The sequence below is a fragment of the Streptomyces fagopyri genome (assembly GCF_009498275.1).
Taxonomy (GTDB): Bacteria; Actinomycetota; Actinomycetes; order Streptomycetales; family Streptomycetaceae; genus Streptomyces; species Streptomyces fagopyri.
Genome location: NZ_CP045643.1, coordinates 4999702 through 5054637, shown reverse-complemented (window position 1 = coordinate 5054637; position 54936 = coordinate 4999702). Strand labels below are relative to the sequence as shown.

General features: G+C 71.6%; 57 protein-coding genes (2 of these 57 cut by a window edge). 23 read left to right on the top strand and 34 right to left on the bottom strand.

The annotated features are described in order from the left end of the window. A protein-coding gene (locus GFH48_RS21765) for an RsiG family protein (protein ID WP_153289852.1) crosses the window boundary here: on the bottom strand, window positions 1–477 show its 5' portion. 297 nt of this gene lie to the left of the window's left edge; only the first 477 of its 774 coding nucleotides appear in the window; its start codon is at window positions 475–477; its stop codon lies beyond the left edge, outside the window. 235 nt (window positions 478–712) lie between these two features. Between GFH48_RS21765 and dtd the strand changes: the two genes are divergently transcribed. Beyond that, complete coding sequence (dtd, locus tag GFH48_RS21760; RefSeq protein ID WP_153289851.1) at window positions 713–1138, top strand: D-aminoacyl-tRNA deacylase; 426 nt, start codon at window positions 713–715, stop codon at window positions 1136–1138. Window positions 1139–1273: 135 nt separating this feature from the next. Here dtd and ygfZ read toward each other — a convergent pair whose 3' ends face one another. From ygfZ to GFH48_RS21720, 7 genes are all read right to left on the bottom strand, one after another. Further along, entirely contained in the window at window positions 1274–2239 is a 966-nt protein-coding gene (gene ygfZ, locus GFH48_RS21755; RefSeq protein ID WP_153289850.1) for a CAF17-like 4Fe-4S cluster assembly/insertion protein YgfZ, read from the bottom strand. Between the two features lie 126 nt (window positions 2240–2365). Continuing rightward, window positions 2366–2788, bottom strand: coding sequence for a Fur family transcriptional regulator (locus tag GFH48_RS21750; RefSeq protein ID WP_153289849.1), 423 nt, complete (start codon window positions 2786–2788; stop codon window positions 2366–2368). Window positions 2789–2798: 10 nt separating this feature from the next. Then, a complete protein-coding gene (locus tag GFH48_RS21745; protein WP_153289848.1) occupies window positions 2799–3173 on the bottom strand; it encodes a response regulator transcription factor in 375 nt (124 codons plus the stop codon). Window positions 3174–3266: 93 nt separating this feature from the next. After that, window positions 3267–3842 carry an FABP family protein gene (locus tag GFH48_RS21740; RefSeq protein WP_153289847.1) on the bottom strand — a complete coding sequence of 192 codons (576 nt, stop codon included), beginning with the start codon at window positions 3840–3842 and terminating at the stop codon, window positions 3267–3269. A 247-nt stretch (window positions 3843–4089) separates the two neighbouring features. Then, on the bottom strand, window positions 4090–5121 hold the full coding sequence (locus GFH48_RS21730) for a hypothetical protein (protein WP_228120806.1): 1032 nt from the start codon (window positions 5119–5121) through the stop codon (window positions 4090–4092). After that, window positions 5118–6119 (bottom strand): hypothetical protein, encoded by a 1002-nt coding sequence (locus GFH48_RS21725; RefSeq protein ID WP_228120801.1) that lies wholly within the window; start codon window positions 6117–6119, stop codon window positions 5118–5120. Before GFH48_RS21725 ends, GFH48_RS21730 begins: the two co-directional genes overlap by 4 nt. Continuing rightward, the gene (locus GFH48_RS21720) at window positions 6116–6841 is read right to left on the bottom strand and encodes a hypothetical protein (protein WP_228120786.1); all 726 of its coding nucleotides are present in this window, start codon (window positions 6839–6841) and stop codon (window positions 6116–6118) included. Before GFH48_RS21720 ends, GFH48_RS21725 begins: the two co-directional genes overlap by 4 nt. A gap of 321 nt (window positions 6842–7162) precedes the next feature. Between GFH48_RS21720 and GFH48_RS21715 the strand changes: the two genes are divergently transcribed. Continuing rightward, window positions 7163–7525, top strand: coding sequence for a DsrE family protein (locus GFH48_RS21715; RefSeq protein WP_153289845.1), 363 nt, complete (start codon window positions 7163–7165; stop codon window positions 7523–7525). A gap of 49 nt (window positions 7526–7574) precedes the next feature. On the opposite strand, the gene GFH48_RS21710 is transcribed toward GFH48_RS21715, so the two are convergent. From GFH48_RS21710 to GFH48_RS21680, 8 genes are all read right to left on the bottom strand, one after another. Next, window positions 7575–7835, bottom strand: a complete 261-nt coding sequence (locus GFH48_RS21710) for a DUF3099 domain-containing protein (RefSeq protein ID WP_153289844.1) — start codon at window positions 7833–7835, stop codon at window positions 7575–7577. Between the two features lie 137 nt (window positions 7836–7972). Beyond that, window positions 7973–8260, bottom strand: a complete 288-nt coding sequence (locus GFH48_RS21705) for a DUF1416 domain-containing protein (protein ID WP_018527919.1) — start codon at window positions 8258–8260, stop codon at window positions 7973–7975. Window positions 8261–8289: 29 nt separating this feature from the next. Continuing rightward, on the bottom strand, window positions 8290–9129 hold the full coding sequence (locus GFH48_RS21700) for a sulfurtransferase (RefSeq protein WP_153289843.1): 840 nt from the start codon (window positions 9127–9129) through the stop codon (window positions 8290–8292). 141 nt (window positions 9130–9270) lie between these two features. After that, window positions 9271–9351 carry a putative leader peptide gene (locus GFH48_RS40140; protein ID WP_350310325.1) on the bottom strand — a complete coding sequence of 27 codons (81 nt, stop codon included), beginning with the start codon at window positions 9349–9351 and terminating at the stop codon, window positions 9271–9273. 358 nt (window positions 9352–9709) lie between these two features. After that, the gene (locus GFH48_RS21695) at window positions 9710–10465 is read right to left on the bottom strand and encodes an LmeA family phospholipid-binding protein (RefSeq protein WP_153289842.1); all 756 of its coding nucleotides are present in this window, start codon (window positions 10463–10465) and stop codon (window positions 9710–9712) included. A 243-nt stretch (window positions 10466–10708) separates the two neighbouring features. Continuing rightward, window positions 10709–12022 carry a hypothetical protein gene (locus tag GFH48_RS21690; RefSeq protein ID WP_153289841.1) on the bottom strand — a complete coding sequence of 438 codons (1314 nt, stop codon included), beginning with the start codon at window positions 12020–12022 and terminating at the stop codon, window positions 10709–10711. 8 nt (window positions 12023–12030) lie between these two features. Beyond that, entirely contained in the window at window positions 12031–12285 is a 255-nt protein-coding gene (locus GFH48_RS21685; protein WP_153289840.1) for a MoaD/ThiS family protein, read from the bottom strand. 144 nt (window positions 12286–12429) lie between these two features. Next, on the bottom strand, window positions 12430–13329 hold the full coding sequence (locus GFH48_RS21680; RefSeq protein WP_153289839.1) for an alpha/beta hydrolase family protein: 900 nt from the start codon (window positions 13327–13329) through the stop codon (window positions 12430–12432). A 338-nt stretch (window positions 13330–13667) separates the two neighbouring features. Here GFH48_RS21680 and GFH48_RS21675 point away from each other — a divergent pair, with 338 nt between their 5' ends. Both GFH48_RS21675 and GFH48_RS21670 read left to right on the top strand, forming a co-directional pair. Beyond that, complete coding sequence (locus GFH48_RS21675; RefSeq protein ID WP_153289838.1) at window positions 13668–14459, top strand: response regulator transcription factor; 792 nt, start codon at window positions 13668–13670, stop codon at window positions 14457–14459. Between the two features lie 50 nt (window positions 14460–14509). After that, on the top strand, window positions 14510–15532 hold the full coding sequence (locus tag GFH48_RS21670; protein ID WP_153289837.1) for a LacI family DNA-binding transcriptional regulator: 1023 nt from the start codon (window positions 14510–14512) through the stop codon (window positions 15530–15532). A gap of 320 nt (window positions 15533–15852) precedes the next feature. Here GFH48_RS21670 and GFH48_RS21665 read toward each other — a convergent pair whose 3' ends face one another. Further along, window positions 15853–17598 carry a trypsin-like serine protease gene (locus GFH48_RS21665; RefSeq protein WP_153289836.1) on the bottom strand — a complete coding sequence of 582 codons (1746 nt, stop codon included), beginning with the start codon at window positions 17596–17598 and terminating at the stop codon, window positions 15853–15855. 369 nt (window positions 17599–17967) lie between these two features. Here GFH48_RS21665 and GFH48_RS21660 point away from each other — a divergent pair, with 369 nt between their 5' ends. From GFH48_RS21660 to GFH48_RS21645, 4 genes are all read left to right on the top strand, one after another. Continuing rightward, window positions 17968–19167, top strand: coding sequence for a S1C family serine protease (locus GFH48_RS21660; protein WP_153289835.1), 1200 nt, complete (start codon window positions 17968–17970; stop codon window positions 19165–19167). Window positions 19168–19227: 60 nt separating this feature from the next. After that, on the top strand, window positions 19228–19467 hold the full coding sequence (locus tag GFH48_RS21655; protein ID WP_153289834.1) for a hypothetical protein: 240 nt from the start codon (window positions 19228–19230) through the stop codon (window positions 19465–19467). A gap of 159 nt (window positions 19468–19626) precedes the next feature. Continuing rightward, window positions 19627–20358, top strand: a complete 732-nt coding sequence (locus GFH48_RS21650) for a response regulator transcription factor (protein ID WP_153289833.1) — start codon at window positions 19627–19629, stop codon at window positions 20356–20358. Further along, window positions 20355–21839 carry a sensor histidine kinase gene (locus GFH48_RS21645; protein WP_153289832.1) on the top strand — a complete coding sequence of 495 codons (1485 nt, stop codon included), beginning with the start codon at window positions 20355–20357 and terminating at the stop codon, window positions 21837–21839. The genes GFH48_RS21650 and GFH48_RS21645 overlap by 4 nt, the downstream gene beginning before the upstream one ends. 138 nt (window positions 21840–21977) lie before the next feature. Here the strand turns inward: GFH48_RS21645 and GFH48_RS21640 are convergent, their stop codons facing one another. The 5 genes from GFH48_RS21640 to GFH48_RS21625 all read right to left on the bottom strand — a co-directional run bounded on the left by GFH48_RS21640 (window position 21978) and on the right by GFH48_RS21625 (window position 28717). Then, a complete protein-coding gene (locus GFH48_RS21640; RefSeq protein ID WP_153289831.1) occupies window positions 21978–22886 on the bottom strand; it encodes a hypothetical protein in 909 nt (302 codons plus the stop codon). 333 nt (window positions 22887–23219) lie between these two features. Beyond that, on the bottom strand, window positions 23220–24974 hold the full coding sequence (locus tag GFH48_RS21635) for an ABC transporter ATP-binding protein (RefSeq protein WP_153289830.1): 1755 nt from the start codon (window positions 24972–24974) through the stop codon (window positions 23220–23222). A 117-nt stretch (window positions 24975–25091) separates the two neighbouring features. Further along, the gene (locus GFH48_RS38620) at window positions 25092–25232 is read right to left on the bottom strand and encodes a hypothetical protein (protein ID WP_194280635.1); all 141 of its coding nucleotides are present in this window, start codon (window positions 25230–25232) and stop codon (window positions 25092–25094) included. A gap of 246 nt (window positions 25233–25478) precedes the next feature. Continuing rightward, window positions 25479–26774 (bottom strand): LmeA family phospholipid-binding protein, encoded by a 1296-nt coding sequence (locus tag GFH48_RS21630; RefSeq protein WP_153289829.1) that lies wholly within the window; start codon window positions 26772–26774, stop codon window positions 25479–25481. A 143-nt stretch (window positions 26775–26917) separates the two neighbouring features. Beyond that, window positions 26918–28717: a bifunctional metallophosphatase/5'-nucleotidase gene (locus GFH48_RS21625; RefSeq protein ID WP_153289828.1), complete on the bottom strand. Its 1800-nt coding sequence runs from the start codon at window positions 28715–28717 to the stop codon at window positions 26918–26920. 299 nt (window positions 28718–29016) lie between these two features. Between GFH48_RS21625 and mshD the strand changes: the two genes are divergently transcribed. After that, a complete protein-coding gene (gene mshD, locus GFH48_RS21620; RefSeq protein ID WP_153289827.1) occupies window positions 29017–29943 on the top strand; it encodes a mycothiol synthase in 927 nt (308 codons plus the stop codon). A gap of 441 nt (window positions 29944–30384) precedes the next feature. Here the strand turns inward: mshD and GFH48_RS21615 are convergent, their stop codons facing one another. The 6 genes from GFH48_RS21615 to GFH48_RS21590 form a co-directional block, all read right to left on the bottom strand. After that, the gene (locus GFH48_RS21615; RefSeq protein WP_322746998.1) at window positions 30385–31206 is read right to left on the bottom strand and encodes an ABC transporter; all 822 of its coding nucleotides are present in this window, start codon (window positions 31204–31206) and stop codon (window positions 30385–30387) included. Further along, a complete protein-coding gene (locus tag GFH48_RS21610; protein ID WP_153289826.1) occupies window positions 31203–32741 on the bottom strand; it encodes an ABC transporter permease in 1539 nt (512 codons plus the stop codon). The genes GFH48_RS21615 and GFH48_RS21610 overlap by 4 nt, the downstream gene beginning before the upstream one ends. Next, window positions 32738–33601 (bottom strand): ABC transporter ATP-binding protein, encoded by an 864-nt coding sequence (locus GFH48_RS21605; protein WP_153289825.1) that lies wholly within the window; start codon window positions 33599–33601, stop codon window positions 32738–32740. The genes GFH48_RS21610 and GFH48_RS21605 overlap by 4 nt, the downstream gene beginning before the upstream one ends. Window positions 33602–33710: 109 nt before the next feature. After that, complete coding sequence (locus tag GFH48_RS21600) at window positions 33711–33926, bottom strand: hypothetical protein (RefSeq protein WP_153289824.1); 216 nt, start codon at window positions 33924–33926, stop codon at window positions 33711–33713. After that, on the bottom strand, window positions 33923–34816 hold the full coding sequence (locus tag GFH48_RS21595) for a cupin domain-containing protein (RefSeq protein ID WP_153289823.1): 894 nt from the start codon (window positions 34814–34816) through the stop codon (window positions 33923–33925). Before GFH48_RS21595 ends, GFH48_RS21600 begins: the two co-directional genes overlap by 4 nt. Beyond that, a complete protein-coding gene (locus tag GFH48_RS21590) occupies window positions 34813–35355 on the bottom strand; it encodes an RNA polymerase sigma factor (RefSeq protein ID WP_153289822.1) in 543 nt (180 codons plus the stop codon). The genes GFH48_RS21595 and GFH48_RS21590 overlap by 4 nt, the downstream gene beginning before the upstream one ends. A 123-nt stretch (window positions 35356–35478) precedes the next feature. Here GFH48_RS21590 and GFH48_RS21585 point away from each other — a divergent pair, with 123 nt between their 5' ends. The 11 genes from GFH48_RS21585 (at window position 35479) to pstB (ending at window position 47507) form a co-directional block, all read left to right on the top strand. Next, a complete protein-coding gene (locus GFH48_RS21585; protein WP_153289821.1) occupies window positions 35479–35883 on the top strand; it encodes a GntR family transcriptional regulator in 405 nt (134 codons plus the stop codon). Then, a complete protein-coding gene (locus tag GFH48_RS21580) occupies window positions 35880–36773 on the top strand; it encodes an ABC transporter ATP-binding protein (RefSeq protein ID WP_153289820.1) in 894 nt (297 codons plus the stop codon). The genes GFH48_RS21585 and GFH48_RS21580 overlap by 4 nt, the downstream gene beginning before the upstream one ends. Next, the gene (locus GFH48_RS21575) at window positions 36770–37795 is read left to right on the top strand and encodes an ABC transporter permease (protein WP_153289819.1); all 1026 of its coding nucleotides are present in this window, start codon (window positions 36770–36772) and stop codon (window positions 37793–37795) included. Before GFH48_RS21580 ends, GFH48_RS21575 begins: the two co-directional genes overlap by 4 nt. Beyond that, window positions 37792–38730: a hypothetical protein gene (locus GFH48_RS21570; protein WP_153289818.1), complete on the top strand. Its 939-nt coding sequence runs from the start codon at window positions 37792–37794 to the stop codon at window positions 38728–38730. Before GFH48_RS21575 ends, GFH48_RS21570 begins: the two co-directional genes overlap by 4 nt. Before the next feature lie 386 nt (window positions 38731–39116). Continuing rightward, window positions 39117–41348: an RNA degradosome polyphosphate kinase gene (locus GFH48_RS21565; RefSeq protein WP_187285603.1), complete on the top strand. Its 2232-nt coding sequence runs from the start codon at window positions 39117–39119 to the stop codon at window positions 41346–41348. Beyond that, window positions 41329–42414 carry a CHAD domain-containing protein gene (locus GFH48_RS21560; RefSeq protein WP_153289817.1) on the top strand — a complete coding sequence of 362 codons (1086 nt, stop codon included), beginning with the start codon at window positions 41329–41331 and terminating at the stop codon, window positions 42412–42414. Before GFH48_RS21565 ends, GFH48_RS21560 begins: the two co-directional genes overlap by 20 nt. A gap of 10 nt (window positions 42415–42424) precedes the next feature. Then, window positions 42425–42844, top strand: a complete 420-nt coding sequence (locus tag GFH48_RS21555) for an NUDIX hydrolase (protein ID WP_153289816.1) — start codon at window positions 42425–42427, stop codon at window positions 42842–42844. A 530-nt stretch (window positions 42845–43374) separates the two neighbouring features. Further along, window positions 43375–44514, top strand: coding sequence for a phosphate ABC transporter substrate-binding protein PstS (gene pstS, locus GFH48_RS21550; RefSeq protein WP_153289815.1), 1140 nt, complete (start codon window positions 43375–43377; stop codon window positions 44512–44514). A 100-nt stretch (window positions 44515–44614) separates the two neighbouring features. Continuing rightward, window positions 44615–45622 (top strand): phosphate ABC transporter permease subunit PstC, encoded by a 1008-nt coding sequence (pstC, locus tag GFH48_RS21545; RefSeq protein ID WP_153289814.1) that lies wholly within the window; start codon window positions 44615–44617, stop codon window positions 45620–45622. Next, window positions 45619–46683 (top strand): phosphate ABC transporter permease PstA, encoded by a 1065-nt coding sequence (pstA, locus tag GFH48_RS21540; RefSeq protein ID WP_153289813.1) that lies wholly within the window; start codon window positions 45619–45621, stop codon window positions 46681–46683. Before pstC ends, pstA begins: the two co-directional genes overlap by 4 nt. A gap of 47 nt (window positions 46684–46730) precedes the next feature. After that, complete coding sequence (pstB, locus tag GFH48_RS21535; protein ID WP_153289812.1) at window positions 46731–47507, top strand: phosphate ABC transporter ATP-binding protein PstB; 777 nt, start codon at window positions 46731–46733, stop codon at window positions 47505–47507. 813 nt (window positions 47508–48320) lie between these two features. Here pstB and GFH48_RS21530 read toward each other — a convergent pair. Further along, the gene (locus GFH48_RS21530) at window positions 48321–49319 is read right to left on the bottom strand and encodes an inorganic phosphate transporter (RefSeq protein ID WP_153289811.1); all 999 of its coding nucleotides are present in this window, start codon (window positions 49317–49319) and stop codon (window positions 48321–48323) included. A gap of 6 nt (window positions 49320–49325) precedes the next feature. After that, complete coding sequence (locus tag GFH48_RS21525) at window positions 49326–49946, bottom strand: DUF47 domain-containing protein (RefSeq protein WP_148009124.1); 621 nt, start codon at window positions 49944–49946, stop codon at window positions 49326–49328. Window positions 49947–50170: 224 nt separating this feature from the next. On the opposite strand from GFH48_RS21525, the gene GFH48_RS21520 reads away from it, so the two are divergent. Further along, entirely contained in the window at window positions 50171–50539 is a 369-nt protein-coding gene (locus GFH48_RS21520; RefSeq protein ID WP_153289810.1) for a metal-sensitive transcriptional regulator, read from the top strand. Between the two features lie 58 nt (window positions 50540–50597). Here GFH48_RS21520 and GFH48_RS21515 read toward each other — a convergent pair whose 3' ends face one another. Together GFH48_RS21515 and GFH48_RS21510 are read right to left on the bottom strand one after the other, a co-directional pair. After that, window positions 50598–50786, bottom strand: a complete 189-nt coding sequence (locus GFH48_RS21515) for a hypothetical protein (protein ID WP_153289809.1) — start codon at window positions 50784–50786, stop codon at window positions 50598–50600. Between the two features lie 205 nt (window positions 50787–50991). After that, window positions 50992–51852 (bottom strand): hypothetical protein, encoded by an 861-nt coding sequence (locus tag GFH48_RS21510; RefSeq protein ID WP_153289808.1) that lies wholly within the window; start codon window positions 51850–51852, stop codon window positions 50992–50994. A gap of 118 nt (window positions 51853–51970) precedes the next feature. Between GFH48_RS21510 and GFH48_RS38615 the strand changes: the two genes are divergently transcribed. Further along, window positions 51971–52141: a hypothetical protein gene (locus GFH48_RS38615; RefSeq protein ID WP_194280634.1), complete on the top strand. Its 171-nt coding sequence runs from the start codon at window positions 51971–51973 to the stop codon at window positions 52139–52141. A 205-nt stretch (window positions 52142–52346) separates the two neighbouring features. Next, window positions 52347–53921 carry an FAD-binding oxidoreductase gene (locus tag GFH48_RS21505; RefSeq protein WP_153289807.1) on the top strand — a complete coding sequence of 525 codons (1575 nt, stop codon included), beginning with the start codon at window positions 52347–52349 and terminating at the stop codon, window positions 53919–53921. A 72-nt stretch (window positions 53922–53993) separates the two neighbouring features. Here GFH48_RS21505 and GFH48_RS21500 read toward each other — a convergent pair whose 3' ends face one another. Together GFH48_RS21500 and GFH48_RS21495 are read right to left on the bottom strand one after the other, a co-directional pair. Further along, the gene (locus tag GFH48_RS21500; RefSeq protein ID WP_153289806.1) at window positions 53994–54695 is read right to left on the bottom strand and encodes a phosphatase PAP2 family protein; all 702 of its coding nucleotides are present in this window, start codon (window positions 54693–54695) and stop codon (window positions 53994–53996) included. A gap of 214 nt (window positions 54696–54909) precedes the next feature. Then, a protein-coding gene (locus GFH48_RS21495) for a C40 family peptidase (protein WP_228120783.1) crosses the window boundary here: on the bottom strand, window positions 54910–54936 show its 3' portion. The gene runs 981 nt beyond the window's last position; only the last 27 of its 1008 coding nucleotides appear in the window; its start codon lies beyond the right edge, outside the window; it ends in the stop codon at window positions 54910–54912.

Below are 54936 nucleotides of genomic sequence, written 5' to 3'. Positions count from 1 at the left end.
CTCCGGCAGCCGGTCGACGACCGAGGGTTCCCCGGCCGTGCCACGCCCCACGGCCGGCGAAGCCGGGGACGAGACCGGGGTCGAGGCCGCGGAGGAGTACGTCGAGGACGCGGACGAACCTCCGGATGCCCGCGCTCCCGAGCCCGAGCCCGCGTCCGGGCCCTCGCCCGCGTCCCCGGTGGGCGCCCGCAGCCCGCCGCGCCGCGCCAGTTCCGCCCGCAGGATGTCGATACGTCCCTGGAGCAGCCGTCGCACGTAGCTGAGATCGGCCTCGTCGCGCTGGGCGTCGCGCCGCAGGGTACGCAGGTCGGGCAGCCGCGGCAGGGTCAGATCGAGCCGGGGCGAGTCCGGGGGCAGCGGGCTGTCGGTGCGCTGTGCGGGAGGGCGGTGAACTCCCGCACGACCGCCTCCCGCCCGCGGATTGGTCCGGGTCAACGACACGGCTCCGGGCGGCTGCCCGGTACTCGGTGTGCTCATGTGCCTCTTCCGTCCCCTCAACCGGCGCGGTCCACCCCACGGTTGCACCGCAACACACGCATCGTGCCACCCCAAGTGGCCGCTATGTGACCGAGTGCCCCTGATCGGACCTAGATGGGGGGTTAAGGACAAGAAAAGAAACCCCAAAGGGCGCCACAGGGACCTCCGGAACGTCCGGAGGACTTCGCCGGGACCCTCCGAAGCGGTCCTCGCCGTACACGGCATGATGGTCACCATGCGTGCGGTGGTGCAGAGGGTGGACGGCGCGAGCGTCGTCGTGGACGGCGAGACGGTCGGGGCGATCGACGGCGAGGGCCTGTGCGTGCTCGTCGGCGTCACGCACGACGACACCAAGGAGAAGGCGGCCCAACTGGCCCGCAAACTCTGGTCGATCCGCATGCTGGGCGACGAGAAGTCGTGCAGCGACATCGACGCGCCGCTGCTCGTGATCAGCCAGTTCACGCTGTACGGCGACGCCCGTAAGGGCCGCCGCCCCACCTGGAACGCGGCCGCCCCCGGCGATGTCGCCGAGCCCCTCGTCGACGAGGTCGTCGCCCGGCTCCGCGCACTGGGCGCGACGGTGGCGACGGGCCGTTTCGGCGCCCGGATGCGTGTCTCCCTGACGAACGACGGCCCGTTCACCGTCGTCATCGACATGTGACGGCCGCGGCGGGTGACGGCCGCGCGCGGGTGACGGCTGCCGCCAGGCGGCGGCCGTGGGCGGCGCACGCCATGGGCGGGCGGCGGCCGTGAGCGGGGGCCGCCATGGGCGGGCGGCGGCCGTGAGCGGGGGCCGCTACGGCTCGACGACGACTTCCTGCGCCGCGGCCGTGGTGTCCGCGAGCAGCGGCGCGTCGAGCGGTACGTTCCGCTTCACCAGGGCCAGTGCGATCGGGCCGAGCTCGTGGTGCCGTACGGCGGTGGTGATGAACCCGATCTTCCGGCCGTCGGGGCCGTCGCCCGCCAGGCGGAGTTCGGCGCCGCGCGGCGGAAGGTGCACCTCGCTGCCGTCGAGGTGCAGGAAGACCAGCCGGCGCGGGGGCTTGCCCAGGTTCTGCACCCGGGCCACCGTCTCCTGGCCCCGGTAGCAGCCCTTCTGCAGATGCACGGCGCTGCCGATCCAGCCCAGCTCGTGCGGGATGGTGCGGTGGTCGGTCTCGAAGCCGAGCCGCGGGCGGTGGTGTTCGACGCGCAGCGCCTCGTGGGCGAGCAGCCCGGCGGCCGGACCGGCCTTGCCCGCGTACGACTCCAGGTCCGTGCGCGGAAGGAGGAGGTCACGCCCGTACGGGGTCTCACGGACGACGACGCCCTCGGGGACCTCGGCGATCGAACCGGCCGGCAGGTACACGACCGCGAAGTCGCCCGTGCGGTCGGTGACTTCGACGCGGTAGAAGAACTTCATGGACTCCAGGTACGCGATCAGCGCGTCCTGGGTGCCGGGCTCCACGTGGGCCCAGGTCGTCGTGCCGTCGTCCACGAGGTAGAGCGCGTGCTCGATGTGGCCGTGCGCGGAGAGGATCAGCGCCTCGGTGGCACGGCCGGCCGGGAGGTCCGTGACGTGCTGGGTGAGCAGCAGGTGCAGCCAGCTCAGCCGGTCCTCGCCCGTGACGGCGACGACGCCGCGGTGCGAGAGGTCCACGAAGCCGGTGCCGTCGGCGAGGGCGCGCTGTTCACGGAACAGGTCGCCGTAGTGGGCGGCGACGTCTTCGTCGACGCCCTCGGCGGGGACCGCGCCGGGCAGGGCCAGGAGAGGGCTCTTCATATCCACACAGCCTACGACCTGCCAGCCGCCGAATTTATTTCTCATTTCCCGGAAGGCCTGCTTCTCGGCCCCTGCTTCTCGGCCCCTGGTTCTCAGCCGCTGGTTCTCGGCTCCTGGCTCTCGGCCCTACTTCTTGGCCGCGCAGTCCTCGCAGCGGCCGAAGATCGCGAAGTGCTTCATGTCCGTCTCGAAGCCGAAGGTGTCACGGAGCTTCGCGGTGAACTCCGCGGCGACCGAGATGTCGGCCTCGATGACGTTCGTGCAGTCCCGGCACACCAGGTGGATGTGGTGGTGGCGGTCGGCCAGGTGGTACGTCGGCGCGCCGTGCCCGAGGTGCGCGTGGCTGACCAGGTCCAGCTCCTCGAGCAGCTCCAGCGTTCTGTAGACCGTCGAGATGTTCACGCCGGAAGCCGTTTTGCGCACTTCGACCAGGATGTCGTCCGGGGTCGCGTGTTCCAGTGTGTCCACGGCTTCGAGCACAAGCTGCCGCTGCGGAGTCAGCCGGTAACCGCGCTGCCGCAGATCGCTCTTCCAGTCGGTGCCTACCACACGGCCCAGTCTAGGCCGCCAGGATCTCCCTGACGCGCGTCACGACGTTCTCCAGGCTGAAGGGCTTGGGGAGGAGGACCACCGGGACCTCGCGGCCGGCGTCACGCAGGATGCGGGCGACGTCCGCGCCGTCGAAGTCCGGGAGGCGTACGTCGAGCACGACGAGGTCGGGGGTCTCGGCGTACGCGGTGTTCAGCGCGGCGACGCCGGTGCCGACCGCGGTGACGGCGAAGCCCGCCAGCCGGAAGGTCTCGGTGAGCAGCTCACGCACGTCCTGCTCGTCGTCGACGACGAGCACCCGGGCGGGAGCGGGCACGGCCGCGGGTACGGGTACGGGTACGGGTGGGTTCGGGGGCACTTCGGGACGGAAAGTGGGACCGGTCACCCTCGTAGAGTTACCGGCCCCACATCAGAGAAGCGTGAACTTTCCCTGTACATCGCTTGAGAGACGCGACCGACGACGCGATCCGCGCCGGGTCTACTTGAAGAACGCGATCCCGTCGTCCGGCATGTCGTCCGGCAGGGCCTTGGCCCAGCGCTCGACGTCCTCCGGGGTGACGACCTTCTTCAGGTGCGCGGACATGTAGGGGCGCAGCTCGACCTCGGGGGTCTGCTTCTCGCCGACCCACATGAGGTCGCTCTTCACATAGCCGTACAGGCGCTTGCCGCCGGTGTACGGACCGGACGCGGCCGTTCGCGCCACCGCGTCCGTGACCAGGTCGATCTGCGGCTTCTTGTCGGCCAGGTCGCCGTACCAGATCTCGACGACACCGTCGTCGCGGGTCATGACGGCCTCGACCTTGCGCTGCGCGTCGATGCGCCAGAAGCCGGACTCGGACTCCAGCGGCCGCACCTTGTTCCCGTCGGCGTCGAGCACCCAGGTGTGCGAGTGGTACTCCAGGAAGTCCCGCCCGTCGTGGCTGAAGGTGAGCTCCTGCCCGAAGTTGCACTTCTCGGAGCCGGGGAAGTCGTGGACACCCGCGCCGGCCCAGTTGCCGATCAGGAAGGCAAGGGGGAGCAGGTCCTTGTGGAGGTCGGACGGGATCTCGATCATGATCAGCTTTTCGTCGTCGACGTCAGAGGCGGGGTCAGCGCTGGCCCTGGTACAGCTTCTTCACGGTCAGCCCGGCGAAGGCCAGAACGCCGACGCAGACCAGAACCAGCAGGGCTTCGAAGAATGCCTCAAGCACGGGGTGCTCCTCGGGGTGACGCGGTGGTGGGCGGTGACAGGCGGTACGAGAACCGGACCCCACTCTAGTCGTGCGGGGCCCGGCTCTCTCTGCGAGGTACACCCTGGCGGCTCAGCCCAGCAGCTGGCTCTGCAGGGTCACCGTCTGCTGGAAGGGCACGGCCTTCGCGGCGCCCTTGCGGGACTGCACGATCACGGCGAGGGTGTCCCCGGCCGCGAGGTACGCCTCGCGGACCTGCTCGGCGCCGTACGGCTTGGTCTCGACGAACGCGTGACGGGTCACGTCGTCGACCGTGGCGTGGGTGGAGAACTGCTCGTCCGCCTTCGTCAGCCCGGCTCCGCGCATCTCGTGGCTCGGCATGTCGTAGTTGGTCAGCCCAGGCGAGTTCATCTCGTCCGCGACGGCGGCGGTGCCGAACTGCAACAGGTAGATCCGCGTGTGCGTACCGTCCGGCGTCGTCCACCCGCGTGCCGCGATGTGCCGCAGGCCGTGGTCGGTCAACTGCTGCCCGAGGTTCTCCCGGTCGACCTGTGTGCCGTACTCCGCCAGGAACGTCTTCGTCGCGAGCCAGCCGTCCGCACCGCGCAACGCCGGGTCGGCGTGTGCGCCGTTCGGGGCGGGCAGTACGAGCCTGCGCAGGTCGGCGTAGTGGGTGCCGCCCCTGTTCGACTCGGCGAACGCGCGCGGGCTGCCCGAGGGCAGCGGCGGCATGCTGATCGTCGGATAGTCCCAGCGCCCGTCCGACTCCGTCGCCAGACCGGGTACGTCGGTACGGTCCATCCCCGTGATGCCGTACGCGGCGGATGTACCGACCGCCGCGAAGACCACGGCGGCGGCGGTCCAGCGGAGCACGGCCCGCAGCACCCGGCGGTCCTTGCGCGGGGCCGGGGAAGTCCGGGGTTCATCACCCGTGGACGGCGACTCGGAACCGGCGACCGCGGGCACGGATGCCTCCGCCGGGTCGGCGGTCGCGGCGGGCGCCCCGGGCACGGCGGCCGTGGGCGGCGCCTCGGGTTCCGCGGCCGGCGGCGGCGTCGCGGGCACGGCGGCCGTCGGCGGGACCTCGGGCGCGGGTGCCGGCGCGGTCCGCTCCTCGGCGGGTGTCGCCGCCCCGGCCTCGGTGGAGTGCGTCGGCTCGGTCATACCGCCTCCCCCGGCTCGGCGATGCGGTCGAGCTGCTCGCGCAGCAGCATCGCGACGCCCTTGGTGTCCAGCGGCTTGACCGCGGAGGCGGTCACGCTGACCAGCACGTCACCCTGGTAGGCGGAGCAGACCATCATGTCGAGCTTCTCGTCCTTGTCCTTGGGCGGCAGGAAGCACTTGGCGTTCTTGTGATCCTTGATCGCGGGCCCCTTGCGGAAGATCTTGAGGGCGCCGAAGAACTCGTTCTGGAACGTCGAGATGCTCTTCACCGCCGCCTTGTCCTCGATCTGGGCCAGCTCGACGCTCACGGTGAAAGCGCCGTGGGCGTACAGCGTGGAGTCGAACCCGCTGGAGGTGCTGAGGTAGCTGCGCATCGCGATGCCCTTGGTGTGCTGCTTGTCGATCTGCCTCTCCAGGCTCCGCCGCTGGGAACGCGGCAGATCGCGCAGCGCCTCCTTGCGCAGAGCGGTGGCCTCGGCCCCGCTCAGTGAGGCGTCGGAGCCGAACTCGCCGATGTCCGGTCCCCGGCTCCAGCCTTCGGTGCCGTACGGCACGAGCATCGCGGCGAGTCCCGAGGAGGCCTTCGCCTTCTTGGCCTCGTCGGGAGCGGGGACCGGGAAGGTCCACGACGGCGCGCCGGGGTCCCGGTCGGCGTCCTGGACGGTCACCACGGTGTAGCCGGCGCCGCCGACGACAGCCGCGACGAGCAGGACGGAACCGGCGACGGCGGCGATACGGCCACGGCGTACGGGCTTCTTGGCCGGAGCGGGCTCGGGCAGGATCGCCCCGGACCCGTCGGCGGACCCGGGCGCCGCCGTTCCGGGCGCGGCAAGGGACTCGGCCACCGCCTGCTCGGGCACCGGGGAGGACACAGGCGCCGTCACCTCGGACACGGAGGACGACTCCGTCGCCGTCACCTCGGGCGTCGCGGCCGGCTCGGGCGTCGCGGCCGTGGGGACGGCGCCCGCGTCCAGCGGATTCGCCGGTTGCTCGTTCACAGCCGCTCCATCTGCCGTCTGGCCAGATCCATGATCGTCTTCTTCGGGATCGGCTTGCTGTCGTAGATCCAGATCTCCATGGCGATGTCGCCGCGCGAGGCGTGGGCCTCCGCTCGGTACACCGGCAGGTATCCCGCCTCGGTCTCCGGCTTCGCGGCGACGTAGACCATGCCCTCGCCCGTGCCGGGAAGGGACCAGCCGCGAAGGCCGCCCACCTTCCAGTTGCCGGCCCATTCCTCGGCGGCGGGTTTCTCCTCCTGGCGGAACTGCACGAGCCTGATCTCCACGTCGTACGTGTCGCCCACCTGCCACGTGGTGTCGGCCGCGCGGCGGAACTCGTTGCCGACGAGCGCGCCGAACTGGTCGTCCGAGTCGCTGAGCTGGTGCGCGTAGTCGGCGAGGTCCAGCCAGCCGTCGTGGCCCGGTGCGAAGTCCGACTCCTTGGTCCCCTTCGGCCGGTTCAGCAGCAGCTTGCGGAGGTCGCCGTCGGTCTTCACCTGGCGGTCCTGTGCGGCCGAGAGGGGTTCGGGACCCGCTCCCCGCGCCTGGGCGACCACCGGCTGCGAGAGCGACGGCAGCTCGGTGGGCTCACGGTCGGCCTGGACGAGGAAGCCGGCGCAGGTACCGGCGACCAGCCCCAGCACGGCGGCCGTGGCGATCAACAGGGTCGTACGCCCGCGACGACGCCGACGCACGACGGGTACGCCGGTCGCGTCAGGCACGTCAGACACGTCGGGCGCGTCAGATACGCCGGTCACGTCAGCCGCGTCGGGTGCCTGTTCGGCCGCCCTTTCGGGCGCTTGCTCGGACATCTCCCCGGGCGTCAGCCCGGTCTTCTCTTCGAGCGGCTGTGGTGCCTGAGGTCCTTGCCCAGACGCCTCGGCCGCTTCGGATGTTTCGGGTACTGCCTCGACTTCCAACCCGTCCCCCCACAGAACGCGAAGCACGGATTCCGTATCCGCGCGCACAGGAGACCCATGGCTGGGCCACGGGGTTGCATGGGTCTTGATCACGATTCGGACTCCGCCGACTACCATGCAGCCATGGCGAAGAAGCTCCTGATCAAGGTGACGGCCGGGTCCGACGCCCCGGAACGCTGCTCACAGGCGTTCACGGTGGCGGCGGTGGCCGTGGCCAGCGGCGTCGACGTCTCCCTCTGGCTGACCGGGGAGTCCGCGTGGTTCGCCCTGCCGGGCCGGGCCGCCGAGTTCGAGCTTCCCCACGCGGCCCCGCTGCCCGGTCTGATCGACTCGATCCTCGCGGCGGGCCGCATCACGCTGTGCACCCAGTGCGCGGCCCGCCGGGACATCACGGAGAAGGACGTGCTGGAGGGCGTGCGCATCGCGGGCGCCCAGGTCTTCGTCCAGGAGGCCGTCGCGGACGACACGCAGGCGCTCGTCTACTGAGCGGCCGCCCCCGGCCGGACGTGCGCGGAGGGGCTCGGGGCCGCGGCCGCTACGGCCGCCGCTTCTTCCCGTCCAGCTCGTCCCACCACTCGTCGGACTTGGGGTCCCCCGACGGGTCGTCCCACCAGCGGTCCTCGGGACCGCGCCGGTTGGCCACCATCGCGGCGAGCGGCGGGATCACCATCGCCACCACGCACATCCCCACGGCCGCGGGAATCGACCAGATCCGCACGACTCCCCAGGCCAGGACGAAGAGACCGATGCACGTCCCCATCATGGCGAAGTACACGTGCCGCCGTCGTGCGTACATACGTCCAGAGTAGGTCCACGGAAGCGGTCCGGCGCGGGACCGTACGGGACCGCCCGCGGACGTGCCGAAGGGCCGCGTCCCCGGGCGTTCGACCCGGGGACGCGGCCCTTCGGCCGTTCAAGGTGCTGCGGGTGCCGTCAGACGGCGATGGCGACCTCGGCGAGGCCGCCCGTCCGGGCGACGACCGTGCGGTCCGCGGTGCCGCCGGGGACCAGGGCGCGTACGGTCCAGGTGCCCTCGGCCGCGTAGAAACGGAACTGGCCCGTCGCGGAGGTGGGGACCTCCGCGGTGAACTCGCCGGTCGAGTCCAGCAGACGCACGTAACCGGTGACGGGCTCGCCGTCGCGGGTCACCTGGCCCTGGATGGTGGTCTCACCAGGCTTGATCGTCGACGCGTCGGGGCCGCCGGCCTTCGCTCCACACATATTCGATTCCGTCCTTCAGGCCTTGGAGGTTACTTGTTGGCGCCGAGCTCGATCGGGACGCCGACCAGGGAGCCGTACTCGGTCCAGGAACCGTCGTAGTTCTTGACGTTCTCCACGCCGAGCAGCTCGTGCAGCACGAACCAGGTGAGCGCGGAACGCTCACCGATGCGGCAGTACGCGATCGTGTCCTTGGCGAGGTCGACCTGCTCGTCGGCGTAGAGCTCCTTGAGCTCGTCGTCCGACTTGAAGGTGCCGTCGTCGTTGGCGTTCTTCGACCAGGGGATGTTGCGCGCGCTCGGGACGTGGCCCGGACGCTGCGACTGCTCCTGCGGAAGGTGCGCCGGGGCGAGCAGCTTGCCGCTGAACTCGTCGGGCGAACGGACGTCGACCAGGTTCTGCGAGCCGATCGCGGCGACCACGTCGTCACGGAAGGCGCGGATCGCCGTGTTCTGGGCCTTGGCCTTGTAGTCGGTCGCGGCGCGCTCGGGCACCTCGGCGACGAGGTCGCGGGAGTCGAGCTCCCACTTCTTGCGGCCGCCGTCGAGGAGCTTCACGCTCTCGTGGCCGTAGAGCTTGAAGTACCAGTAGGCGTAGGACGCGAACCAGTTGTTGTTGCCGCCGTAGAGGACGACCAGCGTGTCGTTGCCGATGCCCTTCGACGACAGGAGCTTCTCGAAGCCCTCCTGGTCGATGAAGTCACGGCGGACCGGGTCCTGGAGGTCCTTGGTCCAGTCGATCCGGATCGCGTTCCTGATGTGGTTCTTCTCGTACGCGGACGTGTCCTCGTCGACCTCGACGAGGGCCACGCTCGGGTCGTCCAGGTGGGCCTGGACCCAGTCGGCGTCTACCAGGACGTCGCTGCGGCTCATGCTCTTTCTCCTCCGGGGCAGTTGCGGCGGGGCGGTGCGTTAGAGAGAGGGTGCGCGGTCGTGCCCGGCTCGGCCGGGCGGCGCGCACGGGGGTCCCTGGCACAGAAGGGCCGGGGCAGGGCGGATGGGCGAACGCCCCCGCTAGAAGGTGCGACAGAGCATGGCGGCGACGCGGCACAGGTCTACTGCCCGCCGCTTCGTGAGGTCCGCCTGTCGCTTCATGCGTCCGATCGTAGGGACGGACAGCCGGACATGTCACCGCCGTGTCGCATCATGAGATGGGATCGTCCGGGATGTGGGATGAGATGACCATCAAAACCACTTCGGTCCGGTCGCCGGGCCCCGGCGACCGGTGGCGCGTCCCCCGCGCATCTGCCGTGCGGACGGGCTTGTCTCGCCTTTCGGACAGCCGCGCCTCGCCGCCGGCTGTCCCGCGCGACCGCCGTCTCCGGCCGTCACTTCCGGACGCCGTCTCCGGCCGTCACTTCCGGATGCAACTCCCGCCCACTGCGCGCGGCGCGGGCGCCGCGCGTCCCTGCCGCAGCCGGAACCGCGGTCCCGGGGGGAGCCGTCAATCCTCTTACCCGACGAGCTTGACGTCCGAACCCTTCACCGAGATGTCCACGCCGTCCGAAGCCGCCTCGACCTTGTCGAGCTTGATGCCGCCCGGCAGCCCGTCGATCTTCTGCTCGAAGTCGGTGACCGTGCGGATCCGGCCCTCGGCGAGGTCCACGCCCAGCTTGGGCAGTCCCTCGGCGTGCACCTTGACGGTGTTGCCCCCGACCACGGCGACGGAGCTGAGCACCGAGACCGGCTGGGGCAGCTTGGTGCCGAGGACGGTGGCCGTGATCTCGACCTTGATCTTGCCGTTCCCGCCGTCGGAGAGCCCGATGACCTGCGCGGTGACGCCGGGGGCGACATCCGTGGGCTGGGACCTGGCGGCCTTGAGCAGTTCGGCGTAGGAGACGGTCGCGGAGCCGGAGGCGCTGTCCGCGGTGGCGGAGCTGTAGCCGCCGTTGAAGCTGACGCCGTGCATCTCGGCGTTCAGGGTGTCGATGCGGATGGTGCCCGCGCCCCCCGCGGTGCCCTTGGTGCCCTCCGCCGACGCCTCGTAGTCCTTGATGCCGATCTTCACGTCGTCGAGTTCGCCGCCGGCCACCTGGGTGAGGAAGGGGAAGCCCTCGATGGACACGTCGGGGGTGGTGGCGAGGCCCTCGCTGCTCTTGATCCGGTCCGCCGCCTTGTTCTCCGCGAAACCGACCGCCACGCGGTCCGCGATCACGAACAGCCCGCCCAGGATGATGGTGACGACCAGAATTATTCGCAGTGCGCGCATGCTCGGGATTCCCTCACCTAGACCGGGTCCGGGCGGCCGACATGGCCGTCCAGCGTGAACCTAACCCCCAAGGACCCCGTGACGGGGCCCTCCGGAGCGGTTGTCGATCATCTGTGACGAACGGCGAAGGGGTCCCGATTCGCCGGCGGGACCCGGACACCGCCCGGGCGCCGCCCGGAGGATGCCCGGACGTCGCCCGCCGCGGTGGCACGGGCCGCCGCGGCAGCGGCACCGGCTGTCCAACTAGCCCAGCGCCCTGCCCAGCAGATAGACCGCCGGAGCGGCAGCCGCCAGCGGGAGAGCCACACCGGCCGTGAAGTGCACAAAACGCGACGGGTAGTCGTAACTGGCGACCCGGTGGCCGATCAGCGCGCACACACCGGCGCCGAGACCGAGGAAGGCGCCCCGGCCGCCCAGGTCCGTCATGCCGCCGACCACGAATCCCGCGCCGGTGGCGGCCAGCAGGGCCACCACCACGGAGACGGCGGTGGGCAGCGGCAGCGCGCGGACCAGGATCGCCACCGCGACCGCGGCGGCGCCCACCGTGACGGCGTCCGGCTCGGCCGCGAGGTGGCCTGCCGCGATGACCGACAGCGCCGCCGAGACGACGGTCGCCATCAGGCCGTACATCCGGGTGTCCGGGTCGGCGTGGCTGCGCAGTTGCAGGACGAGGGTGAGCAGGACCCACACGCCGAGGGTGCCGAGGATCGCGGCGGGCGCGTTCTCCCGGCCGGCCGCGAGCAGCACCACGTCGGCGGTGACCGCGCCCAGGAACGCCAGCGCGATGCCCTGCCGGGCCGGCCACATCCCGTTCAGCCGGAACCAGCCCGCCGCGGTGACGGCCTGCAGCAGCACCAGCGGGACGACGAGGGCGTACTCCCCGATGGCCGCCGTGCCGGCGAGCAGCAGCGCGAGCGCCGCGGTGAGCGCGGCCGGCTGGATGCCGGGCTCGATGACGGGCGAGCGGCCCTCGGCGCGGGCGCGCTGGGCGTCGGTGACGCGGGCGTTGCCGGTGACGGTCGCGGGTCCGTAGCCGGACGCGGCCTCGGCGCCCGGGGCGACGCCGGCCGCCGGGGCGGCGGACCCCGCCATGGGCGCGGACGACGCCTCGGGGTGCTGTTGGGGCCTGGCGTGGTCCCAGCCCTGCGCTGCGGGTTCCTGGGGCACCGGCCGGGCCGCGGCACCGTACCCGTACGCCTGCGCGTGCGGGGTGCCCTGCGCGTACCCGTTGCCCTGCGGACGTCCGGAGACCTGCGCGTGCCCGGAGCCCTGGTGACCGGAGTTCTGCGGATGCCCGGAGCCCTGCGGTTCCGCGTAGCCCTGGGATGCCTGCTGGTGGCCCTGCGGCGCCTGCCGGCCCTCGGACGTCCGGGGCGGCACGTACGCGGCGTCGGCGGCCGGCGTCGTGGGCTGCACCTGGGTCTCCCAGGTCTGGCCCTCCCACTGCTGGGTGTGCTGCTGCCAGTCGGCCTGCTGCTGAGGCTGCTGAGGCTGCTGATACGGGTCGTGCCCCTCGTGCGGGGGCTCGAACCGGGGCTCGTACGGCTGGTTGCTCATCGTGTCGCTCACCCTCCTGCGAACGGCGGGAGCACCTCGACCGTGCCGCCCTCGGCCAGCGGTACCGTCTCATGCCCGCGGGTACCCACGGGGTCGCCGTCGATGAGGAACGAGCAGCGCCGCAGGACGCCGACGAGTTCGCCGGGGTGCCGCGCACGGGCCCCGTCGAGCGCCTCGGCGAGCGTGCCCGCGTCGTACGGCTCCTCGGCGACACCTGCCGCGGCCTTGGCGGCGGCCCAGTAACGCACCGTGCCCTTTGCCATGTCGTTCCTCAATCGGTGGACCGCGGATCCAGTGGACCGGCGGATCGGTCGGTACGTGCCTTCAGTGAATACGTGAATACGTGCGTCAATGGATACGTGCGTCAGTGGATACACGCGTCGGTGGATCCTGCGGACACGGTCAGGCTAGCCCGCGGCCGAAGCCGCCCACGCACCGATGCGGGCCAACAGTTCGTCGCGGGCCGCGTGCTCGGCGTGGCCCATCCCGTGTTCCACCCAGAGTTCGGCGTGGCCGCCGGAGGCCTCGGCGAGCATCCGCGGGTGGTCCAGGGGGAAGTAGCCGTCCTGGTCGCCGTGGACGATCAGCAGCGGAGTGGGCGCGATGAGCGGGACCGACTCGACGGGCGAGGCCGGTACCGGGTCCCAGTCGCGGGAGTGGATGCGCGTCCGCAGTCCGTAACGGCCGACCACCCGTCCCGCCGGTCGGGTGACCAGCCAGTGCAGACGCCGCATGGGAGCCGTACCGCGGTAGTACCAGCGGGCCGGCGCACTCACCGAAACCACGGCGTCCGTACGCGCCTCCGTGCGCCCCTCGTGCCCCCCATGCTCCGCGTGCTCCCCCCGCTCCCCTCGCTCGTCGGTTGCTTCCCCGTGCATCGCCGCGTGCCGGAGCACCACCGACCCGCCCATCGAGAATCCGACGGTGGCCACCCGCGTGTGCCCCAGTTCACGGGCCCATCCCACGGCGGCGTCCAGATCGTGGACCTCGCGGTCACCGACGGTGGAACGCCCGCCGGAACCACCGTGGCCTCGGAAGGAGAACGTGACCACCGCCGCGTCCCGCCCGAGGACACCGACCACCCGGCGCACGTGCGGGCGGTCGAGGCCGCCCGTGAAACCGTGCGCCACGACGATCGCCAGGCTCCCGGTCACGTCATCGGCAGCCCCCCGCGCGGGGTCGTACGCCGCGTCGATCGTCACCCCGTCGACAGTGCGCAGAAACCTCCGCAAAGGGGCGCGCGAGGCCGTCTCAAGGGATGGACGAAGGGAAGATCCCGTCACTTGACCTGCCGGACCTGAGCTCATGTGGGCTATTCTGCTGGGCAGAGGACTCGGGCAGTGAAGCCCCCGGGTCCTTTTGTGCTTTCTGAAGCGTTGTATACGAAACGGGAAACCGCCGGTGTACGAAGCCCACGGAGGCACGGCGACTCCCTCGGACCGGGAGCCGCGCCGCAGGGGAAGAAAAGCAAGGAAGCAGTGCCGCAAACTCCCCCACCGCCCCGAGGGCGTGGGAGGTACCCCCATACAGGGACCGAGGAGGAACCAGACGTTATGGGCGAGCGAACCGTGCACAAACGTAGGACGACCCAGGCATGGGGGTCCCCCCTGCTCGAGCGAGGCCGGGAGTCCGGGGGAGGGACGCGATGAGTTCTCTGCTGCTCCTGACCAATGCCCTTCAGCCGTCGACGGAGGTGCTGCCCGCTCTCGGTCTGCTCCTGCACAACGTGCGAGTGGCTCCGGCGGAGGGCCCCGCCCTCGTCGACACTCCTGGCGCCGACGTCATCCTGATCGACGGCCGCCGTGATCTCCCGCAGGTGCGCAGCCTGTGCCAGCTGCTGCGCTCGACTGGACCCGGCTGTCCCCTCGTCCTCGTCGTGACGGAGGGCGGTCTCGCGGCTGTCACCGCCGACTGGGGCATCGACGACGTTCTCCTCGACACCGCCGGTCCGGCCGAGGTCGAGGCCCGGCTGCGGCTCGCCATGGGCCGGCAGCAGATCGTCAACGACGACTCCCCCATGGAGATCCGCAACGGCGACCTCTCCGTGGACGAGGCGACGTACAGCGCCAAGCTCAAGGGCCGGGTCCTCGACCTGACCTTCAAGGAGTTCGAGCTCCTCAAGTACCTCGCGCAGCACCCGGGCCGGGTCTTCACCCGCGCACAGCTGCTCCAGGAGGTCTGGGGCTACGACTACTTCGGCGGCACGCGGACGGTCGACGTCCACGTACGACGGCTGCGCGCCAAGCTCGGCCCCGAGCACGAGTCGCTGATCGGAACCGTCCGGAACGTCGGTTATCGATTCGTTACGCCGGAGAAGGTGGAGCGGGCCGCGGACGAGGCGAAGGCCAAGGCCGCACAGCCAAAGGCGGCGGATGCGGACGAGACGGCGCACCTCGGCGCCGCGCACGCGGTCGAGGCCAAAACCGAGGTCCGGTAAGCCTCCGTACGCCCTGCCCAGAGGCGGGTCCATCCGCGTAGACTCCGCGCGTGGCCAAGGTGACGAGGGACGATGTGGCGCGACTGGCGGGTACTTCCACCGCCGTCGTCAGCTATGTCATCAACAACGGACCGAGGCCGGTTGCCCCGGCCACGCGCGAGCGCGTTCTCGCCGCGATCAAGGAGCTGGGGTACCGGCCCGACCGGGTCGCCCAGGCCATGGCGTCGCGGCGGACCGAGCTCATAGGCCTGATCGTGCCGGACGCGCGCCAGCCCTTCTTCGGCGAGATGGCGCACGCCGTCGAGCAGGCCGCGGCCGAGCGCGGGAAAATGGTCCTGGTCGGCAACTCCGACTACATCGCCGAGCGCGAGGTCCACTACCTGCGCGCCTTCCTCGGCATGCGGGTCTCCGGCCTGATCCTCGTCAGCCACGCGCTCAATGACAACGCTGCCGCGGAGATCGAGGCCTGGGACGCCCGCGTCGTGCTGCTGCACGAACGGCCCGAGGCGATCGACGACGTGGCGGTGGTCACCGACGACATCGGCGGCGCCCAGCTCGCCACCCGCCACCTGCTCGAACACGGCTACGACTACGTGGCCTGCCTCGGCGGCATCGCGGAGACCCCCGTCGTCGGCGACCCGGTCTCCGACCACGTCGAGGGCTGGCGGCGCGCCATGCAGGAGGCCGGCATCCCCACCGAGGGCCGGCTCTTCGAGGCCCCCTACAACCGCTACGACGCGTACCAGGTGGGCCTGCAGATCCTCGCCGGACCGCACCGGCCGCCCGCCATCTTCTGCTCCACCGACGACCAGGCGATCGGCGTGCTGCGCGCCGCCCGTGAGCTGCGCATCGACGTGCCGGGGGAGCTGGCCGTGGCCGGCTTCGACGACGTCAAGGAAGCCGCGCTGACGGATCCGCCGCTGACGACGATCGCGTCCGACCGTTCGGCGATGGCCCGGGCGGCGGTGGATCTCGTACTGGACGACGGGCTGCGGGTCGCGGGATCGCGGCGCGAGCGGCTGAAGGTGTTTCCGTCCCGGCTGGTGCTGCGGCGGTCCTGCGGCTGCGTGTGAGCCCACGGGCCCGGCTGCGGCCGGCCCCCGCCAGGGGCGCCGCGCCCGTTGGACCCCCGCCCCCGCCCGAAGGGCCGTCCCCGGACGCCGGACGGGCTGAGGGTGCGCGCCCTCGCTGAAAGGCCGACGCCCGGGGCAGGTGTTTTCGGGCCGTCCAGGTGTTCTCAGCCCGTCCGGCGCTTGAGGACGAGTCCCTTGAGGCGGCCCCGGGAACCGGCCCCGCCACGGGCCGACGAGTACGGGCCTACGAGTACGGGCCGAAACGGCACGTCGGCCCCGCGGATAGCGGGGCCGACGTGTCTGTCCTGCCGACCTATCGACTAGAACAGCAGGTTGTACTGGTTGAAGCCGGTGCCGAGGCTCTTGCGCGAACCGAAGAGGTCGCTGGAGGCCTTGTTGGTGCCGGGGTAGAGCCAGAGCGTGCCGCCCGAGTCGCGGGTGATGACATCGGCGATGCCGTCGCCCGTGACGTCGCCGTTGGAGACGTACGAGGTGAAGTTCCAGCCCGTACGGGCCTGGATCCGCGCCGACCACGGGGTGTGCTCGACCTGCGTGCCCCGGTAGAGGTACAGGGTGCCGGAGCTGTTGCGGACCAGCAGGTCGGCGCGGCCGTCGCCGGACAGGTCGCCGTGACCGAAGATCTTGACGTTCTTCCAGGCCTTGTCGACGACCTTGACGCGGCCGTAGAACTCGCCGTTGCCCTTGCCCGGGTAGAGGTAGACCGAGCCGTCGGCGTCCACCGCGACCAGGTCGGGGCGGGCGTCACCCGTCATGTCACCGGGGATGGCGTACGACTTGTAGCCGCCCCACACCGAGGTGATCTGCATCCACTCGAACTCGTCCGTGCTGTGGTTCAGGTAGCTGCGGTAGAGCTTGCCGTCGGTCTTGTCACGCTCGATCAGGTCCTGGAAGAAGTCCCGGTCCAGGTCGGCCTGCAGGACCCAGCTGGCGTACTGCCAGTTGGCACCCTGGTAGGCGCGCGTGGCCAGCGAGGTGCCCTTGCTGTCCTGCTCGAACAGGCCCCCGGAGGGGGTGCGCTCCAGCAGGTCGGCCTTGCCGTCGAAGCTCAGGTCCGCGTCGTCGATGCGCGGCTGCGCGGCCCAGGTGTACGAGGACACCTTGGTGAAGACGGGGTAGGCGCCCTTCGCGGTGCAGCCCGCGACACCCCACGAGACGATGCCGACGACCTTGCCGCCGACGATCACCGGACCGCCGGAGTCACCGTTGCAGGGGCTCTTGGTGCCCTCGTCGGTGCCGGTGGCCGGGGTGCCCGCGCAGAACATCGAGCCCTCGACGAAGTAGTCCCCGCCGAGGACCGTCCGCATCGCACTGTTGCAGGTGGAGTCGGCGACCAGCGGCAGGTCGACCTTGCGCAGCGTGGCCGACAGGTCGGCACCGTCGGCGCCCGAGGTCAGGCCCCAGCCGTAGACGGTGGCGGAGTTGCCCGCCTTGTAGGAGGCGCTGTCGCCGGCGGCCACCAGCCGCTGCCACTGCTGCTCCAGCGGACGGTCCAGGGTGAGGACCGCGATGTCGTTCTGCACGGTGTCGCTGTTGTAGTGCGGGTGGTTCCACTGGCGGTAGACGCCCGCGACCGTGCCGGACGTGTCGTCCAGCAGACCGGTGGCACCGGCCACCACCGCGCCGTTCTTGACCCAGTTCAGGCCGGAGACGCAGTGGGCGGCCGTCAGCACCTTGTTCGGGGCGACGAGGGTGCCGCCGCAGAAGTAGCCGGTGCCGGCCGCGCTGTCGTAGTAGGAGAGCTGGACCATCCACGGCGCGGAGGAGATGGTCGTCGGGGTGCCGCCGATGATGAACGGCGTCTTCTTGGGGCTCGTCGCGGGGGTCGCCTGGTCCTTGACGGCCTCGGCGACCCGGTGGCGCAGCTCCTTGTCGGAGACGGTCGGCTTCGCGGGCTGCGCCTGGCCGACGTCCGGCAGCGACGGTCCGTCCGCCGCCTGGGCGGGCTGCGCCGCGAAGGCGCCGGCGCAGGTCAGCGCCAGCGCGAGAGCGGCCGTGGGCAACGCCGTGACGGGGCGTCTCCAGCGGTCGCGCAGAGCACGTATCACTCAGGGCTCCTGGGATGGGTGCGGGTGGGTCATGACGTGAGTGGCCCGAGAAGGGCATACGACGCACCGACCCGACCGACGACAGCGGTCACGGCCATGGCCGACCAACCGCCTGCGTCGATTCAGGCACCACCGCGGAGCCCCCCTCCGGCGCGGTGATCGTAGGCCCCACCCGCCCCAGAACACATGTACTACACAGCAGGTATTCGAATATTCGTCCGACGCATTCCATGGCATCACCCCGGCGCAACCTGTTGTTTCCCCGGCACGTGCGGAGTCCCGGCGCCTTTATATCGGGCATACGAGGTTCTGTCGGGCTTCTCAGCGGGGACTCAGGGAGCTCTCATGATCGCGCGGGAGTCTCATGTCATGACCGAGAGCTTCCGCCGCAGCGGCGAGTATCCCCAGGGCGACGACCACCAGTCCCCGTACCTCCAGCAGCAGCCTGTCTCCGCCCCCTCTCCGGTGAACCCCGAGTGGCCGGCCCCGCCGGCGTACGCACCGGTCCCGCCGGTCGCCGCCGAACCGGGCACCACCGTGTGGCCGGGCTCCGGTCAGGAGGGCGGCGGCGCGGCCGGCGGTCACCATGGCGGCGGCGCCCACCCGGGACACCCCGGGCCGCCGGCCGGTTCCACCGCGGTGTTCTCCGCGGTCCCCGTGCCGCCCGGGCCCGCGCGGAAGAAGCCCGCGAGGGGTTCGCTGGCCCTGGTCGCCGCGGTCGCGATCGTCGCCGCCGCCATCGGGGGTGGCACCGCGTACGGCATCCAGGAGCTGACCGGCAAGGACACCGCGTCCAGCAGCAGCACCAGCACCACCGTGGTGCCCACCGCCAAGAGGGGTACCGTCGCCGGGGTCGCCCAGGCGGTCAGCCCCAGCATCGTCGAGGTCAGCGCGACCTCGAACGCCGGCTCGTCCACCGGTTCGGGCGTGATCATCACGTCCGGCGGCGAGATCGTCACCAACAACCACGTCGTCTCGGGTGCCTCCGCGATCAAGGTGCAGCTGCACGACGGCAAGTCCTACACCGCGAAGGTCGTCGGCACCGACAGCAAGAAGGACCTCGCGCTCATCGAGCTGGCCGCCGCGCCCTCCGGTCTGAAGGTCGCCACGCTCGGCAACTCCGACGGCGTCCAGGTCGGCGACGACGTCGTCGCGATCGGCTCCCCCGAGGGGCTGACCGGCACCGTCACCAGCGGCATCGTCTCGGCCCTCGACCGGGACGTGACCGTCTCCACCGACGAGAGCCAGGGCCGGCAGCAACAGCAGGGCGGCGGCGATCAGTGGCCGTTCTCCTTCGGCGGCCGCCAGTTCAACGGCGACACCGGCTCCTCGACCACCACGTACAAGGCGATCCAGACCGACGCGTCCCTGAACCCCGGCAACTCCGGCGGCGCGCTGATCGACATGAACGGCAACATCGTCGGCATCAACTCCGCGATGTACTCGGCGGCTTCGGACTCCTCGTCCAGCTCGTCGGCGGCGGGCAGCGTGGGCCTCGGCTTCGCCATCCCGATCAACACCGTCAAGGCCGACCTGGCGAACCTGCGGGCCGGCGGCTCCGACAACTGACGTCAGCCGACACCGGCCGACGACGGAACAGCAACAGGACGGCACACCCAGGAGGTCGACATGATCAGGAAGCGGATCTCTCGGATTTCCCCGGTCGCGCACTCCCGCGAGGGCCGCGATCCGGCCGGGCTCGACCTGGCCCTCGCCGTGGCACGCGAACTGCACCTGCCGGTGCCGCGGGCGCCCGAGGTGGCGCTCCCGCCGGCCGCCGTCCCGCAGCTGATGGGCCTGCGCACCCCCGCCACCCGTCCGCACCGCCGCAAGGTCCCGCTGAGCAGGCTCAGCGCACTGCCGGGCTGAACCCTTCACGGCGGTACGGGCCGCTCCCTCCACGTCTGAGCCTTTTCCCACCGGCTGAGACGGTTCTTCCCCCGCTGATCCTTTCCGCCCCCGCCCGGAAACGTGCGACGCTGAAGGCCGTCAGACCCTCCACCCCACCGCACCCGAGGACTCCCGCCCATGAGCCCCGCCGAAGGCGACCGTGAACCCCAGCGCATCCTGATCGTCGACGACGAGCCCGCGGTGCGCGAAGCACTCCAGCGCAGCCTCGCCTTCGAGGGGTACGACACCGAGGTCGCGGTCGACGGCGCGGACGCGCTGGAGAAGGCGACCGCCTACCAGCCCGAGCTGGTCGTCCTGGACATCCAGATGCCCCGCATGGACGGGCTGACGGCCGCCCGCCGGATGCGCGGAGCCGGCACGACGACCCCCATCCTCATGCTGACGGCCCGCGACACGGTCGGGGACCGGGTGACCGGCCTCGACGCGGGCGCCGACGACTACCTGGTCAAGCCCTTCGAACTGGACGAGCTGTTCGCCCGGGTCCGGGCCCTGCTGCGGCGCAGTTCGTACGCGGCGACGGCGGGTGCCGCCCCCGACGAGGACGCGCTCACCTTCGGCGACCTGCGGATGGACCTCGCGACGCGCGAGGTCACCCGGTCGGGCCGGGCCGTGGAGCTGACCCGCACCGAGTTCACCCTCCTGGAGATGTTCCTCGCGCACCCGCGCCAGGTCCTCACCCGCGAGCAGATCCTGAAGGCCGTCTGGGGCTTCGACTTCGAGCCGTCCTCCAACTCCCTCGACGTGTACGTCATGTACCTGCGCCGCAAGACCGAGGCGGGTGGTGAGCCGCGGCTCGTGCACACGGTGCGAGGGGTCGGCTACGTGCTCCGCTCGGGCGGCGCGGAGTGATCAGACGGTTCCGCTCCCTGCCGATCCGTTCCCGGCTGGCGCTGCTGGTGGCGGCGGCGGTGGCGTTCGGGGTGGCGGCGGTCTCGGTGACCTGCTGGTTCATCGTGCGGGGGAAGCTGTACGACGAGATCGACAAGTACCTCCAGGACCAGAGGCAGCCCCAGCAGTACGCCCTGGTCCAGGTCGTCCTCAACGACTGCAGCAAGGAACCGGGCAGCGACAACAGCGGCATGCACGGACGCTTCGACGACTACGCCCAGGTGATCAACTCGGGCGGAACCGTCTGCGTCTACGATTTCTCGGCGGGCTCGGTGCGGGTCACCGACGGCGACAAGGCCGTGGCCAAACACCCACGCCCGCAGTTCAACCAGACCACCCCGCGCAACGGGACCGACAGCAAGGGCAACGACGTACGGGTCCTGACGATGCCGCTCATCGTGAGGAACTTTCCCGGCGAACCCCCCGGCACCACGGTGTTGTACAGCGACCGCGCCTATGTCGTGGCCGTTCCCCTCAAGAGCACCCAGTCCACCCTGAACGACCTGGCCCTCGTCCTGCTCCTGGTCTCCGGGATCGGTGTGGTCGGCGCCGGCGCGGCGGGTCTGGCGGTCGCCCGCGCGGGCCTGCGTCCCGTGGACAAGCTCACCGAGGCCGTGGAGCACGTGGCCCGCACCGAGGACCTCTCCCTCCGCATCCCGGTCGAGGAGGACAACGAGGACGAGGTCGCCCGCCTCACCCGCTCCTTCAACTCGATGACGTCCGCGCTGGCCAACTCCCGCGAGCTGCAGCAGCAGCTCATCGCGGACGCCGGCCACGAACTCCGTACGCCCCTGACCTCCCTCCGTACGAACATAGAGCTCCTCACCCGCAGCGAGGAGACGGGCCGCCCGATCCCCCCGGCCGACCGCAAGGCACTCCTCGCCTCCGTCAAGGCCCAGATGACCGAACTGGCCTCGCTCATCGGCGATCTGCAGGAACTGTCGCGTTCGGACGCCGGCCAGCAGGCGAACACCGTGGTGACGGTCCCGCTCCAGGACACGGTCGAGGCGGCCCTGCGCCGCGCGCGGCTGCGCGGACCCGAGCTGACGATCACGGCGGACCTCCAGCCCTGGTACGTCCGGGCGGAGCCCACCGCGCTGGAGCGCGCCGTCGTCAACATCCTCGACAACGCGGTGAAGTTCAGCCCGGACGGCGAGGCCGTCGACGTCGTCCTCAAGGACGGCGAGCTGTCCGTGCGCGACCACGGTCCCGGCATCCCGGTCGACGACCTCCCGCACGTCTTCGACCGCTTCTGGCGTTCCCCGTCCGCCCGCGCCCTCCCCGGCTCGGGTCTGGGCCTGTCGATAGTGGCGCGCACGGTGCAGCAGGCGGGCGGCGAGGTGTCCCTGCGACCCGCCGAGGGCGGCGGCACCGTGGTGACGGTACGGCTGCCGGGTGCGCCGACACCGCCGCCGGAAACGTTCCCCGACCAGGCCGGGTAGCGGTCGGGGAACGACCGCGGCAGACCGTTCACGGTGCCGTGCGCCTGCCGCGGCAGGCTGGTCACGATCCTGTTCACGGCCGCGGCAGGCTGGTCACCGACCCGGTCACGGCCCTGCGTCCCGGCCCGGACCGCGGCGTCACCGGCTCCGGCTCGGCGAGAGCCCGCCCGGCTCCCCGTAGGGCACGGGCCGGCCCGTGAAGGCGTCCAGGAGGACGCGGTCGCCGAGCCGCCCGGCCAGTCGCACCGTCACCTCCTGGCGCCGCGTCTCGCCGGTGCAGGAGCCTTCCCGCGTCCCGGTGACGAAGGCGGACAGCACGACGCTGCCCCCGGTCTCCAGCACGTGCACGACGGGCCCATCGTCACAGGCCCCGTGCCCGGCCGCCACGGTGACCGACCGGCCGTCGCCGGAGACCTCGACCAGCCCGGCGAGGCCCTCCAGTTCACTCGCCGGCACCCCCCGCGCCGGTCCGATCGGGGGCCCGGGGAGGGTCGAGGGGGCGACGGCGGCCCGCCTGAGCGGAGTGTCGTACCCCTCCAGGGTGAACAGCCAGGCCGGGACCGTCGCCGGACCGCGGCTGGTGGCCACCGTCATCCGGCCCGGCCGCGCCCCGGTCACGGTCAGCCGGGGACCGTCATTGCCCCCGCGGGCCACGGACTCGTACGCCTCGCGCGCCTGTGCCAGCGGCAGGGTGAGCGGGGCTCCGCTCTTCCACCTCACCTCGCCCGGCTTCCGCCCGGCAGCGGGAAGCGTGCCGCGCAGGACGAAGTTCTGCGTCGTGAAGGCGCGGGTGTCGGCGCCCGCGCGGAAGCCGCCCTCGGGCGGCTGCACCGCGTCCCCCATCGGGTGGTAGCCGGCGCGCCATGTCCGTGCCGCCCCGGATCCGTCCCAGGCCTCGGCGACCTGGCGGGCACGGGCTTGCCGACGCGATTCCGCGCCGTGGCCACCGGCCTCGGCGCCTCCGCATCCCGCGACGGCGCCGGCCGCGGCGCTGAGGAAGGCGAGCGTGAGAGGCAGTCGGACGGTGCGCGTGGTCTTCGTACGCATGGGGTCCCCCCAGGGACTGACGTCGGCGAACGGAGCTCGTGCGGTACGGCCCGAAGGCCGCGCCACACCTGTGACGCCGGGTTCCCGGGCCGCGTTCGATCCGTTCGTCCCGTGGCCGCGCACGATGTCGCATCGTCACCTCCCCCGCCGGAAGCGGACGCGGGCGCGGACACCGCCCGGACGGCGCGGCGGCGCCGAGCGGGACGAGGGTGAGCGCCACGAGGGTGAGCGCCACGACGCCGAGTGTCATGACGGTGAGTGTCACGACGGCGTGGCCGCAGGTCAGGCCGTACGTACGGCCTGACCTGCGGCCTGACACACGTACGGCGGTCCTCAGGCGCTCCGCGTCACCAGGGAGCCGGCCTGCGGCGTGGCCAGCCGCGCGTACGGGCCGCCCCTCGCCAGCAGTTCGTCGTGGGTCCCCGCCTCCAGCAGCCGGCCGCCGTCCACGACCAGGATCCGGTCCGCGTCGGGCGCCAGCGACAGATCGTGCGTGATCATGATGGTGGTGCGGCCCGCCATCAGCCGCCGCAGCGGCCGCACCACCCGGCGGGCGGCGATCGAGTCGAGCCCGGCGGTCGGCTCGTCGAGGACCAGGACGGGCGCGGCGCGCAGCATGGCGCGGGCGATGGCGACGCGCTGGAGCTGGCCGCCGGAGAGAGTGGCCGTGCCGGGGGCGATCCGCGTGTCGTACCCGTCGGGCAGCGCGCTGACGAAGTCGTGCGCGGCGGCGTCCCGGGCCGCCCGCTCGATGTCCGCCCAGGACGCTCCGGGCCGGCCGCACTCGATGTTCTCCCGGATCGTGCCGCGCAGGATCAGGGTCTCCTGGGGCAGCAGCGCGACGTTCTCCCGCAGGAACTCCAGGGACATGTCGGGCAGCGGGACGCCGTCCAGGCGGATCACGCCGGCCGTGGGGTCGTAGAAGCGGGTGAGGAGCCTGGAGAGCGTGGACTTCCCGGCGCCGCTCGGACCGGTGACGATGACGAGTTCGCCGGGTTCCGCCGTGAACGTCACGTCGCGCAGGGAGTCGCGCTCGGCGCCCGGGTAGCGGAACGACGTGCCGTGGAAGTGGATCCGGCCGCGCACGGGCCAGTGGGGGACGGGCTTGGCGGGTTCGGTGACGGCGGGTTCGGTGTCCAGGATCTCCTGGATGCGTTCCGCGCCCGCGGTCGCGGCGGTGAGGGTGAGGCCGAGCCCGCCCAGACCGCGGATCGGCGGGTACAGGTATCCGAGGAACGCGGCGAAGGCCAGCAACTGCCCCAGTGACATGCGCTCCTGGGAGATCTCCCAGGCGCCGAGGCCGATCACCACGAGCACGCACAGCGTCTCGACGACCTCGACGACCTGCTCGTACATCTCGCTCGCCCGTGCCCCGCTCACCGATGCCCGCATCCAGGCGCGCGCCTCGCGGTCGAGCCGCCGCTCCTCGGCGCGCCGGCGGTTGTAGGCCTGGGTCAGCACCATGTTGCCGAGCGATTCCTCGACGACCGAGGTGATCGCGCCGTCGGCGGTCCGCTCGTCCTTGGACGCCTGCCTGATCCGGCCGGAGAAGCGGCGGGCGGCGACGAGGAAGAGCGGGGCGAGGACGAAGGTGACCAGGGCGAGGTCCCAGCGCAGCCAGAGCGCGGCGGCGGCGTAGAAGACGGCCGAGAAGGCGGCGGAGACCGTGCCGACGACACCGGAGACGACCATCTGCTCGACGGCCTCGACATCGCCGGTGAGGCGTTCGACCAGGTCGCCCCGGCGGTGCTTCTGGAAGAAGTCGGGGGGCAGCTCCTGGACGTGCCGGAAGACGCCCGCGCGCAGTCGCAGGACGAATCTCTCGGCGGTCCACACGGCGAGGGAGTTGCCGAGACAGCCGACGAGCGCGCCGATCACGGCCACGCCCAGCCAGGCTCCGGCCGGTCCCCAGAACGCGGCGAGCGAACCCGACCCGAGCGCGTGGTCGGTGAGCCGCGCGAAGAGCAGGATCGCGGCGGTCTCGGCGAGCGCGGCCACGACCACGCAGCCGACGATCAGCGCCGACCACCGGCGGTCGCCGCGGGTCAGCGGCCAGAAGCGCGCGAACACCGCCCGTACTTCCCGCATATCGACTCACTTTCCCTTTCTGGTCGTCGAATGGGCCGGGCACGGCCGAGGCGGGGCCACCGGAAAGGAATTCCGGGGACCCCGCCTCGTGCCGCCTTCCGGCACCCGTGCGATCGTCTAGCGGCCCTGACGGCTCACCGGGCGCGGCTTCGGGGCGGCCTTCTTCGCGGCGGGCTTCGGCGCGGGCTTGGCGCCGTGCCGGGGGGCCGGGCCGGCCTTGTGGGAGCGCTTGACCGGGGCGATCTTGTGGAAGCTCATGATTTCTCCTTCTTCGCTGCGGATGAATTCCTTTTGCCGTTCGCGCTGTTCGCTTTCGACATGGAAAACACTACGGCGCCCCGGACCCGGAAATCGCCAATTCCGCTGAGACCTGGATGAATTGCGACTGAAAGAAGTTCTCAGGACGACCGAGGAACAAACCGGCGGCTCACACAGAATTTATGACGCGCCTCCCCTTGAATTCACCGATGCGCGGGCCGTTTCGATCGACGCGGCCGGTGCCGGTCAGCGCCCGACCGACAGTCCCGTCCCGATCACGTCGACCCGTATCCCGTCCCGCTCCACCCGTACGTCCCGCAGCCGGATCTGTCCGTCCGCCGGGTGCGGGAGCCGGAAGCCGAGCGAGAGCCGGTCGACGAGGACGGGGCGGGTCAGCCGGGAGAGACCGTCGAGCAGGGCCGGGTCCAGCCCCAGTCGTTCCAGGAGTTCGGGATGGGCGGTCGCCAGGTCGAGGAGGTTCAGGCGCATCGCCTGACGGACGAAGGTCCGCGACCCCGTCAGGGACGCGAGTTCGGTGTCGTCGCGCAGCGCCTCGCGCACCACCGTGTCCGGGACCCCGAGCCCGCGGACGACCGACGGGACGGACAGCAGCGCCCTCGCCCTGGCGGTCCGGCCGGCGAGGCGGGCCGCCGAGCGCGGGGTGAGGTGGAGGCCCTCGGAGGCGCGGGATCCTGGGCGGTACGTCGCCAAGTCACCGATGTCCAGGCGCATTCCGTCGATGTGGGTGGAGATGCCGCGTGTCCCGTCGCGCTGGATGCGCGCGTCGGCCCGGAGCCCCAGGTCGTGTCCGGCGACCGGCAGGGTGCCGCGCGCACGCACCCGGTCCCGGCCGTGTCCGGTGAACGTCACCTGGGAGGAGCCCAGTTCACGGCTGAGGTCGTCGAAGGAGAGCAGTACCTCGCCGCGCAGTTCGGGGATGTTGACTCCGCGCACGGCGGTCGGGCCGTCGCCGTCGAGCCGTACCCGCGTCGCGGTCGCCGACACCTTCGCCAGGGAGACCCGGTCGGCGGCCACGTCCGGCACGGTCACCCGCACGGAGTCCAGCCGGTCGTCGGCGAGTTGGGTCAGGAAGGGGAAGCCCCCGATCTCGACCTCGGGCGCGGCGGTCAGGTGCAGCTGGTCCTCGAGGGTCCGCGAGGCCTTGTGCTCGGCGTACAGCAGCGCCCAGCGGTCGGCGAGCGTGAGGAACGCGGCAAGGGTCACGGCGAGGACGGCCGCCTTCGTCGCGAACGGCAGTCCCGCGAGGCGCCTGCGGCGGCGCCGGCTGCCCCGGCGGTGGTCGGGCGGGGCCCATGCCTCGTCCGGCTCCTCGTACGGCGGGCCGTCCGGCCCGTCCTGCGGCCCGTCCTCGTGGAGGAAGTCCTCCAGCGGGCCCGCGCCGGCGAGGGCGCCCAGTTCGTCGTACGGGTTCGGGCCGCGACCCGGCGGGGCGTCCGGAAGGCCGTACAGGTGGTCGTCCGGGTGCGGCCGGTGGTCGTCCGGGTTCGGCCGGTGGTCGTCCGGAAAGGGATGCGCTGTCATGCGGTGGGGGGTACGCATCGTCTCATCCGACCATGCGTACCGCCCCCGACCGCAACCGCAACCGTCCGGATGCGATCTACTTCACGATCTTCGCCGGTGCCGGTGTCCATGCCGGTGTCCATGCCGGCGTCCGGCCCCGGCGGCTACTTGACGATCGTCACGCGGTCCGCCGAGGGCACCGGATACGGCGCCGTGGCGGAGGAGTTGGCCGTCAGATAGGTCTCGAAGGCGGCCAGGTCGTCGCCGCCGACCAGGACGTTCGTGCCCTTGCCGAGTTCGGCGAAGCCGTCACCGCCGCCCGCGAGGAACGAGTTCATCGCGACGCGGTAGACGGCGGCCGGGTCGATCGCCGTGCCGTCGAGCTCGACCGAACCGGCCACCACGCGGGCGGCGCCCGTCCTGGTGAGGTCCAGCGTGTAGGTCAGGCCCTTGGAGATCTGCAGGATCTTCGGCGCGGCCTCGTTCGCTCCGCTGACCTGCTGCTGGAGTGCGGTGATCAGCTGGGCGCCGGTGAGGTTCACGAGGTTGACGGTGTTGGCGAACGGCTGCACCGTGTACGCCTCGCCGTACGTCACCACTCCGTCGCCCTCGCTGCCGCTCGCGGTGTAGGTGAGCCCGGCGCGGATGCCGCCCGGGTTCATCAGCGCGATGTCGGCCTGCGGGTCGACCGACTTGGCGTACGCGAGCTGCGCGTCGGCGATCATGTCACCGAGCGGGGACTCGGTGCCGGCGTTGCCGATCTCGCCCGCGATGTGGCCGATGGGGCGCGAGGCGATGGGGGCGGCGAGGGTGTTCCACTTCGCGATCAGGCTCGTCATGTCGGCGGCCTTCGCCACGTCACGGGTGACCACGTGGTTCGCGGACTTCACCGCCGTACGCGCGATGTCGCCCGTCCAGCGGTCGTAGGTCAGCGTGGTGTCCGTGTAGAGACGGCCGAATGAGGAGGCCGACGTCACCATCCGGGGGTTGCCCGCCGGGTCCGGGATCGTGCAGGCGTACGCCTGGTGGGTGTGGCCGGTGACCAGCGCGTCCACGGCCGGCGTGACGTTCTTCGCGATGTCGACGATCGGGCCGGAGATGCCGTCGCCCGCACCGGGGCTGTCGCAGTCGTAGTTGTACGCCGTCGAGGCGGGCGCGCCGCCCTCGTGGATCAGCGCGACGATCGACTTCACGCCCTGGCGCTGGAGCACCTTGGCGTACTTGTTGATCGTGTCGACCTCGTCACCGAACTTCAGGCCCTTGACGCCCTCCGCCGACACGATGTTCGGCGTGCCTTCGAGGGTCACTCCGATGAAGCCGACCTTGACGCCGTTCTTCTTCCACACCCAGTAGGGCTCGAGGATCGGCTTGCCGGTCTTCTCGCTGGTGACGTTCGCGGCGAGGTAGGGGAAGTCGGCGCCCCGGAACTTCGCCTTCTTGTCGTAACAGCCGTCCGTGGGGTGGCAGCCGCCGTTCTGCAGGCGGGCCAGCTCCTTGGCGCCCTCGTCGAACTCGTGGTTGCCGACGCTCGTCACGTCCAGGTCGAGCTTGTTCAGCGCGTCGATCGTCGGCTCGTCGTGGAAGAGCCCGGAGAGCAGCGGGGAGGCGCCGACCATGTCACCGGCGGCGGCCGTGATCGAGTACTTGTTGCCCTTGCGGGCGTCGCGCAGGTGCGTGGCGAGGTATTCGACACCGCCCGCGTCGATCGACTTCGTCGTCCCGTCCGCCTGGAGCTCGCTGACCCGGCCGGACGAACCGGACGGCGCCTCCAGGTTGCCGTGCAGATCGTTGAAGGACAGCAGTTGTACGTCCTGGTAGCGGCTGCTGCCGTGGTGGTGGCGGGCGGTCGCCCGGTCCTGCCCCGCGCTCGCCGGCATCGCGGCGGCCAGCGCGGCGACGGTGGCCAGGCCCGCGGCGCCCGCGAGGAGGCGATGAGTACGTCTGTTCCGGAACGTCGGCGGCATGGGGTCCCCCTGGAGAACGGTGAACGACGGAGAGAGTCACGAGTGCCACGGTCACTGTGCGACGGCTGTGGCTTTGCACGCACTTTAGAATCAACGCGCGTAGCACACCAGGGGTTTGGGGGTTACGGACTGGTTGCCATCGCCTCACCGGGAGAAGCACGCGCGGGGCCCGCGAGGGGACGCACGGCGGGTTGCCGAACGGTTCCGCGCCGCCCCGGGAGGCCGCCCGCCCCGCCACGATCCACATCCACCCCGCCCAACTCCTTGTCCGGAAATGACCGCGCCGTACCCTCGTATCCATGACCAGCGACGACACCGCACCCCCCGCGCTCTCCCGCTCCATCGAGACCCGCGCCGCGCTCTCCCCGGCGCAGGCCGAGGACGTGCTCCGGCTCCTCTCGGAGGCCGCTCTGGCCGACGGACAGCAGGCGGTCTCCGAGCAGGGTCGGCTCCAGCTGAAGGGCGGCGCGCGCGAGGGCGTACGGCACCTGCTGCTGACCCTCGGCGACGTGCTGGTCGGATACGCCCAGTTGGAGGACACCGACCCGGTGGAGGCGCCGGCCGCCGAGCTGGTCGTGCACCCCGCGCACCGCGGGCACGGCCACGGACGGGCGCTGGGTTCGGCGCTGCTCGCCGAATCCGGCAAGCGGCTGCGGGTGTGGGCGCACGGCGGGCACTCCGCGGCCCGGCATCTCGCCCAGGTCCTCGGACTCACCCTCTTCCGTGAACTGCGCCAGCTGCGCAGGCCGTTGACCGACCTCGACCTGCCCGAGCCGAAGCTCCCGGACGGGGTGCGCGTCCGCGCCTTCGTGCCGGGCCGGGACGACGCCGCGTGGCTCGCCCTGAACGCGGAGGCCTTCGCCCACCATCCCGAGCAGGGCGCCCTCACCCAGCGCGACCTCGACGACCGCAAGGCCGAGCCGTGGTTCGACCCGTCCGGGTTCTTCCTCGCCCTGCGCGGAGACGAGCTCGTCGGCTTCCACTGGACGAAGGTCCACGCCACGGAGGGGCTCGGCGAGGTCTACGTCCTCGGGGTCGGCCCGGCCGCCCAGGGCAGCGGCCTCGGCAAGGCCCTCACCACGATCGGGCTCCGCCATCTCGCCGCACAGGCCCTGCCGACCGCCATGCTCTACGTCGACGCCGACAACAGCGCGGCCGTGGCCGTGTACGAGCGGCTCGGTTTCGTCACCCACGAGACGGACCTCATGTACCGCAGCGAGTCCTGACGGGCCCGCCCGACACCCGCGTGGGGGCCGAGCCGTGTCCGGAGCGGGTCCACGTCCGGGCGGGGTCCACGTCCGGGCGGGGTCCACGTGCCCGGGGCGGGACCCAGCCGCACCAGGCGCGGACCTGCTAACCCGGGGCGAGGCCGACGTAGCCAGGGCGAGGTCCGGCATACCCAGGGCCGGCCCCAGCCGTACCCGAGGTGGGAGCCGCGTGTCCGGGGGCGGGGCGGGGTTCACGTACCCCAGGTGAGGCCCGGTGCCCCGGGAGCCGGCCCGCACAACCGGGGCGGGCCCAGCCGTACCCAGGGTGGGATTCACGTACCCGGGGCGGAGCCCGACGTACCCGGGGCGGAGCCCGACGTACCCGGAGTGGGTCTCCATGACCGGGCGGGGCCGGTCGTGCCGGGGGTGAGCCCCGGTCGGCGTCGGGTGGCCGGGGTGTCAGCGGCGGGCGGGCGCCGTCGGCCGCCACGTCCGCGCGGGTTCCGTGCAGCACACCGCGCAGAGCAGTGCCGCCACCACCAGGATCGCCGCCCACCGCTCGTGGGCGTCGTCCCAGTGCGGGTCGTTCACGGCCACGAGCAGCGCCCACCGTTCGGGCAGCAGCAGGGTCGGCACCGTCATGGCGGTGAGCAGCAGCCCCGTCGCGACGGCCGTGCCCGGCTCGGCCCGGTCCGTGAACCGCACGGCGGCGGACGCGGCGGCCAGCGCGGTCGCGGCGATCGCGGCCGCCTCCAGGGTGAGCGCGCCGGCCGGGGGCCGCGCCTGCTCCGGTACGAGGAGCAGCGCGACCGTCCACCAGAGCGCGGCGCCCGGAGCCACCAGTGCTATCCGTAGGCCGGTGCGCAGTGATCTGCGGGCCGGTACCGGCGCGGTGGTGTGCCGCGCCGGGTCGTCGAGCAGGAACGCCAGGCCCACGCCGAGGACGAGCGCGGCTCCCCGCAGCAGGTTGACGCACAGCCACGGGTCCGGCTCACCGGACAGCAGGCGCGGGGTCCCGGCGAGCAGGAGACCGAGACCGCCGCAGGCCGCGAGGGCCGTCCGGGGCAGGGTGCGCCAGACGGGCCGCAGAAGGGCGCGGATCATGACGTACTCCCCGTTCGTCCGCTCACGCCGGCCGTTCCCGCCCTCGCCGTTCGTGCCCTCGCCGTTCGTGCCCTCACGCTTCGCCCGCTCCCTGCTCGGGCGCGTCCCGTCCGTGTCCGTGTCCGTGTCCGTGTCCGTGTCCGTGTCCGCGTCCGCGTCCGCGTCCGGCGTGGTCATCCCTCGCACGAGCCACCGTCCGGGTCCGCCGCGCCCGTCCTCGCCGGCACTCCCAGCAGCTCCGCCACCCGGGCCGTCGAGGTCCTGGGCGAGATCAGCTGCGCCCAGTGGGCCTTCACCTTGGCGGTGACGCCGTAGCGCGGCTCCTTCAGCAACTCTCCTACGATCCGCGTCTGTTCGGCGGTCATGGAGAGCGGGTCCGTGGGGGCGAGGACGACGGCGGAGCCCGTGACGCTGTCGTCGAGACGGACGTGCCGGAAGAGGGCCATCGGGTCGGACTCCGCGCCCAGCGCCAGCCACATGATGGTCACCATGCGGGCGTCGCACACCGTGCTGCCCGCCTTCTCGTTGCCCGCGACCAGGACGGACGCGACGGCGACCGCGAACTCCGGGACCCGGTTGCCGCCCCAGGCGGTGCCGACGGTCACCTGGCCGGACACGGCGGACGGTTCGAGGGCGAAGTCGTCCGCCAACCCGCCGCGGACGTCGACGCGCTGGCGCACGGTCAGCCGCTCTCCCCCGGCGCTACCGCCCGCGAGACCCTGGACCCGGTCGACGACCCCGGCCCAGTCCGCCGTGCGGCCCTCCCACTCCGGGAAGGCGCAGTACGTCGAGGTGCCGTGCTCCCGGCACGACTGGACCTTCTCGGGGGTGAGCGAGGCCCGTTCGCGGGCCGCGAGCGTCGCGGCCGGGGTGCCCCCGGACTGCGCGACCGCCCCCACCAGCGTCAGGGCGAGCGCACCCGCGAGGACCACCTGGACGGTCCTCGTACGCCCGCCGCCGACCAGCACGGCGAGGACGGCCACGGACAGGGCGAGCCCGAGGAGGTACAGCGCGTGCCAGGCGGCGGGGCGGCCCAGCAGGTCGGAGGGGAACGGCTTGGCGCCGGTCTCGGTGACGACCGGCGCCAGCCAGGCCGTCCAGTCGGTCCGGCCTGACGCGCTCCCGCCGAGGACCTGGGTGAAGAGCAGGAAGACGAGGAGGACCGGCGCGGCGAAGGCGGAGCGGACCAGTCGGCCGAGGAGGACACCGAACGCGCCGAACAGCAGGACCGTCAGGGGGCCGACGGCCAGTTCGGCGGGCGACCCGTGCCCGACGGCACCGGGCTTGAGCGCCTCCCAGGTGAACTGGACGGTGACGCACACCGCGACGAACAGGGCCGCCGGGACGACGGACAGCGCGTGGGCGGCCGTACGCCGCCACGGTTCGACGACCAGCACCCCGAAGTGGCGTTCCGTGTCGTCGCGGTGGGAGCGCAGGACGGCGCGGTTGACACACAGCATGACGGAGAGGCCGACGAGCATGGGCAGGCTCTGGGTGGCCCGGTCGATGTCCTGCAGCACCGGGTAGTCGCCCGTCCTGGTCGCGCACTGCCACACGATCCAGCCGACGTACAGCAGCGATATGCCGCCGAACGACAGGGAGAGGCGCAACTCGCGTGCCTCGAAGCGGGCGAGGGCGGCCACGGCGGCCCAGGGGCGCGCCTCCCGCGCCGGCTCGACGGACCGGGCGGGGGTCTCCAGTACGGTGCTCATCCGGCCGCCACCTCCGCGGGCGTGCCGTCGAGGGTGAGCAAGTATCCGTCCTCCAGGGTTGGTTCGAGGAGCGCGGCGCCCGGGGGCGGGTCGCCGACGTTGCGGAAGGAGCCCGTGCCCGTACGCCATCCGGCGTGGGCGGCCGGGTCGCGCTCGGCGCTGCTCCACACATGGCCCGCGGCACGTGCGGCCAGGTCGGCGGGGGTGCCCTCGAAGAGGACGCGTCCGTGGGCCATCACGATGACGCGGTGGCAGAGCATCGCGACGTCCTCGGTCTGGTGGGTGGAGAGGAGTACGGTGCGTTCCTCCCCCGCCCGCGCGATCAGCTCCCGGAAGCGCATGCGCTGTTCGGGGTCGAGGCCGACGGTGGGTTCGTCGAGGACGAGGAAGCCGGGGTCGCCGACGAGGGCGGCGGCGAGCGCGACCCGCTGGCGCATGCCGCCGGACAGCTTCTTGATCCGCTTGCCGCGTACGCCGGTCAGGTCGACGGCCTCCAGGACCCGGCGCACCTCGCGGTGCCGGGCCGTGCGGTCCGTCTGTTCCTTCAGGATCGCCACGTAGTCGACGAACTCGAAGGCCGTGAAGTCCGGGTGGAATCCCGGGGCCTGCGGAAGGTAGCCGAGCGTGCGCCGGACGTTCTGGCGGCCGGCCGTCGTGGCCGGGTCGTGCCCGAGCACCGTGAAGGCGCCCCGGTCGGCGCGGACGGCGGTGGCGAGCACCCGCAACAGGGTGGTCTTCCCGGCCCCGTTGGGACCGATGAGGCCGGTGACGCCTTCCCCGAGCCGTACCGACACGTCGTCGAGGGCGGGGGTCCTGCCGTAGCGGAGGCTCAGCCCGGAGGCGGAGACGGTGGGGGTCATACGGCGCTCCTGCGGGAGTGGTCGAAGTCGAGGACGGGAGAGGCAGAGGGGGCGGGACGAGAGGAGAGGCGGGAAGAGGGAGGGTGGTGGGGAGGGACGGCGGGCGTTCTCATCCGTCCCCGCCGGTGCGCCCGGCGCCGCCGAAGAACCCGCGGCGGCGCTCCGGACCGCGCAGCGCCAGGAGAAGCAGTTCGGCGGTGAACGCGGCGAGCGAGAGGGCCGTCAGCAGCGCGGCCTTGAGCAGGCGCTTCCGCCTCTCCCGCCGGTCGATCGCGACGGCCGGGGTGGTCGGTGCGGCCGTCGTCGCCGGTGTGCGGTCGGTCATCCCGTGCCTCCTTGGGTGAATCCCCGGAACGGCTTCCGGGGGGACGACGCGTCGAACCCGTCGCGCGCCAGGTACAGCAGCCCGGCGGCCAGCGCGGCCACCGCCGCGGCGACGCCCTGCCCGGCCGCCGTGAACGGCGCGGGCGTCCCGTGGTGGAGGCCCGCCGCCGACGTCGTCAGCGCGAGCAGCGTCACCCACGCCGTGGCGACCAGGCCGGGCGCGAGCACCGGGCCCAGCCGGGGTGTCAGCGCGAGCCCGGTCCCGGTGAGGGCCAGCGCGGGCAGCAGCCAGGCCAGCGCGCGCAGCCCGTACGAGGGCAGGGCGAGGGTGGCGAGGCCGTTCAGTCCGAGGACGACGGTCAGTACGGCGAGCGTGCGGATCATCAGCAGGCGGAATCCGTGTGTCGGTGAGACGACCGCCATCTCGTACGTCGGGTCGAGCACGGGCCCGTACGACAGCGCGACCCCGGCGAGCGGGAGCAGTGGCGCGAGGATCAGGAACAGGTTGGGCGCGGCGGCGGACTGCGCCGAGTTGGCCGCCGCCACGGTCATGACCAGCACGGCGGCGACCGATCCCAGCCAGGAGCGGCGCAGCACGGGTGCGGCGGCCAGCAGACGCGCGGTGTGGTCGGCGACGCCGACGCGCACCAGCAGTGACTCGACCAGGCGTGGCCGCGGGGCGTCCAGTTCGGCGTCGAGCCGCTCCCACCCGGCGTCCAGCGCGACCGGGTCGGCGGCCGTGGCGAGCGTCTGCCGGCAGTGGGCGCACGCGGCGAGGTGGGTGTCCGCGGACCAGAGCCGCGGCGGGGCGAGCTCTCCTCGCGCATAGGCCCGGATGTCCTCTTCCGGTACGTGCCAGGCCGTGCCGGTGTCCTTGTCGATGCCGCTCATGCCAGCGCCTCCCGCAACTGCTTGCGCGCCCTGAGGGCCCGCGTCTTGACCGTGCCGGGCGGAATACCGAGCAGGACGGCCGCCTCCCTGGTGGTGAGGCCGTCGATCACCGTGGCCTGGAGCACCGCCCGCAGTTCGGGCGAGAGCCGGACCAGGGCGCCCGCGAGGTCTCCGTGCTCCACCCCCGCGAGCACGCGTTCCTCGGCGGACGCCTCGTCCCGGTGGCGCAGGCGGGCCAGGGCCTGCCGCAGCCGGCCGCGCGCGCCGTCGCCGCGCAGGGTGTCGATCAGCCGCCGGGAGCCGACGCGCCAGAGCCAGCCGGCCGCGTCGCCCTCCTCCCGGTAGCGCGCGGTGCCGCGCCAGACGGCGAGGAACGTCTCCTGCACGACGTCGTCGACCACCCCGGCGTCCGCGCAGCGGCCGCGCAGGCGCGCGGTCAGCCACGGCGCGTAGCGCCGGTACAGCTCCTCGAAGGCGCGGCGGTCCCCGTCCGCCGCGATGGCCCGCAGCAGCTCCCCGTCGCTTCTCGTTTCCCTCACGTCACCTCATCGGACGAGCCCCGGCGATCGGTTCACGTTCCCGGCCGTGGATTTCGCACTTGACTCATGGCACCCTCCTGCACCACCCTTTCACTACTCAATTAGTGAAAGGGTGGTTGCCGAGTGGTCGAGTACCGCATCGACCGGCGCAGCGGTGTCGCCACGTACGTCCAGATCGTCCAGCAGACCAAACAGGCCCTGCGCCTGGGCCTGCTCGAACCCGGTGACAAGCTCCCCACGGCCCGCGAGGTCGTGGAGGCCACCGCGATCAATCCGAACACCGTTCTCAAGGCCTACCGCGAGCTGGAGCGCGAAGGGCTGGTCGAGGCCAGACGCGGCCTCGGCACCTTCGTACGCCGCTCGCTCGGCACCAGCACCCCGGCCGACTCGCCCCTGCGCGCCGAACTCGACGCCTGGGTGACACGGGCTCGCGCGGCGGGCCTCGGCCGGGACGACATGGCGGCGCTCTTCGCCTCCGCTCTCGACGACCGCTTCACTCAGGAACACGCCAAGGGAGACCAGGAATGAGCAACACCGCCATCGAGGCGGCCGGGCTCGGCAAGCGCTTCGGCCGACGCGGGAGCTGGGCACTGCGCGAGTGCTCCTTCCGGCTCCCCGCGGGACGCGTCTGCGCCGTCGTCGGCCCCAACGGCGCGGGCAAGTCGACCCTGCTGTCCCACACGGCCGGACTGCTCGCCCCCACCGAGGGCGCCCTCACCGTGCTCGGCACCCACCCGGCCGCCGCCCGGGAGCGCGTCGCCTACGTCGCCCAGGACAAGCCGCTGTACCCGCAGCTCACCGTGGACCAGACGCTGCGCCTGGGCCAGGAGCTCAACCCCGCCCGCTGGGACGCCCGGGTCGCCGGACGGATCGCGTACGAGGTCGGCGGCCTCGACCCGAAGAAGAGGATCCGCGCGCTCTCCGGCGGCCAGCGCACCCGGGTGGCCCTCGCCCTCGCGCTCGGCAAGCGGCCCGAACTCCTGCTCCTGGACGAGCCGATGGCCGACCTCGACCCGCTCGGCCGGCACGAACTGATGGGCACCCTGATGGCCGAGGCCGCCGAGTACGGGACGACGGTCGTGATGTCCTCGCACGTCGTCGCCGAACTGGAGGGCTCCTGCGACTACCTGCTGCTGATAGGCGACGGCCGGGTACGGCTGGCGGGCGACCTGGACGATCTCCTGGCCGCGCACACCCTGACCACCGGCGCGGTCCGCGACCTCGCCCCGCACACCGTGGTCGAGTCCCGCACCACGGGACGCCAGCAGACCGCCCTGATCCGCCCGCGGGGCCCGTACCCCGCCGACGCCGGAGCCACCAGGCCCTCGCTGGAGGAACTGGTCCTCGCCCACCTGCGCAACCCGGCGGCACCCGCGCTGATCCTCACACCCGCCCCCGCCCAGGAGTCCGCCGCATGACCGCGCTCACCACCGCCGACGCCCCGGCGCCACCCGTCCGCCGCCCGTCGGCCACCCGCGGCCTGGTCCGCACGGTCCTGCGGCTGCACCGCCCGGCCCTGTACGCCGGAGCCGCCCTGTTCGTGGTCCTCACCGCCCTGCTGCTGTGGCTGCACGGCCCGGCGATGGACGCGGCCGCCACCGCGTGGCGGCGGTACGACCACTGCCGGGAGGCTGCCTGCGTCTACGACCAGGACGCGATCCTCACCTACAAGTCCTTCTCCCAGTACGCCACCGTCGCGGTGACCTTCGTCCCGTTCCTCGTCGCCGCCTGGGCGGGCGCGTCGCTCGTCGGCCGCGAGCTGGAGACCGGCACCGCGCAGCTCTCCTGGACCCAGTCGCTCTCCCCGGCCCGCTGGCTCATGGTCAAACTGGCCGTCCCGGCCGTCCTCGTCACCACCGGGACGAGCGTGCTGGTCCTGCTGCACCAGCGGACCTGGCGCAGGAGCCAGGGCCGGATCGACACCGCCAAGGACTGGACCGACGTCCTCGTCCTCCACGCCAACGGCCCGACCACCGTCGCCTTCGCCCTGTTCGGCCTGGCCGTCGGTGCGCTGACCGGCCTCGCGCTGCGCCGCTCGCTGGCCGCCCTCGCCCTCTCGGTGTTCTGCACGCTCGCCGTCCGCGTCGGCGCCGCCCTGGCGACACCCCACCTGTGGCCCCCGGTGCGGACCGTCAGCAGCCTGCGCCACAACGGCCCCACGGGCCTCGGCCTCACCGTCGACGAAGGCCTCCTCACCTCCACCGGGGGCCGCCTCACCAACCCGTACTGCGGCAGCGACCTCAACCTCCAGTGCCGCGATCTGTACGCGAGACTGCACGTCGTCGGTTTCTACAACGACTCCCACCCGTACTCCCACTACTGGCCCCTCCAGTGGGTGGCGACCGGGATCGTCCTCGCCCTCACCGCGCTCGCCGTCCTCACCGCCTTCCGGCTGCTGACACGCCAGGTCGGCGCGGCCCCGAAGAAGGGCCGCCGATGAACGCCGTCAACGGGCTCCCGTGGACCGTCCTGCGCGTGCACCGCCCGGCCCTGGCCCTGTGGAGCGGGTTCGTGGCCGCCTTCACCGGACTCCTGGTGTGGGCGGTCGCCGTCAAGGCCGGCAAGGCCCGCGCGGAACTCGTCCACTGCGCCCACCACGCCAACACCTGCTCCACCCTCGCCACGGCCGACTACGGAGACGTGATGCGCTGGGGCGCCGTCGTCGTCTGCTACTCCTTCTACGCCGTGGCGGCCTGGGCCGGCGCCTGTCTGGTCGCCCGCGAACTGGAGTCGGGCACCGCACGGCTCGCCTGGACCCAGTCGGTGTCGCCGGTGCGCTGGCTGACCGCCCAGCTCGCCGTCCCCGCGCTGGTCGTCACACTCGGCGGCGCCGTGCTCGTATCGATGTTCCGCTGGGGCTGGTCGAACAACCCGGACCGGCTGGACGACGGCTGGAGCGGCTTCAGCACCTTCGTCGCCCTCGGCCCCGCGACGGTCGCGTACGCCCTGTGCGCACTGGCCGTCGGCGCGCTCGCCGGCCTGCTGCTGGGACGCGCGCTGCCCGCCCTCGGCGTCACCCTCGCGGTGATGCTGCTGCTCAACCAGACCCTGGGGACCCTCCGCGCCGGCCTGTGGCCCGAGGTCACCCGGACCGGCGCCACCGAGGCCGCCCTCCCCCACCGGGCCTGGCAGCTGGAGGGCGGGGTGCTCGTCCACGGCCGCCGGGTCGCGGACCCCGACTACGGGCACTGCGTCGGCACGGCCGCGCGGATCAGCCGCTGCGCGGCCGAGCACGGAATCACCGGCCACTACACGGTCTACCAGCCGCTCTCCCATTTCTGGCCCCTCCACCTGGTGGAGACCGGCATCGTCCTCGCCGTCGCCGGCGCGGCCACCGCCACCGCCTTCCGGCTGCTGCGCCGCCGCACCGCCTAGACCCGGACCCCCGGCCCGGCGGAAGGGACGGAAACAGCCCGTACGACCTGTCCGTACGCCCCTCACGGGGGTGAGGACGCACCCGGCCCCCGGACATGTGGACGTCCGGGGGCCGCTCCCCGATATCCCGCACGTCATGTCGCCGTAACCATCGATTCAGACGGGCTTGCGACGCTCAGCCAATGAAGCCCGCCGTGCCAGAGCCTTCGCCTCCACCGGAGAACGAGCCCCAGCCGTCGACGGCGGACGAACCCGTGTCCGTGCCCCGCCAGGGGCACTCCCGGTCGGACGAGACCGCGAGCCGGGGCGCCGTCATCCGCCTCGCCGCGCTGCCGCCCGCCCGCTCCGACGCGCCGGTCTCGCGTCCGGCACGGAAGAATGGGGCCATGAACCAGCCCAGCGCCCAGGCACAGGTCCAGCACCCGCAGCCGTCCGTCGGTTCCATCGCCGCGCACCGGCCGCACACCGTCGCCGCCAATGTCTCCGACCTGGAGCCCGACCTCGACGCCGACCTCGACGCGTACGAGGACACGGTGCAGGACGGCATCCAGCTCCCGCAGGGCCGGTTCCTGGACCGGGAACGCAGCTGGCTGGCGTTCAACGAACGCGTCCTCGAACTCGCCGAGGACCCGAGCACACCCCTCCTCGAACGGGCGAAGTTCCTGGCCATCTTCGCCAGCAACCTGGACGAGTTCTTCATGGTCCGGGTGGCCGGCCTCAAGCGGCGCATCGCGACCGGCGTCGCCACCAAGTCCGCCTCCGGCCTCCAGCCGCGCGAGGTCCTGGAGATGATCTGGGCCCGCTCGCGCGAACTCATGGCCCGGCACGCCGCCTGCTACCAGGAGGACGTCGCCCCCGCGCTCGCGGAGGAGGGCATCCACCTGGTCCGCTGGAGCGAGCTCACCGAGAAGGAACAGGCCCGCCTCTTCACGCTCTTCCGGCACCAGATCTTCCCGGTCCTGACCCCGCTCGCGGTCGACCCCGCGCACCCCTTCCCGTACATCTCCGGCCTGTCCCTGAACCTGGCCGTGGTCGTACGGAACCCCGTCAGCGGCCACCGGCACTTCGCGCGCGTCAAGGTCCCGCCGCTGCTCTCCCGCTTCCTGGAGGCCTCCCCGGACCGCTACGTCCCCATCGAGGACGTCATAGCCGCCCACCTGGAGGAGCTCTTCCCGGGCATGGAGGTGCTGGAGCACCACACCTTCCGCCTCACCCGCAACGAGGACCTCGAGGTCGAGGAGGACGACACCGAGAACCTTCTCCAGGCCCTGGAGAAGGAACTCATGCGGCGCCGCTTCGGACCGCCGGTGCGCCTGGAGGTCGAGGAGTCCATCGACCGGTACGTCCTCGACCTGCTGGTGCGGGAACTGAAGATCTCCGAGGCCGAGGTGTACCCGCTGCCGGGCCCGCTGGACCTCACCGGCCTGTTCGGCATCGGCGCCCTCGACCGGCCCGAGCTGAAGTACCCGAAGTTCATCGCGGGCACCCACCGCGACCTCGCGGAGGTCGAGTCGGCGTCCGCGCCCGACATCTTCGCCGCCCTGCGCGAGCGCGACGTCCTGCTGCACCACCCGTACGACTCCTTCTCCACCTCCGTACAGGCCTTCCTGGAGCAGGCGGCGAGCGACCCGGACGTCCTGGCGATCAAGCAGACGCTGTACCGGACGTCGGGCGACTCGCCCATCGTCGACGCGCTGATAGACGCCGCCGAGTCCGGCAAGCAGGTCCTCGTCCTCGTCGAGATCAAGGCACGCTTCGACGAACAGGCCAACATCAAGTGGGCCAGGAAGCTGGAGGAGTCCGGCTGCCACGTCGTGTACGGGCTCGTCGGGCTGAAGACCCACTGCAAGCTGTCGCTGGTGGTACGGCAGGAGGGCGACACCCTGCGCCGCTACAGCCACGTCGGCACGGGCAACTACCACCCCAAGACCGCCCGCCTGTACGAGGACCTCGGACTGCTCACCGCCGACCCGCAGGTCGGCGCGGACCTCTCCGACCTCTTCAACCGGCTCTCCGGCTACTCGCGCCGCGAGACCTACCGCCGGCTCCTGGTGGCCCCCAAGTCGCTGCGCGACGGCCTGATCGCGCGGATCAACAAGGAAGTCCAGCACCACAACGCAGGACGCCCCGCCTACGTCCGCATCAAGTGCAACTCGATGGTGGACGAGGCGATCATCGACGCGCTGTACCGCGCGTCCCAGGCCGGAGTCCCCGTCGACGTGTGGGTGCGCGGCATCTGCGCGGTCCGGCCCGGCGTCACGGGCCTGTCCGAAAACATACGGGTCCGGTCCGTGCTCGGCCGCTTCCTGGAACACTCACGGGTCTTCGCGTTCGGCAACGGCGGAGAGCCCGAGGTGTGGATCGGCAGCGCCGACATGATGCACCGCAACCTCGACCGGCGGATCGAGGCCCTGGTCAGGATCACCGACCCGGCTCACCGGGCAGCCCTCAGCCGGCTGTTCGAGACCGGGATGTCGGACACCACCGCTTCCTGGCACCTGGGCCCGGACGGCGAATGGACCCGGCATGCGACCGACCAGGATGGCCAACCGCTGCGGAACGTCCAGGAGATGCTCATAGACGCCCGGAGGCGCCGGCGTGGCACAGCAACACCTTGACCCCACCGACCCCACGGCCGGGTCCTCACCCCGGCTCGCGGCCTCGCCCGACCGGCGGGACCCCCGTGAGCAGGTCGGTACGCCCGTCGGCGAGGTCCTCGCGGACTATCTGCGCGACCAGGCCACGGAGTTCCTGCGCTCGCTGCGGCAGCACCGGGAGACCGGCGCCGCGGCGGGCGGCTCGGCGGAGTCGGTCGACGCGGCGCGCTCCCTGCGCCGCTCGGCCCGCCGCATCAGCGGCACCCTGCACACCTTCCGGCCGCTCCTCGAAACGGACTGGTCGGAGGGGATGCGTCCCGAACTCGCCTGGCTGTCGGGCACCTTGGCGCGCGAGCACGCCTACGCGGCCCGCCTGGAGCGGCTGCTCGGCGCGCTGAACCGGCTGTCGGGGCCCACCGCCTTCCCCGCACAGACCACGGGCGGCGCCGGCGCTCCTCCCAAGGGCCACCTGACCATCGGGGCGGCGAAGGCGGGCGCGCTGCTCGACCGGCAGCTGACCCTCGCCCGTACCCGGGCGCACTCGGCGGCGCTCCAGGCGCTGGGCTCCTCCCGCTTCCACGCCGTCGCGGACAGCGTCGCCGTGCTCGCGAGCGAGGTACCGCTCACCACGGCGGCCACCGCGGCCGACCTGCGCCCGCTGGCCGCCGCCGCACAGGACCGGCTCATCGACGCGGTCACCGCGCTGCCGCTGATCACCGCGGGCCATCCGTACAACGCGGAGGCCCTCGTGCACGGCCTCTCCGCGGACGCCGCTCCCCACCCCCAGGACGCGCCCTGGCACCAGGTCCGGCTGCTGCTGCGGCTGCACCGCTACGCGCGCGAGTGCCTCCACCAGGAGGGCGTCCCCTCCGACGTACGGCTGCTGGGCGCGGGGCAGGCCCTCGACCGGCACCGGGACGCGGCGGAGGCGGCCGCGGCCGCGGCGTCGGCGGCCCGCACCCCGCGTATCGCCCCGGCGACCGCGTACGCGCTCGGTGTGCTCCACGCCGACCAGCGGCACGAGGTGGAGGCGGCCCGCTTCGCGTTCCAGCAGAGCTGGCAGAAGGAAGCCGTACGCACCCCCTGAGGGAGGCTCCATGACCGACGGCACCGACATCATCCGGGCGGCGGGCTGCGTCCTGTGGCGCCGCTCGCCCGTCGACGGCGAGCTGGAGGTCTGTCTGGTCCACCGGCCGAAGTACGACGACTGGTCCCACCCGAAGGGCAAGCTCAAGCGCGCCGAGGACGCTCTGGCCGGGGCGCTGCGGGAGGTCGAGGAGGAGACGGGCTACTCCGCGATGCCGGGCGCCGGCCTGCCCACGCTCGGCTATCTCGTCGGCGGGCGCACCAAGGAGGTCCGCTACTGGGCGGCCGAGGCGGCGGACGGCTGCTTCCGGCCGAACAGCGAGGTCGACCGCGTCCTGTGGCTCCCGCCGACCGCGGCCCGGCACCGCCTGACCCAGCCCAGGGACCGCGACCTGGTCGACGCGCTTCTGCACTCACTGCATCTGGCCTAGGCCGCCGTGCGCGCCCCGACGGTGGGAGCCGTGAGCCATGAGCCGAGAACCGTGAGCCGCAATCCGCGATCCGCGAACCCCGGGCCGCGAACCATGAGCCGCGAACCGGTGTGGCCGCCGCACGCAGCCGCGCCCCGCCCGCACGCCCCGCCCACACACGCCACGCCCCCCGCGACGCGTCCGGGCGCCGTCCCCGTGCGCCGTGCGGCCACCGGCCCCGTCACGCCGCTCACGCCGCTCGCGCCGAAACCTGAACGATTGCGTCTGGTTGCCTAGAGTTACCAATGAGACCCGAGTTGTCGGAAACCGCCCCGTGTCCTCGACGTAAGCGTTCCGTGACCTCACCGCACCGACCGCAGGGGTTCACCCGCCGTTCACTTATGGCCTTCGGCGCCTTCACCTGTTCTGCCTAATTTCGGCCTTACGCGGTGCGGACCGCGTCCCGGGCAAGTCCTGGGACAGGCTTCCGCCTACCACCGACTTCGCACGCCGCCACCTCGACGGCGGCTCCTGGAAGGAACTCCCGAAAAGTGAAGCTTCAGCGCAAGAACCGGCTTCGCGCCCTCTCGCTCGGTGCCGTCGCCGTCTCCGGCGCCCTGGCCCTCACGGCGTGCGGCTCGGACGACACCGGCACCAAGGCCGCCGGCGGCGACAAGTCGGCCTCGGCCGCGACCAACAGCAGCGCCATCAAGTGTGACGACGCCAAGGGCCAGCTGCAGGCGTCCGGATCCTCCGCGCAGAAGAACGCCATAGACGCCTGGGTGAAGCAGTTCACCCAGAGCTGCTCCGGCGTCCAGATCAACTACAACCCGACCGGTTCGGGTGCCGGCGTGACGGCGTTCACGCAGGGCCAGACCGCGTTCGCCGGTTCGGACTCCCCGCTGAAGCCCGAGGAGATCACCGCCTCGAAGAACGTCTGCGGCGGCAACGCGGCCATCGACCTTCCGATGGTCGGCGGCCCGATCGCGATCGGCTACAACGTTCCGGGTGTGGACAACCTCATCCTCGACGCGTCCACGATCGCCAAGATCTTCGACGGCAAGATCACCAAGTGGGACGACGCCGCGATCGCCAAGCTCAACCCCGGCGCGAAGCTCCCCAGCACCAAGATCCAGGCGTTCCACCGCTCGGACGAGTCCGGCACCACGGACAACTTCACCAAGTACCTGAAGGCCGTCGCCCCGTCCGACTGGAACTACTCCGGCGGCAAGGCGTGGCAGGCCAAGGGCGGCCAGTCCGCTCAGGGTTCCTCCGGCCTCGCCCAGCAGGTGAAGCAGACCGCCGGCGCGATCTCGTACTTCGAGCTCTCCTACGCCGCTGACGGCATCAGCACCGTCGACCTCAAGACGGACGCCGCGACCCCGGTCAAGGCCAGCGTCGAGAACGCCACCAAGGCCATCTCGTCCGCCACGGTCGCTGGCACCGGCAGCGACCTGGCGCTGAAGCTGAACTACAAGCCGACCGAGGAGGGCGCCTACCCGCTCACCCTGGTCACCTACGAGATCGTCTGCGAGAAGGGCAACAAGGCCGACACGCTGCCCGCCACGAAGGCCTTCCTCAACTACATCGCGAGCGAGGACGGTCAGAAGCTCCTGACCGACGCGAAGTACGCCCCGATCCCCGCCGAGATCATCTCCAAGGTTCGTACGACCCTCTCGAGCCTGAGCTGACCTGAGTGTGCGGCCCGCCTCGCCGAGGCGGGCCGCACCGTCCGGTGCACCGCCGCCTGGAGCCGCCACCCCTTACGGTTCCGCAGACCGGAGAATCCTGATGGACATAACGACGCAGAACACTGAAGCTCCACCTCCCACCCCACAGACTTCCGCCGTCGGCACGAAGATCGCCGACCGCGGCGCCTCCCGCACCGGAGACCGCGTCTTCATCGGTCTCTCCCGGGGTTCCGGCATCTTCCTCCTGGTGATCATGGCCGCCATCGCGGCCTTCCTCACCTACCGCGCGGCCAACGCGATCAGCGACGACCACGGCAACTTCCTCACCACGTTCGAGTGGAACACCAACCTCGTACCGCCGTCCTTCGGCATCGCGGTGCTGGCCTTCGGCACGGTGGTCTCCTCGATCATCGCCATGGCCCTCGCGGTCCCGGTCGCGGTGGGGATCGCCCTGTTCATCACGCACTACGCGCCGCGCAAGCTCGGCGGCCCCATCGGGTTCGTGATCGACCTGCTCGCCGCCGTCCCGTCCATCGTGTACGGCCTCTGGGGCGCTCTCGTCCTGGTCCCGCACATGAGCGGTCTGTTCGGCTGGCTCGACCACTACTTCGGCTGGACCGGCATCTTCGATTGGCAGGGCGGCGCCCCCCGCTCGATGCTCACCGTCGGCGTCCTGCTGGCGATCATGATCCTGCCGATCATCACCAACGTGAGCCGCGAGGTCTTCCGCCAGGCTCCGCTGATGATCCAGGAAGCCGCGCTGGCCCTCGGCGCCACGCGCTGGGAGGTCATCCGCATGTCGGTGCTGCCCTTCGGCCGCTCCGGCGTGATCTCCGCCTCGATGCTGGGCCTCGGCCGCGCGCTCGGCGAGACGATGGCCGTCGCCACGGTCCTCTCGCCGACCTTCGAGATCAACGCCAGCCTGCTCGACCCGGGCGGCGGCACCTTCGCGCAGAACATCGCGAGCAAGTTCAGTGAGGCCACCCCGCTCGGCCAGGACGCGCTGATCGCCTCCGGTCTCGTCCTGTTCGTCATCACCCTGCTGGTCAACGGCGGCGCGCGGATGATCATCAACCGCCGCAAGGAGTACTCGGGGGCCAACGCATGAGCCACGCATCCGTCACCGAGCGGCGCCCCAGCAGCCTGCGCGGCGCCAGTCTCCCCTCGTGGTCCCCGTGGGCGATCGCCGTGGGCTCCCTCGTCCTCGCCGTGGTCATCGGCCTGGTGGGCGGCCTCGACAGCAAGGTCCAGTGGGGCCTGATCGCCGCGATCCTCTTCGTCCTCGGCACGTACGGCGTCTCCGCCCGCGTCGAGGGCCGCCGGCAGGCCAAGGACCGGGTCGCGACCAGCCTCGTCTGGGTCTGCTTCCTCGTCGCCATCGTCCCGCTCGCCTCCCTGATCTGGGAGACCGTCAAGCGCGGCGCGAAGGTCTTCGACCTCTACTTCCTGACCCACTCCATGGGCGTGGTCGCCGACACCGAGACCGGTGGCGGCATCTACCACGCGATCATCGGCACCCTGGAGCAGGTCGGCATCGCCACCCTGATCGCCGTGCCGATCGGCGTGCTCACCGCCGTCTACCTGGTGGAGTACGGACGCGGCAAGCTCGCCAAGGCCGTCACCTTCTTCGTCGACGTCATGACGGGCATCCCGTCGATCGTCGCCGGCCTGTTCATCCTCAGCTTCTGGATCCTGATCCTCGACATGGGCTACTCCGGCTTCGCCGGTTCGCTCGCCCTGTCGATCCTGATGATGCCCGTGGTCGTCCGCTCCACGGAGGAGATGCTCAAGCTCGTACCGAACGAGCTGCGCGAGGCCTCCCTCGCCCTGGGTGTCCCGAAGTGGCGCACCATCATCAAGGTGGTCCTGCCGACCTCCATCGGCGGTATCACCACGGGTGTGATGCTCGCGGTCGCCCGCATCACGGGCGAGACCGCCCCGGTGCTGCTCCTGGTCTGGGGCACGAACTTCATCAACACCAACCCGTTCTCGGACCCGCAGGCCTCGCTGCCGCTGTACATCTACCAGCAGTACGCGAACAGCGCCGGCTCCGGCGCGGCCTACGACAGGGCCTGGGCGGCGGCACTCGCCCTCATCGCCTTCGTCATGATCCTGAACCTGGCGGCCCGCGGCATCGCCCGCTGGAAGGCCCCGAAGACGGGCCGCTGACGCGGCCAATCAGCGACCCGAATCTCTCGAAAGAAGCAGTGACTGACATGGCCAAGCGAATCGACGTGAGCGGTCTGACCGCTTACTACAGCGCCCACAAGGCGATCGAAGACATCTCGATGACGGTCGAGCCCCGCTCGGTGACGGCCTTCATCGGCCCCTCCGGCTGCGGCAAGTCGACCTTCCTGCGCACCCTCAACCGGATGCACGAGGTCACCCCCGGCGGCCGTGTCGAGGGCAAGGTCCTCCTGGACGACGAGGACCTGTACGGCCAGGGCGTCGACCCCGTCGCCGTGCGCCGCACGATCGGCATGGTCTTCCAGCGTCCCAACCCGTTCCCCACCATGTCGATCTTCGACAACGTGGCGGCCGGCCTCAAGCTCAACGGGTCCTACCGGAAGTCCGAGCTGGCCGACATCGTCGAGAAGTCCCTCAAGGGCGCGAACCTCTGGAACGAGGTCAAGGACCGCCTGAACAAGCCCGGCTCGGGCCTGTCCGGCGGCCAGCAGCAGCGACTGTGCATCGCGCGGGCGATCGCGGTGGAACCGCAGGTCCTCCTCATGGACGAGCCCTGCTCGGCCCTGGACCCGATCTCGACCCTCGCCATCGAGGACCTGATCGGTGAGCTGAAGGAACGCTTCACGATCGTCATCGTGACGCACAACATGCAGCAGGCGGCGCGCGTCTCCGACCGCACGGCCTTCTTCAACCTGGCCGCGGTCGGCCAGCCCGGACGCCTCATCGAGATCGACGACACGGAGCGGATCTTCTCCAACCCGTCGGTCCAGGCCACCGAGGACTACATCTCGGGCCGCTTCGGCTGAGCCGACCCCACAAGAACCCCTCGCGGTGCTGCATGGCGGTGCCACCGCGAGGACGAGAAGGGCCCGCCCCCGGCTCCCGGGGGCGGGCCCGCTCCCGTTCCTCCCTCTTGGCCGAACCGCGAACGGGCCGAGCACACGGGCGCGCACGGCAGGCGGGAACCCGCGCTGAGGGACGGGCGAACACGAGAAGCGAGACCGACACCGGAGGCGGGGCCGCGCTGAGGGCATGACCTTGCGCGGGAGGCGGGGGCCCGTACCGGGAGGCGGGGCCTCGCCCGGGAAGTGACGGCCCGTGCCAACGCCGCGAACTCCCGCTGAAACCAGGTTCCCGTACTGGAAACGCGGGCGCGCACTGAAGGCGCGGCCTTACGCGGAGGCGGAGGCCCGTACCGGGAGACGGGGCCTCGCCCAAGAAGTGGCGGCCCGTGCTGAAGACGCGGGCGCGCGCAGGAGTCTGCGGCCCGTACCAGGAGGCGGGGCCTCGCCCAGGAAGTGACCGCCCGTGCCGAAGGCGCGAACTCCCGCAGAAGCCCGATACCCGTACTGGAAACGCGGGCGGGCGCAGGAAGCGGTGGCTGTACGGCAGGTGCGGGGGCTCACGCACGAAGTGCGGGCCCCGGGGAATCCCGGGCATGCGCCGCGCTGATGGTTCCGGCCGGACCCGCACCCTCAGCCCGTCCGGCGTTTGAGGACGAGCCCTTCGGGCGATGACGGGGGTCCAGGGGGCGGAGCCCCCAGGTACGGGATGGGTCGGGTAGGGGCGGCGGGGGCGAGAGAATCCCGCCGAACCCCCCGGGGGGAGCCCCCGGGTCCCTACAGGAACGCCAGATCCACGACCCAGAAACTCGCCGCGGCCACCACCGCCGCCGCCGGCATCGTGATGAACCACCCCAGCACGATGTTCTTCGCGACACCCCACCGCACCGCGTTCACCCGCTTGGTCGCCCCCACCCCCATGATCGCGGAAGTGATGACATGCGTCGTGGAGATCGGCGCCTTGAACAGAAACGCCGTGGCGAACATGATCGACGCCCCGGTGGTCTCCGCCGCGAACCCCTGCGGCGGATCCAGCTCGATGATCTTCCGCCCCAGCGTCCGCATGATCCGCCACCCACCCGCGTACGTACCGAGGGACAGCATCACGGCGCAGGAGATCTTCACCCACACCGGAATCGGATCGTCGGCACCCTGGACGTCACCGATGACGAGCGCCATCACGACGATACCCATCGTCTTCTGCGCGTCCTGCAGACCATGCCCGAGCGCCATTCCGGCCGCCGAAACGGTCTGGGCTATCCGAAAGCCCCTCTTGGCCTTGTGCGGGTTGGCCCGGCGGAACAGCCACATGATCGCGCACATCACCAGATAGCCGCCGATCAGACCGACGACCGGCGACAGGAACATCGGGATGATGACCTTGTCCAGGACGCCGGACCACAGAACGGTCGTACCGCCCGCGAGCGCCGCCCCGACCAGACCGCCGAACAACGCGTGCGACGAGGACGACGGAAGACCGAAGTACCAGGTGACCAGGTTCCAGACGATCGCCCCGATCAGCGCGGCGAAGAGGATGCCCATCCCCTTGCCGCCCTCGGGCGTCGCGATCAGGCCACTGCTCACGGTGTGCGCGACCCCGCTGCCGAGGAACGCGCCCGCGAGGTTCATCACCGCGGCCATCGCGAGCGCGGCCCGGGGGGTCAGCGCCCGGGTGGACACCGACGTGGCGATGGCGTTCGCCGAATCGTGGAAGCCGTTCGTGTACGTGAATCCGAGCGCGACCCCGATGGTCACGATCAGCGCAAAGGTGTCCACGAAGCCTCAGGACTCCTTGACGGCGATGGTCTCCACCGTGTTCGCCACGTGTTCGAACGCGTCGGCGGCTTCCTCCAGCACATCCACGATCTGCTTGAGCTTCAGCACCTCGATGGCGTCGTACTTGCCGTTGAAGAGCTGGGCGAGCAGCTTGCGGTGGATCTGGTCGGCCTGGTTCTCGAGGCGGTTGACCTCGATCCAGTACTCGGTGAGGTTGTCCATGGTCCGCAGGTTCGGCATCGCCTCGGCGGTCAGCTCGGCCGCCCGCGCCAGCACCTCGATCTGCTGCTCCACGCCCTTGGGGAGCTCCTCGACCTGGTACAGCACGACCAGGTCGACGGCCTCCTCCATGAAGTCCATGATGTCGTCGAGGGACGAGGCCAGGTTGTAGATGTCCTCGCGGTCGAAGGGCGTGATGAAGGAGGAGTTCAACTGGTGGAAGATCGCGTGCGTCGCATCGTCACCGGCGTGCTCCGCTGCCCGCATACGCTCTGCGATCTCGGCCCGGGCCGAGGCGTCGGCCCCGAGCAGTTCCATCAGGAGTTTCGAGCCCGTGACGATGTTGTCCGCGGATGCGGAGAACATGTCGTAGAAGCTCGTCTCCCTGGGGGTCAGACGAAATCGCACGTGAGGTCCTCGGGGTCCTTTTGTTTCGGTCAGGCTGATGCTAGGCGCATCATCCGGCCACGGCTAACCGGCCGTCCCCCAGTGTCGCCCATGAGGCACAGTGATCAGCACAGGGTCCGGTCCCGGCACCGGGCAAGGGCCCTATACCCAACGAAGTTCGATACCATATACCTACCAGGGGTATATGTAGCCGACCTTTCCGGCGGGATCAGCAGGAGGACGCGATGACGACCACCGAGGCCGGCGCGCAGGCGCCCTCCGGTGACACACGGGAGACCGTGGAGCAGGTCGTGACCGACCACGACCGCGGTGTGCACGGGTACCACAAGCAGAAGGACGAGCACCTCAAGCGCCTGCGGCGGATCGAGGGCCAGATCCGCGGTCTGCAGCGGATGGTCGACGAGGACGTCTACTGCATCGACATACTCACGCAGGTCTCCGCCTCCACCAAGGCCCTGCAGTCCTTCGCCCTCCAGCTCCTGGAGGAGCACCTGCGCCACTGCGTCGCGGACGCGGCCCTCAAGGGCGGCGACGAGATCGACGCGAAGGTCGAGGAAGCGACGAAGGCGATCGGCCGGCTGCTGCGCACCTAGTCGTACCGCTCCGTGAGGTGGGGACACGGCCGCCGGGCCGGGGCGACGACAGCGGGGCTCATCCCCCCGCGCCGTCCTCCCGCGCGCGTTCTTCGGCCACTTTCAGCACCTCGTCGATGCTCTCCAGGCTGAGCCGGTCCTCATGGGCCGCCGACGCCGCGATGATCAGGTCGCCGCACAGCTCGATCTCGGCGAGGGCCACGTGGTCCTGAACTGCCGTACCGCCGACCGGAGCCACGCGCGTCACCTCTTCCTGCCGTCACCGACTTCCTAGAGTAGGGAGCGGCCTACACACCGCGCATGGCACGGAAGGGCCATTTCCAGCCCCCAACCCCGCCTCCCACGGGGAGCCCGCGCAGGCACTCCGCGCCCCCGAGCCGCCCCCGGCCCGGACCCCTACCCGGACTCCGCCGGGATACCGCACGCCCTTCGTCCCCGCGGTCGCCGCGCCTCTACGGCTCCGCGATCTTCCCCGCGAAGATGTCCGCGGCCTCGGGAAGCCGTACGGGCGCCGGGACCCCGAAGTCGTGGAGCAGGGTCGTCGAGGCGACCGCGACCGTGCCCCTGTGCTGGCCGTTCACGAAGCTGAACCGGTTGCGCAGCTCGCGGATCCGTCCCTCGTCGTCGAGATAGACGTCGAACGGGACCTCAGCGGTGGCGAAGCCCTTCGCCGCCGCCCGCAGCGCCTCCCGGTTCCCCTCCGACGCGCTCGGTGCGGCGAGGCGCAGGTCGGCGATCCCGCGGTAGTGCGCCACCGGGACCCCCGCCACCTCCGTCCTGCCCTCGTACGTCGCCGTCCGCGCCCCGCGCAGCAACTCGGCCGCCGCGAACGGATCGGTGGCACCGCCGGTCACCAGATTCCCGTCGGAGAGCGTGGCCGTGTCGACGCGCACCCACTTGTCGGCCGGCACACCCGCGCCGCGGTTCTTCATGAACAGGGCTCCCGGGGCGAGCAGTTCGGTGATCGGCCGGTGCTCCTCGGCGCCGCCCGGATCCTGCGGCAGCTCCACCGTGAGCCGCCCCGACCGCTTCCTGAAGTCGTAGACACCCTCGCCCCGGATGGTGACCCGGGTCCCGCCGGTGGCCATCTCCATCGACGTACGCACCCTCGCGCTGCCGGCCCGCTCCAGGACGGCGGCGGCACGGTGCAGCGCCTCGGCGGAGACGACGCCGGAGCGGGCGCCCACGGCGGCGGGGCGCGCGTCCTCCACACCGGCGCCGCCGGCCGAACATCCGGCGACGCAGCACACGAGCCCTGCCACCGCGACCGCCAGAACACGGACCTCCGTCCGCCTGCCCTGCTGCGCCACCATCGTCCGCCGACCCCCAGCCGGTCCGTCCCGGGCCTCCTGTCGTACCGGTTAACGACGGGTAGGGACGCCCGTCACGCCGGTGCGATTCCGTTTGCTTGCCTTGGGTAACGTTGTTGACGTGGCTCAGCAGGACGACATCCCCTCCGCCGGGGAACACCGGACCATCACGGTCGAACAGGGCCGCTTCTGCGTGGCCCGCTGCTCCTGCGGCTGGAGAGGCCCCGCCCGCCGGGCCCGCAGCCTCGCCCGCACGGACGCGGAGTCCCACACGACACCCCCGCTCGCCTGACTCCGCTGCGGCCGGGACGGCCTCGCGCGGGCGAGGCAGGGCGGACACAACACCCCTGGCAGGGACCGGATCGCGGGCGGGAAACACGTGATATCGGTCATACCGGGATCACATTCCTGTAGCGGTTCCGTTCTGGCCCCGTACGTTGTGGAACCCTCGGAAGCGGTCACCCGTCTCGTCCCACGGGAACCAACGGGAGGCTCACATGCAACGGCGGATATTCATAGGCGGCGGCGCGGCCGCTCTCGCGGCGGCGGTCACCACCGCGTGCAACGGGAAGAGCGGAGCGTCCACCAGCGCGTCCGGGGCCGCTGAGACGTCCAGCGCCCCCGTCCGCACGACCGCGGGCGTCACCCCCGCCGGCGTCCGCGCCGCCGCGAACTGGACCGCCCTCGCCAAGGACCTGGACGGCATCCTGGTCCGCCCCGGCGACCGCGCCTGGCCCGCCGCGCACCAGCTGTACAACACCCGCTTCGACGCGCTGAAGCCCACCGCCGTCGCGTACGCCGCCCACGCCGACGACATCCGTACGGCCATGGACTACGCCCGCGCCCACCACATACCGCTGTCGATCCGCAACGGCGGCCACTCCTACGCGGGCTGGTCCTCAGGCGACGGCCGGCTGATCCTCGACGTCTCCAAGCTGAACAAGATCCGGGCGTCCGCGAACGAGGCCGTCGTCGGCGCCGGTTCGAAGCTGATAGACGTCTACCGCGCGCTCGCCGCGAAGGGCGTCACCATACCCGCGGGTTCCTGCCCGACCGTCGGCGTCTCCGGTCTGACCCTCGGTGGCGGCCATGGCGTCGTGTCCCGGGCGTACGGCCTGACCTGCGACAGTCTCACCCAGGCGACGCTGATCACCGCGGACGGCAAGCAGCTCGTCGCGAACGCGAGTGAGAACAAGGACCTCTTCTGGGCGCTGCGCGGCGCCGGCAACGGCAACTTCGGAGTCGTCACCGAGCTCCGTTACAAGACCCACCCCGCCCCGCAGGCCGTCTCCGCGTACCTGTCCTGGCCGTGGACGAAGGCCGCCGCCGTGGTGAAGGCCTGGCAGGAGTGGGGACCGGACCAGCCCGACGAGATCTGGTCGTCCCTGCATCTCGCGAACGCCGCCGGGGGCACTCCCACCGTCTCCGTCGCCGCGTTCTCCCTGGGCACCTACGGCGAACTCCAGAACGCCGTGGACCGTCTGGCCGACCGGGTCGGCGCCCCCGCCACCAGCGTCTCCCTCAAGAAGCGGTCGTACGAGGAGTCGATGGAGGTGTACGCGGGCTGCTCCTCCTTCCCCACCGACCCGCAGTGCCATCTGCCCGGCACGACGCCGGGCCGCTCCGCGCAGGGCGCCCTCGGCCGCGAGACGTACGCGGCCCGTTCGGACTTCTTCGACCGCTCGATCTCCGCGGCCGGCATCCAGACGCTCCTGAACCAGATGGTCTCGGTCCGCGGCGGCGCGGGCAGCATCGCGCTCACCGCGCTGGGCGGCGCGGTCAACCGCGTCTCACCGACCGCGACGGCCTTCGTGCACCGCCGCTCCCGGATGCTCGCCCAGTACATCGTCTCCTGGCAGGCGGGCACCTCCGGCACCACGGGCCAGTCCTGGCTGACCTCGGCCCACAAGGCGATGGCCCGCCACGCCTCCGGCGCCGCCTACCAGAACTACACGGACCCGACCCTCACCGACTGGCGCAAGGCGTACTACGGCGACGCGGCGCCCCGGCTGACCGCTCTGAAGAAGCAGTACGACCCGGACCGCTTCTTCTCGTTCCCCCAGGCCCTGTAAGAAGGAGCCGCGCCCGCCGCGGAAGGCGTCCCCCGCACGAGCCGGTGCGGGGGCGGCGGCCGAAGGAGGCGGTCACGCCGCCAGGTCGGACTCGTCCGGCCGCTCCGCGCGCGCCTCCGGAATCGTCGTCCGCCGCCCCGTGAGGCCCGCGCGCCGTGTCCGCACGAGCAGGCCGGCCCGCGGGGACCGCTCGACGGCCTTCATCACGGGCGTCAGCAGGGCCATGGCGAGCGGGGACAGCAGCAGCGCGACGGCCGTACCGAGGGCGAATCCACCGATGACGTCCGTCGGGTAGTGCACGCCCATGTAGACCCGGCAGAACCCCTCGACGAGCGCGAGCCCGATCCCGGCCAGGCCGAACTTCCGGTGCACGACGAACAGGCCGACGCCCATCGCCATCGTGAGCGTCGCGTGGTCGCTCACGAAGGAGAAGTCGGTCTTGCCCGACACCAGGACGTCGAGACCCTGGTGGTCGACGAACGGCCGGGGCCGCTCCACGAAGCCCCTTATCGGCACGTTCACCAGCACCGCGACGCCGGCGGCCAGCGGCGCCCACACCAGCCCCGCCACGGACGACGCCGCGCCCTCACCACCGCCGCGCCGCACGGTCCACCAGCACCACAGCACCAGCAGGACCATGGCGAGCAGCAGGCCGTACTCGCCCACGAACTCCATGCCCCGGTCGAACCAGTGCGGTGCGCTCCTGGCGAGGCCGTTGATGTCGTAGAGCAGGTCGACGTCGGGGTTCGAACCGGATTCGGCGAGTCCAGCCATGGTGCTGCGGCCCCTTCGTCGTCTTTGCCGCGGGCGCACCCTTTCGCGCGCCGCTCGATCCACCCCGTGGTGTGTAGAACCGCGGCCCGGAAGTCCTGGATCCGCTCTACGTCAACAGGAACGCACAGTGCCCTCCAGTACGTTCCACACTCCACCGAATGATCACGCAGACGTTATCGAAGAGAGATACATCGCCGCAGCTCAGGGGGTGGGTTCAGACCGTGGTCGGCAGCGCTTTCGC

Excerpts from the sequence above, each read along its gene's own strand:
- dtd (WP_153289851.1), top strand. The coding sequence starts at position 713 with ATGCGTGCGGTGGTGCAGAGGGTGGACGGCGCGAGCGTCGTCGTGGAC.
- ygfZ (WP_153289850.1), bottom strand. The coding sequence starts at position 2,239 with ATGAAGAGCCCTCTCCTGGCCCTGCCCGGCGCGGTCCCCGCCGAGGGC.
- GFH48_RS21740 (WP_153289847.1), bottom strand. The coding sequence starts at position 3,842 with ATGATCGAGATCCCGTCCGACCTCCACAAGGACCTGCTCCCCCTTGCC.
- GFH48_RS21730 (WP_228120806.1), bottom strand. The coding sequence starts at position 5,121 with ATGACCGAGCCGACGCACTCCACCGAGGCCGGGGCGGCGACACCCGCC.
- GFH48_RS21715 (WP_153289845.1), top strand. The coding sequence starts at position 7,163 with ATGGCGAAGAAGCTCCTGATCAAGGTGACGGCCGGGTCCGACGCCCCG.
- GFH48_RS21710 (WP_153289844.1), bottom strand. The coding sequence starts at position 7,835 with ATGTACGCACGACGGCGGCACGTGTACTTCGCCATGATGGGGACGTGC.
- GFH48_RS21705 (WP_018527919.1), bottom strand. The coding sequence starts at position 8,260 with ATGTGTGGAGCGAAGGCCGGCGGCCCCGACGCGTCGACGATCAAGCCT.
- GFH48_RS21700 (WP_153289843.1), bottom strand. The coding sequence starts at position 9,129 with ATGAGCCGCAGCGACGTCCTGGTAGACGCCGACTGGGTCCAGGCCCAC.
- GFH48_RS40140 (WP_350310325.1), bottom strand. The coding sequence starts at position 9,351 with ATGAAGCGACAGGCGGACCTCACGAAGCGGCGGGCAGTAGACCTGTGC.
- GFH48_RS21695 (WP_153289842.1), bottom strand. The coding sequence starts at position 10,465 with ATGCGCGCACTGCGAATAATTCTGGTCGTCACCATCATCCTGGGCGGG.
- GFH48_RS21690 (WP_153289841.1), bottom strand. The coding sequence starts at position 12,022 with ATGAGCAACCAGCCGTACGAGCCCCGGTTCGAGCCCCCGCACGAGGGG.
- GFH48_RS21685 (WP_153289840.1), bottom strand. The coding sequence starts at position 12,285 with ATGGCAAAGGGCACGGTGCGTTACTGGGCCGCCGCCAAGGCCGCGGCA.
- GFH48_RS21680 (WP_153289839.1), bottom strand. The coding sequence starts at position 13,329 with ATGAGCTCAGGTCCGGCAGGTCAAGTGACGGGATCTTCCCTTCGTCCA.
- GFH48_RS21675 (WP_153289838.1), top strand. The coding sequence starts at position 13,668 with ATGAGTTCTCTGCTGCTCCTGACCAATGCCCTTCAGCCGTCGACGGAG.
- GFH48_RS21660 (WP_153289835.1), top strand. The coding sequence starts at position 17,968 with ATGACCGAGAGCTTCCGCCGCAGCGGCGAGTATCCCCAGGGCGACGAC.
- GFH48_RS21655 (WP_153289834.1), top strand. The coding sequence starts at position 19,228 with ATGATCAGGAAGCGGATCTCTCGGATTTCCCCGGTCGCGCACTCCCGC.
- GFH48_RS21650 (WP_153289833.1), top strand. The coding sequence starts at position 19,627 with ATGAGCCCCGCCGAAGGCGACCGTGAACCCCAGCGCATCCTGATCGTC.
- GFH48_RS21640 (WP_153289831.1), bottom strand. The coding sequence starts at position 22,886 with ATGCGTACGAAGACCACGCGCACCGTCCGACTGCCTCTCACGCTCGCC.
- GFH48_RS21635 (WP_153289830.1), bottom strand. The coding sequence starts at position 24,974 with ATGCGGGAAGTACGGGCGGTGTTCGCGCGCTTCTGGCCGCTGACCCGC.
- GFH48_RS38620 (WP_194280635.1), bottom strand. The coding sequence starts at position 25,232 with ATGAGCTTCCACAAGATCGCCCCGGTCAAGCGCTCCCACAAGGCCGGC.
- GFH48_RS21630 (WP_153289829.1), bottom strand. The coding sequence starts at position 26,774 with ATGACAGCGCATCCCTTTCCGGACGACCACCGGCCGAACCCGGACGAC.
- GFH48_RS21625 (WP_153289828.1), bottom strand. The coding sequence starts at position 28,717 with ATGCCGCCGACGTTCCGGAACAGACGTACTCATCGCCTCCTCGCGGGC.
- mshD (WP_153289827.1), top strand. The coding sequence starts at position 29,017 with ATGACCAGCGACGACACCGCACCCCCCGCGCTCTCCCGCTCCATCGAG.
- GFH48_RS21615 (WP_322746998.1), bottom strand. The coding sequence starts at position 31,206 with ATGACCACGCCGGACGCGGACGCGGACGCGGACACGGACACGGACACG.
- GFH48_RS21610 (WP_153289826.1), bottom strand. The coding sequence starts at position 32,741 with ATGAGCACCGTACTGGAGACCCCCGCCCGGTCCGTCGAGCCGGCGCGG.
- GFH48_RS21605 (WP_153289825.1), bottom strand. The coding sequence starts at position 33,601 with ATGACCCCCACCGTCTCCGCCTCCGGGCTGAGCCTCCGCTACGGCAGG.
- GFH48_RS21600 (WP_153289824.1), bottom strand. The coding sequence starts at position 33,926 with ATGACCGACCGCACACCGGCGACGACGGCCGCACCGACCACCCCGGCC.
- GFH48_RS21595 (WP_153289823.1), bottom strand. The coding sequence starts at position 34,816 with ATGAGCGGCATCGACAAGGACACCGGCACGGCCTGGCACGTACCGGAA.
- GFH48_RS21580 (WP_153289820.1), top strand. The coding sequence starts at position 35,880 with ATGAGCAACACCGCCATCGAGGCGGCCGGGCTCGGCAAGCGCTTCGGC.
- GFH48_RS21575 (WP_153289819.1), top strand. The coding sequence starts at position 36,770 with ATGACCGCGCTCACCACCGCCGACGCCCCGGCGCCACCCGTCCGCCGC.
- GFH48_RS21570 (WP_153289818.1), top strand. The coding sequence starts at position 37,792 with ATGAACGCCGTCAACGGGCTCCCGTGGACCGTCCTGCGCGTGCACCGC.
- GFH48_RS21565 (WP_187285603.1), top strand. The coding sequence starts at position 39,117 with ATGAACCAGCCCAGCGCCCAGGCACAGGTCCAGCACCCGCAGCCGTCC.
- GFH48_RS21555 (WP_153289816.1), top strand. The coding sequence starts at position 42,425 with ATGACCGACGGCACCGACATCATCCGGGCGGCGGGCTGCGTCCTGTGG.
- pstC (WP_153289814.1), top strand. The coding sequence starts at position 44,615 with ATGGACATAACGACGCAGAACACTGAAGCTCCACCTCCCACCCCACAG.
- pstA (WP_153289813.1), top strand. The coding sequence starts at position 45,619 with ATGAGCCACGCATCCGTCACCGAGCGGCGCCCCAGCAGCCTGCGCGGC.
- pstB (WP_153289812.1), top strand. The coding sequence starts at position 46,731 with ATGGCCAAGCGAATCGACGTGAGCGGTCTGACCGCTTACTACAGCGCC.
- GFH48_RS21520 (WP_153289810.1), top strand. The coding sequence starts at position 50,171 with ATGACGACCACCGAGGCCGGCGCGCAGGCGCCCTCCGGTGACACACGG.
- GFH48_RS21510 (WP_153289808.1), bottom strand. The coding sequence starts at position 51,852 with ATGGTGGCGCAGCAGGGCAGGCGGACGGAGGTCCGTGTTCTGGCGGTC.
- GFH48_RS21505 (WP_153289807.1), top strand. The coding sequence starts at position 52,347 with ATGCAACGGCGGATATTCATAGGCGGCGGCGCGGCCGCTCTCGCGGCG.
- GFH48_RS21500 (WP_153289806.1), bottom strand. The coding sequence starts at position 54,695 with ATGGCTGGACTCGCCGAATCCGGTTCGAACCCCGACGTCGACCTGCTC.